We start from the raw sequence: 56,056 nt of genomic DNA, 5'->3' as shown, positions 1-56,056 counted from the left end.
GGCTGCACGCGCCGGTTACAGCGAACACCAGACCGGCCTGGCCATGGACATCGGAAACGCCAGCGGCGTATGTGCTCTGCAAGCTTGCTTCGCCGATACACCGGTGGGTCGTTTCGCGGCCACGGACGGCTGGAAATACGGGTTCATCATCAGGTACCCGGCCGGGGCGCAGGACATCACGGGCTATGAATATGAGCCGTGGCATCTGCGGTTCGTCGGCGTGGCGATCGCCACAGATATGAAATTCAGGGGGATTACCACGCTGGAGCGATATTTCGGGCTGGAGGATGCGCCTGACTACCTGCCTTAACGCCCGCCGAAATCGGGCGGGAGCCACCCGCCGTCGAGCGTTTTCCACAGCCCCCTGCGCCGATTCGAACCAATAACCAAGTTCAGGTAAGCTTGTCGACGGCCCCTCATGTGGCGTCATCCTGTTGAACTCCCCCAGGACCGGAAGGTAGCAAGGGTAGATGGGCTCTGGCGGGTGCATGAGGGGTCTCTTATTTAAAATGTCAGTCCCTATAGGTAGGTTTCACTTGTGACTGTTACAACTGCCCTGTATCGAAGGTATCGCCCGGACTCTTTCGCGGACGTTATCGGGCAGGAACACGTCACCGAGCCCCTGATGACGGCCCTGCGGAAGAACCGCGTGAACCACGCCTACCTCTTCTCCGGCCCCCGCGGCTGCGGCAAGACCACGTCCGCGCGCATCCTCGCGCGCTGCCTGAACTGCGCCGAAGGCCCCACTGACACGCCTTGCGGCAAGTGCCCCAGTTGTATCGAACTCGCGCGCGGCGGCTCCGGCTCACTGGACGTCATCGAGATCGACGCCGCCAGCCATGGTGGCGTGGACGACGCCCGCGATCTCCGCGAGCGCGCAACGTTCGCCCCGGTGCGGGACCGCTACAAGATCTTCATCATCGACGAAGCCCACATGGTCACTTCGGCTGGCTTCAATGCGCTCCTGAAGATCGTCGAAGAGCCGCCGGAACACATTAAGTTCATCTTTGCCACCACGGAGCCGGACAAAGTCATCGGCACCATCCGATCGCGCACGCACCACTACCCCTTCCGGTTGGTGCCGCCTGAGCCTCTCATCAAGTACCTTGAGCTGCTGTGCCACCAGGAGAACGTTCCCGTGGCTCCGGGCGTGCTTTCGCTTGTCATCCGCGCCGGCGGCGGTTCCGTCCGCGATACCTTGTCCGTGCTGGACCAGCTCATGGCGGGCGCCGGACCCAACGGTCTCGACTACGAACTCGCGGTTGCCCTTCTCGGCTACACTCACGCTTCCTTGCTGGACGACGTCGTGGACGCCGTCGCAGCCGCTGATGCTTCAACGGTCTTCCGCGCCGTCGACCGCGTCATCCAGACCGGGCACGATCCCCGGCGCTTCGTGGAAGACCTCCTGGAACGCTTCCGGGACCTCATCATCGTCCAGGCAATGCCCGAAAGCGCACAGGCCATCCTCCGGGGCGTGCCCGAGGACCAGATTGCCCGGATGCGCAACCAGGCTACCAACCTGGGTGCCGCGGAGCTCTCCCGCGCGGCGGACGTCACCAACACGGCGCTCACGGAAATGACCGGAGCCACCTCCCCCCGGCTGCACTTGGAACTTCTGTGCGCGCGTATCCTGCTGCCCAGCTCCGAGCAGACAGAACGCGGCATTGCGGCCCGGATCGATCGCGTGGAGCGTCGACTGAATTACGCCGGCGACGCCGGGATCCCGGTTGCCGCTTCTGGCGCGCCTTCCGCCACAGCTTCTTCATCGGCGGCTGCGTCAGTTGCCCAGGCTGCCCCTCCACAGGCGCCCGTTGCCGCACCAGTTCAGGCACCCGCACCAGTTCAGGCACCCGCACCAGTTCAGGCGCCCGTTGCAGCACCAGTTCAAGCGCCAGTACCTGCGCAGGAAACGTCGTCAACACCTGTGTCGCGGGAGCCACTCTCCGCTCCGCGCGTCTCAACGAACGACTGGCCGGTGGACGAGCCGACGCCTACACAGCGTCCCGTCCAGAATGCTCCCTCGACGAAGCCAGCCGCTGCCACGGCTCCTCCTGCCGTACAACCGGCTCCGCAAAGTGTCCCCGCTTCCCAGCCGGCCCCGACATCACAGCCGGCTCCTGCCGCTGGCGGAGACGTCGAAGCCCTCCGTCGCGCTTGGCCGGAGGTCCTGCAAACGCTGACCAAGATCAAGCGCAGCACGTGGGCCTTGGTGGAGCCGAATGCCCAGGTGGCCCAGTTCGATGGCCAGGTGCTGACACTCGCCTTCACCACCGCGGGCCTGGCCGGTGCCTTTGGGCGCGCAGATCACTCCGAGAACCTTCGCCAGGCAATCCACAAGACCATCGGCATCGACTGCCAGATCGTCGCAGTGGCTGGCGGCAACAGCTCAGCGAGCTCTGAGCCAAACCCAAAAGCACCTACTAGCCGGGAGGTTCCGGCTTCGCCTGGCGCCGCATCGCCGTCGGCAGCCCCGGATCCAGTTGCAGTCCAGGTACCAGTGCCAGCCCAGGAACGGGTGCCAGCGCACGTGCCTAGCGCTGTTTCATCGGTCGACTCTGCCTGGGGCTTGGCACCGGCTGCCCCCGCGGCAGCGGCGCCGGCTCCGGCCAGGCCGGAGGCAGCAGCGCCAATTGCGGATGCCCCGGTGCCTACAGAACCCACGACACCGGCGGCTCCACCCGAACCCACGGCGCCCGCGGCTCCCGCAGAACCCACAGCGCCGGCTGGGGACTACTCCTACGCCGACGATGATTGGGGGCCTCCCCTCGACGAAGATGCGCCGCCGTTGGACGAAGAACCTCCGATGGACTGGGAACCGTCCCGCGCATTTTCCGGTCCGGACACCCCTCCGGCACCGGCGTCACCGACACCTGCTTCGGCGGCACCAGCTCCCCCTGCACGGGGGATTCCGTCAGGGCCATCGCAGCCAACACCCGCGCAGGAAGCCCCTCGATCGGCCGCCAACACAGCTCCTAAATCCTCAGAAACGGTGGGTTCCGTCGACCCTTGGTCCAGGGCAGTGGAACAAGCGCCGGGTACATGGGTGGTGGGCACCGAATCCAATGTGGGTGCCAAGCAACAGACTCCCATCGAGGCTGATACTGACGTGTCGAAGGTCCGCGACTACGAACCGGCGGCCGCGCAGGTCCCGGCGAACGGCGGCACAGCCCTTGAAACACCGGCGGAGGCGGCAGCCTCGGCAGCCCCGAGCTACGGCCACCCGACCAGCGGCGGGCAAAACGGCGCGTCGGGATGGGACGTCTCTCCGGCGTCGGGTTGGCCCGGCACCATGCCAGTCCAGGCGTCCGCCCCGGTGCCTGCCGCGTGGCCCACCACAGCCACGGAAACCCAGCATGCGGGCGGCTCCGTCGCGACGCTTGAGGAGGGCGCGCCGTCGAGCGGTCCTTCGGCCCGTCAAAGCCTGTACCAGCGCTTGACCAACAGTCCCGAAGCCCAAGCCGGACGCGTGAAGGCGCCCGTGCGGACCCAAGCGAGGCCGGAGTTGGCGCCGGAGGATATCCCCAGCCCGGAGGACGAAACCATCGAGGAATCGAGGGTCTTTGGGCGTGCTGCCGTGGAGCGTATTCTGGGCGGAAAGCTGATCGAAGAGCGCGCCTTGGACGGTTCTCCCCTGCAACCCCGCTGATGACAGCATCGATACCAAACAAACGAGGACATTTTGTACGAAGGTGCAGTTCAAGAGCTGATTGACGAGCTCGGCCGGCTTCCCGGTGTGGGCCCGAAATCGGCACAGCGCCTGGCGTTCCACATCCTTGAGGCCGATCCCGAGGACATGAAGCGGCTCGTTACGGCCATCACCACGGTGAAGGAACGGGTTAAGTTCTGCACGGTGTGTGGCAATGTCACCGAGCAGGAAATGTGCAATATCTGTCGCGATCCGAGGCGGGATCCGTCGGTCATTTGCGTGGTTGAGGAGTCCAAGGACGTTCTTGCTGTGGAGCGCACCCGTTCGTTCCGTGGCCGGTATCACGTGCTGGGCGGAGCTATCAATCCCATTGCGGGCATTGGCCCGGAGCAGTTGCGGATCCGCGAGCTCCTCACACGCCTCAACGACGGCGCCATCCAGGAAATCATCATCGCTACGGATCCCAACCTTGAGGGTGAGGCCACTGCTACCTATTTGGCCCGCATGCTCAAATCGATCGGGATCACCGTCACGCGGTTGGCTTCCGGCCTGCCAGTGGGTGGGGACCTTGAGTACGCCGACGAAGTCACGCTTGGCCGGGCGTTTGAGGGCCGCCGGAACGCGCTGACGTAAGGCGGCGCGTGGACAACCAGCGTCCCGGCAAGAGCACCAAGGCAGCAACCACTGCCTGAATCACGAGGCCAGTGAGGGCGACGGGCACCGAAGGCGCCAGCTGATCACTCGATTCCCCTCCGATACAGGGAAAATCACGACCCGGTCCATCGGCTGCCCACTGCAAGCCGGACAACACCCAAGCCAGTTCATGCTCCTTGGGGAGCGCCTCCGCGGCGACGCTACCGAAGAGCAGGATCGGATTGGACGCTGCCAGCCAAGCCACCCGCTCTGTATGCGCCACTTCCACGGGCCGGAGACGCCCAACACACTCGTATGCTGTGATCCGTCCGGTGTCGTCGCGCTCCACGTTGACGGGCACCGACGCCTGGTCCATCACAGTCGTCCATGGAATCAATGCGATGGTAGCCGCTACATTGCCCAGGCACAGGAACGCCACCAGCGCCGCAGCCAAGGCAACACCTGCCGCCGTTCGGCCTGAGCAGGCGCGGGCACCTGCGCCTATGAGTCCAAACAACACAATCTCAAGGACAACAACCACGACGCCGGCACCCGCCAAGGCGATCGGCCCGCCAACGGCCATGCCCACCGTGAGAAGCAGGATGCCGGACGGCACCGCGAAGACCGCCCCGCGGAAGACTCCGGCGAACAGCCCGCCAAGGAATGTTCGAGCCTTTTGATGGAAGCCCCATACTGCCCCGAGGACAGCAGAAACGACTGCCATCCATCCGGCCATCAGTATGTACGTGGCGCTTGGGAGGCTGGATTCAAACCATCCGTTGGCTTCGCCGAAAGCCACCACAGCTGCGGCCGTCGCCCAGGCCAGAAGGAGCCCGGACGCGCAGGCCAACCAGAACCACCAGGATTGCAAGGACATGCGGCAGTCATCCCAGGCCTCCCGCACAGCGGCTCCAAGAATGTCGGCGATCCCAGGTTGGTGGTCCAGCCTGTGTTCACTCCCCGCGGTTCCGTCACGCCGCGGAAACCGGTCGTCGATAACGCCGCCGCCGATCACTTCGTATTCCGATTCGCTGCGCGCCGGCCCGGGATCGTCCGGTGGCTCAGGAACCCTGGCCATGGCACCACGCAATGCTCATAAGAGGGATCGTACGCCCGGGGGCCTGCTGCCGAAACTGACTGCGTGGCCGCCATGTGGTCACAATTCCTGCGGGGACACAACACGGCGATAAACTGGCCGAATAAGCTACGCAGGCGTGTCCCAATTTCGAATTTGGCATGCCTCGTTCGAACCCTATTGATGCAGTGAGGGTGCGCGCATGACTATGCCCACTACCGAAGTGAAGATCGAAGAGCTCTCCGACGGAGCTGCCATTACCAAGCAGCTGATCGTTCAGAAGTTCGGCGGTTCCTCGGTTGCCGATGCTGATGGCATCAAGCGGGTCGCTCAGCGTGTTGTGGATGCGCAGAAGGCCGGCAACGAGGTTGTGGTTGTTGTTTCCGCCATGGGAGACACCACAGATGAACTCCTGGACCTCGCGGGCCAGGTCACGGACTCCGCTCCTGCCCGCGAAATGGACATGCTCCTTTCCGCCGGAGAGCGAATTTCCATGGCACTGCTTGCCATGGCCATCAACAAGTTTGGCGCCTCCGCCCAGTCCTTCACGGGCTCCCAGGCAGGCATGATTACCGACGGCATCCACGGCAAGGCCCGGATTATTGATGTGGACCCGCACCGCATCCGCACCGCCCTGGACAAAGGACACATTGCGATCGTGGCGGGCTTCCAGGGCATGAGCCGCAGCACCAACGAGATCACAACGCTGGGTCGTGGCGGCTCGGACACCACGGCTGTTGCCTTGGCTGCAGCGCTCGAAGCCGATGTGTGCGAAATTTACACCGACGTGGACGGCATCTACACGGCCGATCCCCGCGTTGTGTCATCGGCCCAGAAGATCGACCGCATCTCCAGCGAGGAAATGCTGGAACTTGCTGCTTCCGGCGCCAAGATCCTGCACTTGCGGTGCGTGGAGTACGCCCGCCGTTTCGGCGTGCCGCTGCACGTCCGCTCTTCATTCAGCCAGCACGAAGGCACGTGGGTCATCCCGGGCGCCGATGAAAAGTTCACGATTCAAGAGGGAGTTGCCTTGGAGCAGCCAATCATCTCCGGCGTTGCACACGACCGGTCCGAAGCCAAGGTCACCGTTGTAGGCGTGCCGGACATTCCGGGCAAGGCCGCTGCGATCTTCCAGGTGATCGCGGACGCGCACTCGAACATCGACATGATCGTACAGAACGTGTCCACCCACGGCACGGGCCGCACTGATATCTCGTTCACGCTCCCAATCGTCGAAGGCGCCGACGCTTTGGCCGCCCTGCGTGCAGCTGAGGGCCAAATCGGCTTCGAGAGCATCGAATACAACGAGCACGTTGGCAAGCTGTCCCTGATCGGCGCTGGAATGCGTTCACACCCCGGCGTTTCGGCAACGTTCTTCAAGGCCCTCTCCGATGCCGGCATCAACATCGACATGATCTCCACCTCGGAAATCCGCATCTCGGTTGTCACGAGCGCAGATGCCCTGGATGACGCCGTCCGCGCCATCCACGCCGCCTTCGAGCTCGACGGCGATGCCGAAGCTACCGTTTACGGCGGCACCGGGCGCTAAGGCCGCCACTTTACCGGTCAGCGACCGGCTCTTCTGAGAAGGCTCCGTCCCCACTTGGGACGGAGCCTTCTTTGGGTGGCAGTATGCCCGTGATCAACAGGTGCTGTCGGCGGGCATATGTCTCTCTAGGTGGTCCTGCCTGACGCTCGACGGTATAACCACACGGGATTGCCGAAGCGGCGACCAGACGGCGCGGCAGCAACCACAATCACGACCTCGTTCTCCCGCTCGTATTCGAGGAACTCCACTTACGCTGCAGCGGCGGCGATATCCAGACTTTTCATCCGTACGCCCGCGCTGTTGGTCCTTATCTTGGCGAGCAGGCGGCCGGCAATCGGCAGGCGGGCGAGGCGGATCATCGCGGACCGAAGCAGCAACTCGGCGCGGTTGCCTGGGGTGAAGAAGCTGCGCATGCTCACGCCGCTGCCGAGGTGGTGGTCGACGAACGGGCGCAGGTGGTCCTCCCAGTCCTGCAGCGCCCGTGACACGTCGTGCGGGTGGCGTTCGAGCATGGTGCCGAGCAGGTCGGCCCCGGCCAGGCCGGTGGATGCCCCCATGCCGGAGTAAACGGTCAGGCACCACGCGGCGTCGCCGACGAGCACGACTCGGCCGCGGTGCCAGTGGTCGAGGTGCACCTGCTCGGCGGAGTCGAACAGGTGATCGGGGGCCTTCTCGAACTGGTCGAGCAGCCAACCGAGCGTGGAGCCGGTGGGCTCGGGGCCGTAAGCGGCGCGCAGCGAGTCGATGGCTGGCCGGGTGAACTCGGCGTCCACGTCGTCGGTGCGGTAGGAGAGCAGCACCGTCGGCGGACGGTCAGCGAACGGGAACACCCACGCTGATCGACCCTGCTCGGCCAGGATCAGTCCGTCTTGTTGACGGTAGCCGGGTACCGCCTCGGGCAGGCTGTACGCGGCGATCATGTAGTTCAGTGGACGGATCGGGCTCTGCTCGGGTTCGAACGCAAGCCGGCGCACCGTCGAGCGCAGTCCGTCTGCCCCCACCACCAGGTCGAACCGTTCGACGATCGTCGTCTCCGTCGTCAGGTTGCGGATCTCTACATCCACCCCGTCGATGTACTGGTCCAGCGCGATCGGCACGGTCGAGTACCGGATCTCCACTTCGTCGGGCAGGGCGGTGAAGGCCGCGTCTTCAATGTCGCCCCGCAGTACGAGTCGAGATCCGCCGAACACGTCGGCGTAGCTTAGACCGCGGCGGCGCCGGTCCGTGCGGTCGACTTCGTAGCTCACGGCTTCCGGAGCGACGCGATTCGGCACGGCATCGGCGATGCCCAGCCGTTCGGCGGCGGCGAGCCCGGTTCCGAACAGGGCGATGAAGTATCCGCCGCGGCGCCGCTCGTGGGCCTTCTCCAGCACCACCACGTCCCAGCCCGCGCGATGAAGTCGCAGCGCGGAGGCGGTCCCGCTGATCCCGAGGCCGACCACCAGGGCCCGCTGTCGTTTTGTCATGTTCTTGTCCATGGGATTGGGCGCTCAGTGGCTCGGGACAGACGCCAGCTGGCGCAGGTTGGTGTTGTTCTGCAGTGCCCATCGCAGGGTCCGCGGTGGGCGCCCGAGCAGGGTTTCCAGCTGGTCGGAGAGGACGTCGTACCGACCGCTGGCGATCAGACTGGTCTGGATCCTCAGGTGCTCAGCCGCGTGCCGGGCCGTAGCCGGATCGCCCAGGGACTCCTGCAGGACGGTCTCGTCGAGGAAGGCCTCGTTCCAAGCCTCCAGCTCCTCAGGGATGTAGACGATCTGGCGTCCCAGCGCGGCTGCGTAGTCCTCAGCGAACCCGTGCATGTCCTTCAGCTCCGGACCGGTGAGCTCGTAGGACTTCGAGATGTGCGGTGCGGGGTCGACCAGCATCTTCACGGACACCTCTGCCAGGTCGTGAACGGCGATGGGGGCGAGCCGCTGGTTGCCGAAGGGCAGGCGCAGCTCACCGTTGCTCAGCGGGCCCAGCAGCATCCAGGTCAGATGGGGGTTTTCGGCGAACAGGGTCGAGCGCACGTTGATGGTCGGGAGGCCGGACCAGTCCAGCACCCGCTCGCAGATCCAGTGCGCCCGCTGCTGCGGTGACCAGTCCGTGACCATTCCTCCGAGCCAGGAACGCCGCTCCTCTTCCGGTGCGGTCATCTTCTCGAGCGTCATGTATGACTGCTCGTAGTTGGATAAATGCACGAAGGCCTCGATGTCGCCCTGGGCTCGTGCCGCCGCGGCCATCAAAGTGAGGGCGTCAGCGTAGTTTGGCTGCGGGGTCATGCTGAAGTAAATGCGCTTGACACCCTTCAGCGCTGCGGCCACGTCCGCGGGTTTGAGCAGGTCGCCGACGAAGACGTCGGCCCCGGCCTCGCGCAGCGACTGGGCCCGTTCGTCGTCCCGTCGCACGAATGCGCGCACCGGGTGGCCCTGTTCGAGCAGCATGTCGACCATCAACCTGCTCACGCCGCCGACCTGTCCGCCGGCGCCGGTGATCAGAATGGGATTGCGTTCCGTCATTTGTGTGTTCTCCATCAGGTTGGGGTGAGTTGTAGTCAGAGGATGGGTTCAGTGCGCGCTGGCGTCGATTGCGTCCATCGGCGGAAGACCGGGCTGAGGGCCCTGCCGGGGAAACGCGATATCACCGCGGGACTGCGCCGGGTCGGGAAGGGGCTGGAGTACGCGCGGATCCAGGTCGGCGTGGCGATCTCCGGTCGGGCGACGTGTTGCAGATCAATGGTGGGTTTCGACGCCGGCGCGTTCAGACATAGGGTGCCGGAATCGGTCCAGCCGCGTGCAGGGCCGCGTCGGTGTCCGCTATGGCCAGCATCCTGTTGATGTCGGCCCCGGCCAGTGCGCCGGCCGCGGCGGAGGCCCCGACCTGGGCGGTCAGATCGGTGGCGTTGCCGGCCACCCACACCCCCGGCACTTCGGTGATGCCGGCCGTGCCGGAGGCGAAACTGCGGCCCTTGTTCGGCAGGTCCTGCACGGGCACGTGCAGACCTTCCAGGCCTTGGGCGCGGATCTGCAGTTGCGCCAGGACCGCGATGACGCGGCGGGCAATGACCTGGCCGTCGGCCAGGCGAACCCCGGCGAGGGCACCGTCGTCGTCGTTGACGACTTCGGTGACCGGGGTGTCGATGACGCGGATGCCGCGGGCGGCGAAGCGGGCGCGGTTGTCCTCGTGCAGGTCGGTGCCGTGCGTGAAGTAGGTCAGGTCCTCTGTTAGTTGGCGGTAGAGATACGCGTGGGCGATGGAAACCGGGCCGGTGGCGAGGATTCCGATGGGTTCGTCGCGGACTTCCCAGCCGTGGCAGTACGGGCAGTGCAGCACGCTGTGCCCCCAGTGCTCGGCGAGACCGGGGACGTCCGGTAGAACGTCGGTGAGGCCGGTGGCCACGAGGATGCGGCGGGCGGTGATGCTGCGGCCGTCGGCGAGGGTGATGGTGAACCGCAAATCCCCGTCAGCTGAGGGGGCGGCGGGCTCGGCCGTGACTACCTCGCCGAGGACGATGCGTCCGCCGTAGTGGCGCACGTGCTCCCGTCCTCGTCGAAGGATCTCGGACGGCGGGGTGCCGTCCAGGGCGAGGAGGCCGTGCACGGCTTCGGCTGGCGCGTTGCGGGGGTAGCCGCTGTCGATGACGACGACCGAGCGGCGGGAGCGGGCGAGGATCAGAGCGCCGTTCAGTCCTGCGGCGCCGCCTCCGATCACCACCGTGTCGATAGTGCCTTCGGCCAGTTCGTCACTCGTGAATGGAGGAGTCGTCTCAGTCATGGTTTGGTCAGCCTTTCGGGTTCTGGACGGTTGTCGGGTTGGTTGCGCGGCTAGGGTCGGGTGAGCCACTTGCCACCCATGTCGTGATCCGTTCCGCGATCGCTTCGGGGGCTTCGATGTGCAGGAAGTGGCCGAGGTTGGGGACGATGTCGCGCACGTGGGGTGCGGCGTATCGATGCCGGTCGTCGACGTTCGGGGGGAGGATGCAGTCGTCGTCTGCGCCGTGGATGTGCAGCAGGGGCACCGTGATGGGGTGGGAGAGTCGGCGTGCAGCCTTCAGCATGCCCAGGCGGGTCATCGCCCGGTAGTACTTGAGGGGCGCGGGGAAGCTCGCTCCGAGGTGTTCGTGTAGCTCCGTTTGGAGAGCCGGGTCGAGGGTCAGGTTTGGTGACCATTGACGCCAGAGGCGGTCGATGAGGGCGAAGTCGTGGGCTCGGGCGATCATGCCGCTTCCGGGAAGTTGGAAGAAGGCCATGTACCAGCTCCGGCGGAGTTGGGCGGGGCGGGGCCGGCCGATGAATGTGAGGGGGTGGGGGATAGCGAGCGTGACTGCGCGTTTGATGCGCTCCGGCGCGGTGACGGTGGTGTCGTACGTGATGAAGGCGCCCCAGTCGTGGCCAATGAGGTCCACCTGGCGCTGGGGAGACCACTGCTCGATCAGTGCGACCACGTCGCCGGTGAGGGATGCGAAATCGAATGGACCCGCGGTCGGGGACGGGGCGTAACCGCGAAGCCAGGGCGCGAGGACGTAGCGACCCTGGCGGCTGAGTTCGGCGAGGAACGCCTTCGCCGTTGGCGGGTGGTCCGGGAATCCGTGCAGGAAGATCGTCGGTTGACCTGTGGGGTCACCGCCCTGCAGAGCGTGAAAAGTGCCGTGCGGCAAGTCGAAAGTGACGTGTTCGAAGTCCATGCATGTTGAGCCTGTTTCGAGAGGGGTCGGACGGGAGATGCTGGTGCTGGCTTCGGTGTCAGCCGGCCAGTTGGTTGAGCTTGCGGATCTGTTTGTCGAAGGTGCGTGAGGGCACGAACCGGCGCAGGACGCTCACGCGTCCGGCCATCGAGCCGGCGGTGTACCTGGGTGTGGGCTTGGAGTCCGTGGCGGCAGCGACGATCACCTTCGCGACAACATCGGGGTCATCGGCGGTACGTAAAGCGGTGGCCAGTACGTCTCGGGAGACCTCCCGCTGTGCGGAGTAGACCGGCAAGGGTGAGTCCGGTGCAAGGCTGCTCGCCTCGAAACCCGTGCTTGTAAAGGCCGGCTCGACCAGCAGCACCCGGACGCCGTGCTCGCGAAGCTCGTGGTCGACGGACTCCGAGTAGCCCTCGACTGCATGCTTGGTGGCGGCATAGATGGCCATGAAGGGGGCTGGGATCAGACCCAGGACCGAGGAGACGTTGACCACACGGCCACTGCCCTTGGCCCGCATGTGGGGCAGCACGGCGTTTGTCATCCGCATCAAGCCGAAGACGTTGATGTCGAAGACCTCCTTGGTCTGCTTGATCGAGCTCTCCTCGCCAGCGCCGACGGCGCCCACGCCTGCGTTGTTGACCAGGACGTCGATCCGACCAAACCGTTCGATCACCTTCTCGACCAGGGAATGGGCCGATTCGTCGCTGGCTACATCGAGATCGAGGAACGACACCCCGGCAAGCGGGCGGGCGTTCGCCGCGTTCCGGCTCGTACCGACCACCGCGAAGCCGGCGTCTACGAGGGCGCGTGCTGCCGCCCGCCCGATTCCTGAGGAAGCGCCCGTCACGAGGGCCACCGGGGAAGCTGTCTGCATGTTGGTTCCTTCGGCTATAGGCGTGACTTCGCCGCGCCAGATATGGGGAGTCAGACATTTATGTACTGAACAGTCAACAACGCTAGAAGGTTCTGTACTGATTTGTCAATTACGACCTTTCGGCTCTATCTTGGATGTATGGCGAGACCACGAACTTTCGACCGCGACCACGTTCTCCATGCCGCCGAGAGGCAATTTCGCGAGTCGGGCTACAACGGCACGAGCGTGGACGACATCAGCGCAGCCACCGGGCTGGGCCGCGGCAGTCTCTATGCCGCTTTCGACGGTAAACACGGTGTGCTGGTGCAAGCGATGACCGGATACTTCAACCGGTTGGGAAACGTTCCGGCGAAGGTTCTCGCCGGCCCGGACGACGGCGCACTGGAACGGCTCCACAGCTACCTGCTCCGCGCCGTCCACGGGGTGCCTCTAGCCGACGATGTGCCCCCAGCTACCGACCGGGCGGCGGCTGCGTGCTTCGCGGGCAAGATGGCTCTGGAGATCGGTGCCTCAGACGCCGAGGTGCAGCGCATTGCTGCCGAATGTTTCTCTATGCTCGTGACGGCGGTGGCCGAGTGTGTGCGCGCGGCGCAGCGCAACGGAGACATCGACCCGGATGCCGATGCTGAAGATCTGGCATTCCTCGTGCTAACCGTGATCCGCGGGACCGACGTCGTCGGTGCGTACGGCCACAGCCCTGCCCGCTTGACCCGAATTGCCGAGAGCGCGTTCGCGTTGCTGCCACGCGTGAGCCGCCGCTGAGGAGGGCGCAGCCGAGCGACTGAACGCAAGCCCGATCTGCGGATGCTCCGCGGACACGCCGTCACTGCGCGCCAGGCACTACGAAAAGCAGTTGCGATGGCAGGAAATGATGGCCCCGGAGATCATACGGCGACTCGGGGCCATCCCTGACCTGCCCGAGGATCCGCGGCCAAATGCTCCGGTCGCGGCCGCCCTCGCCTTCGATCCGGTACACTGACGCCCCGGTCCTTCCTTGCGTTAGCCGTTGCCGCGTTCACCTTTGCCGCGCTGCACCGGCGCCAGCAGGACGTCAATGAGCTGCCTGAGCCCATCAGCCATGTCCACGTCTTTGTCATAGAGCCACTGCAACTGCAGGCCATCGAACGCCGCAACAACCAACCTGGAGAGAAGGGCCGCGTCAACGTCGCTCCGGACTTCACCGGTTTGCTGCCGGCGGGCGATGTCTTCAGTAAGGCCTTGCACCAAGTCCTCGTAACGCTCTTTGAAGTAGCCGTGGGAGTCATGTCCGGGATCATTGGCTGTGGCCGATGCGACAGCGTACAGGGTGGTCAGCCCTGGCTCGTGCCGGTTCCGCTCGGCGATCGGCGCCATGAGGCCAAGCCCCGCTTCCTCTTGGCCGACCACTGACATGGACCGCCGGTCACGCTCTGCCAGGACTGCGGTGAGGAGTTCCTGCTTGCCCTTGAAGTAGTGGAAGAGGGTGGCTTCCTTGACCCCCACGAGTTCCGCCACGCGCTTGAGAGCAGTCCCTTCGAAACCTTCGGTCGCAAAGACGTCCGTCGCCGTTTGGATGATCTGTTCGCGGCGTTCCGCACCCTTCGCGTATTGCCCGCGGGCCTTGGAAGTTGACATTGAGTCAGTCTATTTCACGCATCAAAAATCGAGTCATCCTAGATTTATCACTCAAAAATCTAGTCACACTCGATTTTTGTCGCTAAAGTCTTTCTCGAGACCCAACGGTGGGTCACCCGTTCATCAGGAGGCAATGTGGCCCTCAACCTCAAACAACAGGCGCCGGCGGCCGGCACCGAAGCTGCAGTCGTCGAAGCGGCCCGCGCTCCCCGCGCCTACGTCATCGGCATGCCAATCGCCAGCGCAGGTCTTTGGATGGCCGTTCTGGCCCCCGCGCTGGTGGTTTTGGCCATCAAGGTCTCGGAAATCACCACCCCGGACACCCGCGCCGGTGCACTGAGCTTGGTGGCAGGCGTCGGCGCCACGATAGCCCTGCTGGCCAACCCGCTCTTCGGACGCCTGAGCGACCGCACAACGTCCCGCTTCGGAATGCGCAAGCCCTGGATCGTCGGCGGCTCACTGCTCGGGCTGGCATCACTCTTCCTGCTGGGGTCGGCCGCAGATGTCGGCACGGTCCTCATCGCCTGGGTCTTGGCACAGCTGGGCTTCAACGCGGCACTGGCCGCCCTTGTAGCCACGCTCCCCGACCAAGCAGCCCCCTCCGAGCGCGGGCGCCTCTCCGGGCTGATCGGCATGACATTGCCAATCGGGCTCGTGGCCGCTGCGTTCTTCGCGCAAATGTTCGACAACGCCTTGCAGATGGCCGTGGTCCCCGGTGTCGTGGGAACCGCCGTCGCAATCGCGTTCGCCTTCACGTTCAAGGACCGCGTCCTCACCGAGAAGCCGGCGCCACTGAACCTCAAAGAGATCCTGGGTTCGTTCTACTTCAACCCGCGCACCTACCCGGGCCTTGGCTGGGCCTGGCTCACCAAGTTCATGGTCTACATGGGCTACTGCGCAGGGCTCCTGTACTTGCCGTACTTCTTCGCGGACCACCTCCACGTTGCAGAATCCCAGGTCACCAGCCTGGTGTTCCAAGCGACGCTGGTGAGCTCTGCCGGCACTGTCATCACCAGCCTCGCAGGCGGTTGGATCAGCGACCGCGTCGGCAAGCGCAAGGGCATGGTGATCATCTCCGCCCTGGTGATGATGGTGGGGCTGATCGTCATCGCTACCAGCACCGACACCGGTCAGGTCCTGGCAGGCCAAGCCATCCTGGGCCTCGGGCTCGGAGTCTTCAGCGCAGTGGACGTCGCCCTCATCGCCGACCTGCTCCCCGGCAGCCAGACCGAGAACGCCAAGACCTTCGGTGTCTTCAACATCGCACAGGCCCTCCCGCAGTCGCTCGTACCCGCCGTTGCCTTCCCTGTCATTGCCATTGGGGGTTACCCCGCATTGTTCCTCGGTGGCGCTGTGATCGGCATCGTCGGTGCCGTCCTCGTAACCCGTATCAAAGGAGTCAAATAAAATGAACCCCACATTGTCGGCCGCTGTCACGGCCCCGCAGACCGGATCGCCGGACGCCGAAGAGCGCATCCGGGAACTCGCACAGAGCCTCTCCCTGGAGCAGCAGATCCAACTACTGACGGGAGCGGACGTCTGGTCCACCCATGCCATCCCGGAAATCGGTCTCAGCCGCATCGTCATGTCCGATGGTCCGGCAGGCGTCCGCGGCGAAGACTTCGACGAGCGCCACGACTCAATCTCCCTGCCGTCGTCGTCCGCCCTGTCCGCCACGTGGAGCGTAGAAACCGCTCGCCGTTACGGCCAGGTCCTCGGCCAGGAGGCCCGCCGCAAGGGCGTCCACGCCGTACTCGGCCCAACCATCAACCTTCATCGTTCACCCCTGGGTGGCCGTCATTTCGAGTGCATGAGCGAGGACCCGCGGCTCACGGCAACCATGGCCGCCGGATACGTTGCCGGCGTGCAGTCCATGGGCATAGGGGCGACTCCCAAGCACTACCTGGCCAACGAGGCCGAGACGGAACGCTTCACTTCGGACTCCGTGGTGGACGAACGCCCGTTGCGCGAGCTTTATCTGGCAGCGTTCGAAGACGCCATCACGGAGGCCCGCGCCTGGCTGGTCATGAGCTCCTACAACTCCATCAACGGCACCACGGCGAGCGAAAACAAGCTGTTGGAATCCCCGCTCTCCACAGAATGGGGATTCGACGGGGTGGTGGTTTCCGACTGGACGGGAGTGCGTTCCGTTGATGCCGCAAACGCCCACCAGGACCTGGAAATGCCCGGACCGGTAGGCCACTGGGGCCCCAAACTTCTGGCCGCCGTCGAGGACGGCCGCGTCAGCCGGGAGGCCATCCTGGAAAAGGTCACCCGTATCCTGCGCCTCGCTGCCCGCGTCGGTGCCCTCGAAGGCTTCGAACCCGCTGTCACCGGGCTCCCCGCGAAACTGGACGGGGCCGCCGTCGCGCGTGAAGTTGCCGTCCGTGGCGCAGTGCTGGTCCGTAACGAGGGAGGCATCCTTCCGTTGGATGCCGCGACGCTCAAGAGCGTGGCCGTGATCGGTCACAACGCTGAAGAGGCCAGAACGCAGGGCGGCGGGAGCGCCACGGTGATGCCCAAGTACACCGTCTCGCCCTTGGAGGGGCTGCGCAAAGCACTGCCCGACGACGTCAAAGTCACCTATGCGCGTGGCGCGAAGGTGGCCGAGGGCCTTCAGGCGTTCCCCCGGACTTCACTGCACAATCCGGTCTCCAATGTCCCTGGGATCCGCGTGACGTTCCTCGCAGAAGACGGCACGGAACTCTCGGGCGAAGACCGCCTGGCGTCGCACTTGATCTGGTTCGGCATCGGCATCCCGGAAGGCGCCGCCATCATCCGGATGGAAACCGACTGGACAGCCGATTCCGCAGGTGTCCACCACCTCGGAGTGGGCACAGTAGGGCACATCCGCCTCTCATTGGATGGAGCCGAAGTCTTCAACGACGAAATCCAGGACGACACCGATGTCCTGGGTGCCGCGCTCTTCGATCCGCCCAAGACTGTTCACGCAGTTGAGACCGCAGCCGGCCAGCTGGTGCGTATCGAAGCCGAATACCGCCTGCCCAAGGAACAGATCATCCCGTTCACGGCAATCCTGCTGGGCGAAGAAACCGTGGTGGCGGATCCTCAGGCGGAGATCGACGCCGCGGTGGAAGCCGCCCGGGATTCAGATGTAGCCGTGGTGGTCGTCGGAACCAATGCGGCCATCGAATCCGAGGGCTTTGACCGAAAGGATCTGGACCTCCCGGGGTTCCAGAACGAACTCGTACAAGCCGTCGCCGCGGTCAACCCACGCACGGTGGTGGTGGTGAATTCGGGTTCACCTGTGGTGATGCCGTGGCTCAAGAACGTCAACGCGGTGCTGCTGGGCTGGTTCGGTGGCCAGGAGTTCGGCAACGCGATTGCAGACATCCTGCTGGGCGCCGAGGAACCTGGCGGTCGGCTCCCCACCACGTGGCCGGCAGCCTTGGAGGATGTTCCGGTCCTGAACACCACTCCCGTGGACGGCAAGGTGGTCTACTCCGAGGGAATTCATGTTGGCTACCGTGCGTGGCTCAAGCAGCAAGGCGAAGGGGGCCCCGCTCCGGCGCTGCCTTTCGGCTTCGGGCTCGGCTACACGACCTTCGAGTTCGGCACCGCCCACGCACCACAGTCGGTCACGGCCGGCAACGACGTGGTTGTGCATGTCCCGGTGAAGAACACGGGCACGCGTACGGGACGTGAAGTGGTTCAGGTCTACCTTGAGCGCATCGGTTCCGCTGTGGAACGTCCGGTCCGTTGGTTGGCAGGCTACGCAGGAACCCACCTTGCTCCGGCGGGGACTGACAGCGTTGAAGTCCGCATCCCGGCAAAGGCTTTCGCGCATTACGACGGCGGCTGGCAGTTCGAGCGTGGAAGCTTCCGCCTGCTGGTGGGTCGCCATGTTGCGGACAGCTTCCAGACTCTGGACATCGAGGTGCGGTAATAATAGAGGGCAATTGGCGCGGCGCGGCGGCCTTTTTGGGCCGCCACGCACGTGGTTTTCGCCACAAGCGCCGTATCTGGGGTATGGTATGGAATTTTCATGGCATGCTGTACGTTGCATACCCGGTAACCCCCTAACACGAAGAGGCATCAAAAAGTGGCAGCCGACTACGACGAACTCCGTACCGATGTAAAAGAGAACCAGGAGCAGTCCCTCCAGGCGCTCCAGTCCGCCAGCGCCCCCACGGCCAAGAGCGTGGTTCTTGAACTCGACGAAACCGACGGCCTGGATGCCAACGGTCCCGGCGGCGAAATCGTCGCTGAAGAACTCATCATCCAGGTCATCCCCCAGGCAAGCGACGAGTTCACTTGTAACTCATGCTTCCTGGTCCGCCACCGTTCGCAGATTGCCCGCGAAAAGGATGGCGTCGCCTACTGCACTGACTGCGAAGGCTAAGACGACCACCACCCCGGCGGAACATGAATCGTCAGGGAGTGCCGCCGTCGGGATTAATTGCGGAAGGACCGGAGCACATGCTCCGGTCCTTCCGCACTTAATTACTTGTCGCCCGCTTCCTGCCTGCCCTCCTTATCGGGTTCGGACAGTCGCTCCTCGTCGGTGTATTCAGGGGCGACCACCGGGGAAAGAGCGTCACCAAGGAGACCGGCAGCCTCCCTGCCACCCTCTGGATCAGGCCGGTCCGGCGACCTGTCGTCCTCCAGCGGAGTGTCCGTCATAGTCCGCCTCCTTGTCCGCCGATCATCTTCTGGCGCCGGTGATTGCTCACCCTGAGCTGAAGAATCCGCGCACCGCCGGCCAGCGCCACCAGCACGCCTCCTCCAACAGCTGCGATGAACAGCGTGGTGCCGAGGGCGAGCGCCCCTTCCAATCCGAAGAAGCGAACAGTGACCATGTCCTGGTTCTGGACGAAGAAGACGATCAACAGGACCAACACCACCAGGCCCACAGCTACTGCCACCCAGATTGCTGCTGTTCGCGTGGGCCGGGAATTGCCCGGCGCGACCCGTCGCTGCGGGTGATCGGCCCGTCCAGAGCCTCCCCGGGCCATTGCGGCATCATCTTGAGCGCTCATTGACAGCCCCCTCATTTCCCAGAACGTATGCGTGCCCATCACATGTCCATGCACTCATATAATAAGCATGCTTATAAGTGGCTCAACAGGGGCCCGGGCAGGATCCCGGGAAGCAAGCCCGGCCGGCAGGAAGCCCACCCTACTTAAGGCCTGCCCTACACAAGGAAGGACCGGAGTTCGCGGTCCGGCCCTTCGGTATTTGGGTGCCGTTGTTACTGCCTGTCACAGTTAGGAATGGTCACAGTTACTGGTGGTCATACGCTGTAGTCGGTTGAAGTTGGCCCTGGATCGTTGTTCCGGACAGCGTAGTGATGGCCTTCGGAATCGGTCTCAATGTCAAAGGTCTTCAAGTCTTCCTCGGAAGCCGTTTCGAAGTCGTCGTGTTTGTGCACAACAGGGGCATCCGTGTCCCCATGGGTTGCTGGTCCGAATACGGACTGCAGCCGCTCGGTCACGTGCTGAAAGTTTTCCAACTTGCGTCCCATGTTCTTCCACCTCCTTTCAACGGGAGAGAGAAAAGCGGCAGGACGGCGCATGCCGTACCAGTACGCCAATTTTACGCCCGCAGGCCGGAAAAGGCGCGGAATCGCGGCGGGCGAAAAGGCTTAGCGCAGCGACTTGTCGTCTGGATTACGGGGAACCACATACGTACTGCCGTCCGGACGGCGAAGGGTTTCCCATTGCTGCGTCTCCGCCTCGCGTTGGGCCAGGAGCCTGCGGTTGGCCTCGGTCATTTCGTGATCGATGGAGCTGCTGTGTGCGGGGCCAAAGATGACCCTCAGCTTTCCCGTAGCGCGCATGAACTTCTGGGTAAAGGATTCCTTTGCCACGCGGATCGACTCCTCTTTTAGACGGTTCAACAAGTTCATAGTACGCTAACAATTAGTGCACTAACTAATCGGAAGGGAAGGCCGCCATGACCCAGACCAAGGAGACGAGCCTGACCAATGAGGCAAGCCAGGCCAGCGAGACTGACGACCTCCTTTTGGAACGCCAACTGTGCTTCGCGTTGACGGTTGCCTCGCGGAGCGTTGTGGGCATCTACAAGCCCATCCTCGAACAGCTCGGGCTGACGCATCCGCAGTACCTTGTGATGCTTGCACTCTGGGAGCGGAGCCCCAGGACACTAAAGGACATTAGCGACAGCCTCCTCCACGAGCCCGCCACCTTGTCCCCACTCCTGCGCCGACTTGAGGAAGCACAGCTGATTACGCGCGAGCGCGTGCCTGGCAACGAGCGCGCGCTTGCCGTCAAGCTGACGGAAAAGGGAGCAGCACTTCGGGATCAGGCAACGGCGGTTCCTGGTGCAATCCGGGAGCGCCTGCAACTCAGCCGCGAGGAGGTGGCCGAACTCCACCAAGCCATGACCGGCCTGATCGCGGCGACCCAGCGCAGCGGCACCTGAGACCCACTCAGCGCGCCAAGGTGAGAATCTCAGCCCCGTCGTCGGTGATGGCTATCGTGTGCTCACTGTGGGCTGTGCGGCAACCTGTTGCGCTTCTCAGCGTCCACCCGTCGTCATCGGTAACGAGCTGGGCGGTGTCCGCCATGACCCATGGCTCCAGCGCCAGCAGTAGTCCCGGGCGCAATTTGTAGCCACGGCCCGGCCTCCCGGTATTGGCGATGTGCGGGTCCTGATGCATCGTCGATCCGATGCCGTGACCACCGAACTGGGTATTGATGAGGTATCCGGCTTCGCTGAGGACCGAGCCTATGGCATGGGAGATATCACCGATGCGGGCGCCAGGACCGGCCGCTGCTATCCCTGCACTCAACGCCCGCTCAGTCGCGTCGATCATTGCCAAGCTCTCCAAGGGCTTTGACTCGCCCACCGTGAAGCTGATAGCGGAGTCTGCGGCGACCCCATTCTTGGAAACAGCGATGTCCAGGGACACCAGGTCGCCGTCAGCAAGCGCGTAGTCATGAGGCAGTCCATGGAGGACGGCGTCGTTGACGGACGTGCAGATGTAGTGCCCAAAAGGACCGCGCCCAAAGGAGGGCGAATAGTCTACGTAGCACGACTGGGCCCCCGCCTCCGCGATCATGGCTTGTGCCCACTGATCGATCTCCAGGAGATTGACGCCCACTGCGCTGCGGCTTTTCATTGCCTGAAGGATCTCGGCAACCAGTGCTCCGGCCTCCTTCGCCCGATGCAGTTCAGTGCGGTTCAGAATCTCGATCATGCGGCGCCCTCCCATTCAACCAATAACTATCCCGGCCATATTATCCCGGTATTAGAATTGGAGCCATGGTCAGATTGCCACTCACAGCTGAAGAGGTCGAGCGCGGACATCGTCTCGGCGCCATGTTGCGTCGCGCTCGAGGAGGGCGCTCCATGCTGGAAATTGCGCTCGAGGCCCAGGTTTCGCCGGAGACACTCCGGAAGATCGAGTCCGGACGTGTGGCAACCCCGGCATTCCAGACCATCGCAGCCATAGCAGATGTCCTCGGGCTGTCCCTTGATGAGGTGTGGGCAGGGATCAGCCAGCCCGAAAGCATTGCCGCTCCGGCATAAAACGGCAGCAACCAAGGAGATTCAATGCGCCCGCGCCACTTCGTCCGGCACCTACAAGCCGTTCGGCCCCTCATTGCTGTCCTGGCCCTCGCTGGCCTGGCCGGCTGCTCGGGTACCCCCGCCCCGGGTGGGTCGAGCAGCGTTGCCCCCTTGCCGTCGTCGTCCGTCAGTCCAAGCGGCGCATCTCCGAGCGCCACACAAGCCAACCCAACGCCAACCCAGGTGCCCACAACGCTCGGCCCCGAAGACACAACACCGGACCCCAGCTTGCCCGGAACCACGCCCACGCCGGGACAGGGAAACGCTGAACTATCCATCATCGTGCTGGAGGCCGCCGATGCAGCACCGCAGAACTATACGCTCGTCTGCATAAACGGCGCCCCGGCAGCCGAAAGTAAACACCCCACCGCGAACGCGGCCTGCACGGCACTGAAGAACAATCCTTCGCTCCTGGGCCCTGCCCCGATCAAGACCGACCAAGCGTGCACGCAGCAGTACGGCGGCCCGCAAACAGCCAAGGTGACTGGCGCCGTTGACGGCGTGGAAGTCCATGTCTCCTACAGCCGTACCGACGGATGCCAGATCGCCTTGTGGGATGCGGCCAGCGCCATTATCGGTTCCAGCGGTGGAGCAGCTTAGGCCGCAGCACCTCCCCCAAGAGCAGTGGCTCGGGATGGAGGCAGCACATCATGCGCGGGTCGCACGCTACGCGGACCCATATTTGGCCCGCCGGTCGGCAGGAAAGAAACACCCCGTGGAGGACTTCCTCTTCACGTATTACACCCAGAAACCCGGTCAATTGCTGCGCTGGCATCCCGGCCACGGCGTAGTGCTGAGCGGCGAGCGCGTCCTTGAGCGCGCCGGCTGGAAGTTCTACCGCGTGCTCGACGACGGCGACCTCGCCGCCGTCGGACTGCCGCCAGGTACGCCCGCCGTCACCTTTGACAGGGAAAGTTTCATGGCCCAACGCGCCGAGGCCGTCAGTTTCGCTGGCATCATCCTCAGCGGCACCGCGAAGCGCCCGGGTCAGTTCGGCTGCTTTGGCCTCCATGAGTGGGCCATGGTGTACCGACAGGAGAAATTCGAGTTGCGGCACGAGTACTTGAAACTGCGGCTTGGCGCGGAGGGCACTGACACCGTGGTGGAGCAGAACCGTATCCGCTGTTCCCACTTCGATGCCTTCCGCTTCTACACACCGGACGCCGTCCCGCTCAACGAGCTCACGCCCACACGCGGGAACCAGCGCACCATGGAACAACCGGGCTGCCTGCACGCCAACATGGACCTGTACAAATGGGCCTACAAACTGACTCCGGCGCTGCCCAGCGAGCTGGTGATGGACTGCTTCGAACTTTCGTGGCGGATCCGGACCATGGACATGCAGGCTTCCCCTTACGACCTCGAAGAATGGGGCTACCCGCCCATCAGGATCGAGACACCGCAGGGCAAGGCCGAGTACGTTGAGTACCAGCGGGCTTTTGCAGCCGAATCCCAGACGCTGCGGGCCCGCGTGCTTCAGGCAATCGAACCGCTTCTGTAGGGAACGTCTCGCGGGACTCTTGCCGCAAGCACCCGTCGCCACCAGCGAAAGGTAACCATGGTTTCTCCCGACAGCAGCGAGTACGACGTCGACCTCTCCGTCACGCTGACAGAGGCACCTGGCGCCGCGCCCACTGAGTTCTACCTGCGGTCCGCGAAGGGCATTCTGTCTCCGGAGCCGGGCTCGATCGACTCGAACCTGCCGGACGCAGCGGCAGCCCTTGCCGCCGTCGAGCAGTTTGGCGAGGAAGTGTTCTTCCCGGTTCCGCGTCCGGACCGGATCTGCACGCAACAGTACGGGGGCCCGCAGGTGGCCCTGGTGACAGGTTGGTTCCGTGGGCGGAAGGTCCACAGCAAGCTCAGCCGGACCGATGGCTGCGAGATCGCACGCTGGCGGGCCATGGCGCCACTCCTGGGCGGCGCTGGAGCGTCAACCGGCGCCATCTAGGTACACCCCGGACGAAACAGCAGTGGCCGGCGGAATCATCCACCGGCCACTGCTGTGATTTCGACGAGCTAGCTTGCGTTATTGCTTTGCGTTGGCTCGTCTGCGCGGATCTTCGTGTCCTGCTTTCCCTTCGTTGGGTTCTCGTTATCCGGAACAACCGCGGCACCGGCAGGACCCACCACTACCGTGACGAAGCTGGGTTCGCTGGTGCCCTCGAACGTCAGGCGTCCAATGTAGGAGCCCGGCGTAAGGTTGGTCCAGTTCAGCGAGATGGTGCCGGCCTTGCCGTTGGCGAGTCGGATCGGGTTGGGCGTCACCGTGGCATTGCCCTCGTTGGCCCCCAGGACCGCGGCATCAACTGTTGCCTTGGTGGGCTGGTTGTTGGGGCTCGCGTAAAGGTTGGCGAAAACGTAGTAGTCGCCTGGCTCGGGATCGGCCACGGTGACGGATTCGCTGGCCGAGGCGGTCGCGGACGGGAGCTGCTGGCCCGACGGGGTCAGGACGAGCATGTCGAAGTCCGCGGCTTCGTCCGAGGATATGACCGAGAACTTGGCCAAGGCGCTGTTCTCCCCCACCGTCACCTTCTTGACGAAGTTCGAGGCGTTGGTCTCACCGGCAAAGGGTCCCGGAACCAGTTCAATTGCTGAGGAATCCGCCTTGGAAAGCCCATCAACCGTGACTCCCACCGGTGCATTGGTGCCGGAGACGATGTTGATGGCCGCCGAGCCGTTGGGGCCAGTTCCCGTGAACGCCATGGCCTTATCAGCGATGACAGACTGCGGACGGACGGCAATGGGCGAGGTGACGGTCTTGTTTGCGCCCTGCCAGGTGAGTGAACCCATGGCGAACTTGCCCAAAGCTGCATTGTTGTTCTCGAACTGCACCTTGAACGTCTTCTTTTCACCCGCAGCGCCAAAGTTCAGCACCGACGGGGTGACCTTGACGTTGACACCGGGAACGTTGACGGAGGCGCGGTACAGACCGGGCGTCAGGGCGGTAACTGTACGCGTGACCTCGATCTTGCCGGCCAGGTTGCCCAGCGCAAACGAGGGGACGTTCATGTCCCGCGGCTGCGTTGTGCCCAGTCCCTCAATACCGAGGTCCATGCCCGTGCCCTGAACGAATTTGAGATAGTCCTCGATCGTGGCGTCGTAAACCAAGCCTGGGCTGAGGACCTTGGCGGGATCGACCTGCCCTGCGCCGGTGGCGAAGACATCTTTGTTGATGGCGCCGTTGGCCAGCTTCACCGGACCGGCCGTGGTCATCATGGCCGACTTCACCGTTGCCGGGGACCACTTCGGGTTCTTGGCCAGGATCAGGGCGCCGAAACCGGCCACGTGCGGGGAAGCCATGGACGTTCCCGACAGGAAACCAAAGTTGTCTCCACCGGTTCCGATGGGTGAAACGCCAGCGAGGATAGCGACGCCGGGCGCTGAAACGTCGGGCTTCAGAAGGTCTGAATCCGTTGCCAGCAAGGGACCGCGGGACGAGAATCCGGCGATCTGCGGCTGCGCCTCAAGGGGCAGGCCCGTGGTGTCGTGGTCCAGCAAGGACACAGTGATGGCGGGGTTGGCCGTCACTTTGTCCTTGATGGCCTGCGTGGCAGGAGGGTTCACGTGGACGGTGGGAACAGCATGCTTATCCGTGTCCAGCGACGATTCCACCAGGTTCACCAAGATCATTCCGACACCACCGCCCCGGAGGACTTCCGCGCTCTTGGCGGTGCGGTCAACCACGCCACGGTCACAGACAACAACCTTGCCGGTCACCTTGGCCGGATCCAGCGAGCCTGGAGCACACAGCGCTGCGTTGCCTTCACCGCTTGCAGCGTTGCTGGAAAGCACGACGCCGGCCCCGCTCACCTCATGGTTCATGATGCTCGCTCCGCGGAATTTGCTGCCATCGGAGAATTCAATGGTGCCTTGCAGTTCCTGCGAGAAAGAGGTCGCAGCCACAGTGGTCAACCAGGGTGCTCCGTGGTTGACGGTGCTGGCCGTTGGTCCGGAGTTCCCGGCAGAGGTTGCCACGAAAATCCCGGCCGACGCAGCGGAAAGGAAAGCCAGCGATACGGGGTCGGTAGTGGTCGTGGTGGAACCGGAGATGGAGTAGTTCAGCACATCCACGCCGTCCAGGATGGCCTGTTCGATTGCGTCAACAGATGCGGAGCCGTAGCAGCCGCCCGTCGTGGGATCTGTGTCTTCCCAGCAGACCTTGTAGATGGAGAGTTTGGCGGCGGGTGCGATGCCGCTGGTGATACCGAAGCTGCGGCCGTCCACCACGGCGTCGACGTTGCCGTTACCTGCCGCTGTGCTTGCGGTGTGGGTGCCGTGGCTGTCCACGTCTACGGGCGAGATGACTTCCTCGGGGGCACGGTTTTCCGGGGGAACACTTCCCAGGAAGCCATCCGCGAAGTAGTGGGTGCTGAGTACTTTGGAGTTGCAGGCACTGCCGTCGTAACTGGCGCCGGTGTCCGTACCGGGCTGGCATTCGCCGATGAAGGTATCGCCATCTGCCTTCAGCATCGCGATTTTGCCGTCAGCGGTCCGGTAAGGGACGCCCACCTGGGGGTCGCCGACCAGCGGGCCGACCGGATCGCCTGCGAAAAAAGGATTGGAGGGGGTATATCCGGTGTCGATGACACCAACAACAGTGCCTTTTCCGGCGTTCTCCTGGCCTCCGTATTGCGTTGCCCAGGTGCCGTTGGGCCCGCTGAGTTTCAGGAAATCGGTGGTGGAGTAGTCAGGTGCGTATTGAGTGTCCGGTGCGACCATCAGGACTTTGGGGTCCTTGGCGAGGTTGATGGCCTGCTCTGCCGTCAGGTTGGCGCTGAAACCGTTGACGGCGGTGGTGAAGTCACGTTCGATGGTGACGTTTTCCTGCTGCGCAACGTCCTGCTGCGCCTGCTGCAGGTGTTCCTGGTATTCCTTCACCTCGACGCTGCCGGAATCGAGCTTCTTGCCCTCTTCCGGCTTGGTGGGCGCAAAACCCGGCGTACCGCCGTCGTATGTAGCCGCAGGCTTTTCTGCCAGGACAACCATGTAGCGGCCGTCCTTGTAGGCGCTGGGGTCAAGGTTCTTCTTGGCCACGCCTGCCGGATTCCCGGACACGGTCTCCGGGGAGGGAGCTGCCTGGGCCGGCAACGCCATGGAAGAGAGCAGCAATGGCAAGCCCACGGCCAGAGCCGCTGCCTTTCGAAGCCCCCCGCTTCTGACGAAGCTCTTTCCTTGTGATTTCACGAGTGATGGCACCTTTCACTGAGTGAGGCCCGGGCTCCATCGCCTGGGTCTGTCAACATTTGAATCGCTGCGTTCGTGACAGGTCTTGTCAAAAATGCGCAACCAGTCGAGTCACAGAGTACAGACTGAGAGCAAAATATGACATACAGCACATTTCGGGGAATTTGTCTTGTCGCCGCACCAAATTCAGGTCATATGACGGCAAACAGCGGACCGCAGGAAACTTTCTGTGGTCCGCTGTTTTACCCAGGCGCTGCCGCTAGCCCTTTGGCGTCACCTGCAGGCGATCAAACGAGACCTGCGTACCGTCCTTATCCAGGACCACAACATCGTCGCGACCATTATTTACATCCGATGGAAGAATGAATTCCACGGTGTTATCCGTGATGGGAAAGATCCATCCGAGCCGGTAACTGTGCTTGTTCAGATATACGTAGTACCACTGCCCGTATTCCAAGCCCTTCAAAGTCACTTTCTGGCCATTGCGATACTTCTCCCCCGTGCCCAGATCAAACGATGCCGTTTGACCATCGAAGTCCTGGATGCTCAGCGCGGGCTCGGTTTCCGGCTTTGCGGGCTGGACGTTGAGGGCCAGCGCGTCGCCTTCGGCAGTGACGGACACTTCCTTGGTGCCGTTGTGCGCCGTCACATCGAAAGTTGCGGCGGCGAGGCTTCCGGCTGCGACGTCCCCGGCGGTGAGCACATGGACGCGCGTGGCCGTCGCCGTGCCGCCAATGGGCAGGGCAGTTTCAGTGATTCCAGACCCTGTTGCCTCAAGGCCCGTAAGCGCCACATTGCCGGCGTTGCCCACGGTGTAGGTGTACGTCACAGGATCGCCTGCGCTGGCGAAGCGGTCACCGTCGGCGTCTTCCCAGACCGCGGAAACCGTTCCTTCAAGCTTCGGTTCCCGGACTTTCAAGTCCACCTCGCCACCGTCGATCCCGTAGTTCCTTGTGCTCTGGCCCGCCGAGCTGACTTTCCAGCTGGTGCTTGGAACGAAGAAACCCTGCTCGGCTTCCTCAATGGTGACGGTGTGGCGCGGCATGGCGCACTGGTAGCTCTGCCCGGCCGGCAGGGTGAGGTAACGGCAATTGCCGGGCCCCTCAGGGACGAAGGGGCTGAAGTTGCCGGCGGTGGGCACCACGTTTTCCACGAGCGGACCCGTGTTTTTCACCGTGAACGCGTAAGGGAAAAGGTCGCCTGCTGCGTAGGGCTGGGTTGCGAGGTCACGCCCGACGTCGGTACGCGCCCCGCTGATGTCCGCTGCCACCAGGCCGTCGCGCAGGGCCACCGCAGCGCCAGTGAACAGAACCGTTTTGGTGAGTGACGGCGTCGAACTGGCTGTAATGGTAAAGCTCGCCTCGGGCACGAAGTAGCCGCGCTCGATGTCCTCGGCAGTCAGCACATGCTTGGCGGTAGTGCAGTTGTAGCTGGCGCCGGCGGCCAGGTTGTTGAACCGGCAGTTGGGTGCAGTCGGTGGCAGGAAACCGGAGTCGAAGCTCCCCGAAACAGGTACGGCGTTTGCCGTGACGTTGGACGTGCTCTTCACAGTGAAGGAGTAGCTGAGTGCCTCCCCAGCCTGATACGGGCTGGCCACAACGTCACGCGCAGGCGCAGAGCCTGTGATGGTAAGCCCCACTTGCGGGGCCGCCGGGACCGTCGCCGTGAAACTGAACTGCGAAACCCTGCCGTCCGCCGTCGTAAATGCTGCGTTAAGGTTCTGCGGACCGCTGGCGTTCGCCGGAGCGGTCAGCGCTACGTTGACGGTCACCGAAGCACCAGGCGCGACGTCGGGAACCGGCACCGTGGTGGCCGACCAGCCGCTCGGCGTGTAGACGGTGGCGTTGGCGCCGGAGATCGTGGTGGCCTCCTGGTTGGTGACCGTCACGGCGACTTGCTGGGTTGCACCGGGAGCGGTGGTGACGGCAGGGACGGAAAGCGGTGCGCAGACATAGTTCAGCCAGGCGTCGTCGAACTTTGCGAAGGGCATGTTGTCCGTGTAGTTGCCCTCGTAGAGGACGCCGAACTTGCCGTCCTCCATGCGGGTCACCGTGGAGTAGGCGGAGAAGCCGGAACGAATGGTTCGGACGCCCGGCCAGGTGGCGCCGTCGTCGCACGATACCCGGGCAGAGACGTTCTCGCGGCCGGTCTTGGAATTGGCGTTGGTGAAGATCAGCTTCCTGGCGTCCGCCGAACCCTGCTCCGCATTCGGGAACATCCGGGCAATGGCCCCGTTGTTGGCTGGATCCGGCAGCTCCGTATCCTGGGTGACCGGACCGTAGGTGGCACCACCATCCGTGGAGATTGCCACCTTGCGGTAGCCCTGGTTGGCGTTGTCGCGGGAGTTCAGCAGGACCCTGCCGTCGGAGAGTTCAACCGTCTTGTTCTCGTCCATGCGGTCACCCACGTTGGCACCCTTGTGCCAGGTGACGCCATGATCGTCCGAGTAGACGCTGTAGGCCTGGATCTTGTTGGTGCCGTCGGCCTGGCGGACATCGCCCGCGTACTGCTGGATGAGTCGGCCCTTGTGTGGCCCGTATTTGAGCTGGATGCCCTCGCCCGAAGAGGCGAAGTTGGAACGTACATCGCCAGCCACGGGGTTGCTCTTGCTGGTCCCGGGCTTGGTGATATTGGTGATGAGCCGTGGCTGGCTCCACGTAACGCCGCCATCAGAGGACTCGATAACCGCCGAGGAGATCACGGTCCGGTCTGCGTCGTCGTTGCCGAACTGGCTGCCGCCGAAGCCTTGGTCCTTGGAATAGACGAAGAAGGCGAAGACTTTGCCTGCCTCGGCGTCGTAGATGTATGAGGGGTCGCTGTAGCCGTACTTCGGGCCGCTGGCATCGGCGACGTGTCCGGCCGCAATGACCTGCACAGGGCCCCACGTCTGGCCGCCGTCCGTGCTGCGGCGTTGCACGATCGAGTTCGGGTTGGGAGCATCGGCGGCTGAGCCGGGACGGCCATCCCATGCAGCCAGGACCACGTTATTGCCCAAGTAGGTGAGTGCAGGAATCCGGTAGAAGAAGTTCGCGGCTGTGCGATCAGCGGCGAGATTTGCTTCGGCGAAACTGCCAGGGGCGGCTGTGGGGTTGTTCGGGGGAATCGGGGCTGCCGTAGCCGGAAGACCGAGGCTGGCCAGGAGGGCCAGGCTCAGGGCTCCAGTGGCTGCGATGCGTGCGAGCAATTTTGTGTCCTTTCGAAGCTGCGCCGAGATGGCATTTCGCGCCAATGCTTGGCTCAAACATTGGCGCTATCTGCCATCTCGCCGTGTGCGGGATCGAATCGATGCAGCGATATACCTCGTATTACGTGCCACGTCGAACGTCCTACAACCATATGGTGTTGGTCGTCACATTGCTAGGGATGAAGCCGGGGAAGCCCCGCGGCCCCATGTCGGGCTAACCTCGTGGACATACCGGCATTACCTTCTAGCGATGGAGCTGCAGTGAAAATCCTCGTCCCCAATACCGTGACCCTGGACCTGTCCGGCTCCGCCCACCATGTGTTCGTGTACCGCGTCGACCAGCCCATTCCGGACGAGCACCTGGACGCCGAGGTCCTGGTTGTTTGGCAGAACACCTCGGCGAACCTGGCCGACGCAGCCCAGCGTTTGAGCCGGCTCAAACTCGTCCAGACCCTCGCCGCAGGGCCCGATTCCGTGGTGGCAGCAGGATTTGCGGACAATGTGGCCATTACTTCGGGGCGATCACTCCACGACGGCCCCGTGGCCGAGCATGCCCTTGCCCTTATCCTGGCGACGGTGCGCCGGCTCGATCAGCTCCTCGAGGCCCAGAAGGCCGCGACGTGGGACCGCGCCTATAACGCAGCGCAGTCCAGTCCAGACACGGAGCAGCTCTACACGCTCGACGGCGCGAACGTCACCATTTGGGGGTTCGGCTCCATCGCCGGACGACTCGCTCCCATGCTGGCCGCCCTGGGCGCAAACGTCACGGGCGTTGCGGGTTCGCGGGGTGAGCGCTACGGCTTCCCTGTCGCTGCGGCAGGGGAACTTGCGGACGTCCTTCGAACCACCGACGTCCTCGTATCCATCCTCCCGGCCACCCCCGAGACCACCAACGCCCTGAACGACGACCTCCTGCGCGCGCTGCCTGAGTCCGCCATTTTCGTGAACGTGGGCCGGGGGGCCACCGTCGATGAGGATGCCCTCGTAGCCGCGCTGCACGAGGGTCGCCTCCGGGCGGCTGCACTGGACGTCACCAAGGAGGAGCCCCTGCCCGCAGACTCCAAGCTCTGGAGCACCCCAAACCTGATCATTACCCCGCACGTGGCAGGCAACCGCCCCAAGGGCACAGCCAAGCTGGTCCTTGCCAACCTTTCAGCCCTTCAGGAGGGCCGGGCCTTGACCAACCTCGTGGACCGCTGACCCCAACTGAGTCGCATTAGAGCGCGTTTAGAGCCGTCAAAACGCGCTCAGCTGCGACCTAGTTGGGCGGGGCGGGCACGAAAAAGTGGGCCCGCCCCCGGGAGGACGGACCCTTTCGCGAGAGTTAGGTCAGGCGTGCTCGTAGGTCAGGCAGTCCGCAGCCTCGCGGCCGGGACCGACTTTGACGTCGTGGGCTTCGCACATGAGGTTGTTGTTGTGAATGCATTCGGACCGCTGGCAAGCACCCACGTGGGCAAGGACCTTGGGAAGGCCACCCATGGCGTTGGTATCGATGAACGTGGCGCAGGATGCATGGTCCTGGCTTCCACCAATGGTGATTCCAAAAGCAGTGCATCCGTCGTGGTTGAAGCCGCAGCTGCCAACGCTACAGGCGGATACTTCGGCAATGTGTTCGGTCATTGTTCCTCCTGGTTGGATCCGGATCCAACGGGGGCCTGGCCCCACGTGTAGTCCCCAAACTACGCCGTCTTTGCCGGATTTAACCCGCTGGAATAGCGCATTTGTACATGCGCTAATGCCGCTACTTGTTCGGGGCGCGGAGGGCGTCGCTGATCTTTGCGCGTGTTTCCTTATCCAACGGGGCTGTCACGTGGTGTTCCCTCGCCGCCCTGTCCGCCTTGATTTTTTGGATGACCATTCGTCCCAGACCCGCAAAAACAGCTGCGGCTACGACGCCCAGCACCATCGACCTCGGTTTCTCCGCCATGCCACAATCCTAGTGACGGGCGCCACGCCCGGCGAGTGCCGCCGTCGGGCTTTCATTGCCCCCAATTTGGTGGCGATCGGCGGGGGCTCCTCGCGGAATCCGGCTGAATAGGGTATGCGCGCCGGTCCCGGTAAGATGGGTGTGCAAGCTCGCGGAGCGCCCCCACGCTGTAGAAACCCAGTTGAACGGCGTGAGACGGCAACCTCCGCGGCAGCCTTATTTAAGGTTCACCCAACTCACGCACAGGAGTTACCGGATGCCCCGGATCGTCGTTGACGTCATGCCCAAGCCCGAGATTCTGGACCCCCAGGGGAAAGCCATCGTGGGTGCATTGCCCCGCCTCGGCTTCAACAGCTTCAGCGCAGTCCGTCAGGGCAAGCGTTTCGAACTGACAGTCGACGGCGAGGTGACCGACGCTATCCTGGCCCAGGCCCGTGAGGCCGCTGAGACCCTCCTGTCCAACCCGGTGATCGAGGATGTTGTCAACGTCGAGGTCGTCGAGGCCTGATATGACTTCGATCCCCCTGATTGGCGAGGCCGTGGCCGTCGCCGCCGAGCCCCGCTTGGCCGGCGCCAAAATCGGCGTCGTGACCTTCCCCGGCACCCTTGACGACCGCGACGCCGCCCGTGCAGTGCGGCTTGCAGGCGCCACGGCGGTTCCGCTCTGGCATGCAGACACCGAACTCGGAGATGTTGATGCGGTCATCATCCCCGGTGGTTTCTCCTACGGTGACTACCTCCGTGCCGGCGCTATTTCGCGTTTCGCGCCGCTGATGACCAAGATCATCGATGCCGCCAACTCGGACGCAAAGCTCCCCGTGCTGGGTATTTGCAACGGCTTCCAGATCCTGACCGAATCGCACTTGCTGCCCGGTTCCATGATCAAGAACGACCACCTGAAGTTCATCTGCCGGGACCAGGTGCTGCGCGTGGAGAACGCCAATACTGCCTGGACCCTGGACTACCAAAACGGCCAGGAAATCACTGTGCCGCTGAAGAACCAGGACGGCCAGTACATCGCCGACGAGAAGACCCTGGACGCCCTTGAGGCTGAGGGCCGCGTGGTGTTCCGCTACGTTGGCTTCAACCCGAACGGCTCCCGCCGCGACATCGCGGGCATCTCCAACGCCGCCGGCAACGTGGTTGGGCTCATGCCCCACCCCGAGCACGCGGTCGAGGTCGGTTTCGGACCCGAGTCGCTTGACGGAATCGGCGGTTCCGACACCGACGGCCTGGGCTTCTTCACCTCCGTTTTGAACAAGATTGTGGGAGGCGACAAGTGACCACGGAAACCACCAAGAAGTTCAACATCGATACTGTTGAGCACGCTGCCAAGACCCCGGACACGGAACTCCCGTGGGCCGAGCTGGGCCTGAAGAAGAACGAATTCGACGAGATCGTCAAGGTCCTGGGCCGCCGCCCCACCGGCGCCGAACTGGCCATGTACTCCGTCATGTGGAGCGAGCACTGCTCCTACAAGTCCTCCAAGAACCACCTCCGCCAGTTCGGCGAGAAGGTCACCGAGGAAATGAAGAAGGACATGCTGGTGGGCATCGGCGAGAACGCCGGCGTCACCAACCTGGGCGACGGCTGGGCCGTGACGTTCAAGATCGAGTCCCACAACTCGCCGTCGTTCGTTGAGCCTTACCAGGGTGCCGCTACCGGCATCGGCGGCATCGTCCGCGACATCATCTCCATGGGCGCACGCCCCGTCGCCGTAATGGACCCGCTGCGTTTCGGCGCGATCGACCACCCGGACACTGCCCGCGTCATGCACGGTGCCGTGGCAGGCATCGGCGGCTACGGCAACTGCCTCGGCCTGCCGAACATCGGCGGCGAAATGGTCTTCGACTCCGTCTACCAGGGCAACCCGCTGGTGAACGCACTCGCGGTGGGCGTCATGCGCCACGAGGACATCCGCCTCGCCAACGCCTCCGGCAAGGGCAACAAGGTTGTTCTGTTCGGTGCCCGCACGGGTGGCGACGGCATCGGCGGCGCTTCGGTGCTGGCCTCGGAGTCCTTCGATGACACCAAGCCCTCCAAGCGCCCCGCCGTCCAGGTGGGCGACCCCTTCGCGGAGAAGGTCCTCATCGAGTGCTGCTTGGAGCTCTTCAAGGGCTCGCTGGTTGAAGGCATCCAGGACCTCGGCGCCGCAGGTATTTCCTGTGCCACGTCCGAGCTCGCCTCCAACGGCGACGGTGGCATGGAGGTTGAACTGACCTCCGTCCTGTTGCGCGACCCCACGCTGACTCCGGGCGAGATCCTCATGTCCGAGTCGCAGGAACGCATGATGGCCGTGGTCACCCCGGAGAACATCGAAGCGTTCGAAGCTGTGATGGACAAGTGGGCTGTGGAGTACTCCTGGTTGGGTGAGGTCACCGATACCGGTCGCCTCATCATCACTTGGGAAGGCGAAGTAATCGTCGACGTCGATCCCCGCACCGTTGCGCACGACGGCCCGGTCTATGACCGCCCGTTCGCACGCCCGGAATGGCAGGACTCGGTCCAGGCGAACTCCTTCACCGGTTCCGTTGAGGACGCCAACCGTCCTTCCGCTCCGTCGGAACTGGCTGCTGCCGTTACTGAACTGGTCGCTTCGCCGAACATGTGCAGCAAGGACTGGATCACCAACCAGTACGACCGCTACGTGGGCGGCAACACCGCCATGGCTTTCCCTGACGACGCCGGAGTGGTCCGCGTTGACGAGGAAACCGGCCTGGGCGTTGCCCTGGCAACCGACGCCAACGGCCGCTACACCTACCTTGAGCCGTACCAGGGTGCACAGCTGGCTCTGGCTGAGGCCTACCGCAACGTCGCCACCTCCGGCGCTGTTCCGATGGCCGTCAGCGACTGCCTGAACTTCGGCTCCCCCGAGGACCCGGACGTCATGTGGCAGCTCGCCGAGGCCATCCGTGGTTTGTCAGACGCCTGCATGGAGCTCGGCATCCCGGTGACAGGCGGCAACGTCTCGCTGTACAACCAGACCGGCACCACGCCCATCCACCCCTCCCCTGTGGTGGCAGTCCTGGGCAAGCTCGACGACGTCGCCCGCCGCACGCCGTCGGGCTGGCGCGAGGACGGCCAGGCCATCTACCTGCTCGGCACCACCGCAGCAGAGCTGGACGGTTCGGAATGGTCCAACCTCCGCGGACACCTCGGTGGCCTGCCGCCGAAGGTGGACCTCGCAGCTGAGCGTGCGTTGGGCGAGATCCTGATCAACGCTTCCCGCGACGGCATGGTGGATGCAGCACACGACCTCTCCGAGGGTGGCCTCGCTGCCGCACTGGTTGAGTCCTCGCTGCGCTATGGCGTGGGCGCCCGCATCGCCCTTGAGGAACTTATGGAGCGCGACGGCGTGGACCTGTTCACCGCCCTCTTCTCCGAGTCGCAGGCCCGTGCAATCGTCTCGGTGCCACGCTCCGAGGAAGTCCGCTTCAAGGACATGTGCACCGCCCGCGGCTTCGCCCACCTCCGGATCGGCGTGGTTGACGCTGCCGGTGGAAAGCTGGAGATCAACGGCGTGGACGAGCTGTCCTTGGACGCTCTCCGTGAAGCACACGAGGCCACCTTGCCGAAGTACTTCGGCTAAGCCTCCTCGCTCAAGCAACGCGGGGTCACTTACAGCCCATAAATCCCCTCGGGATGGGCCGTAAGTGACCCCGCGTTGCTGTTTAAGCGGGCCAGGTCTGTTGGCGGGACAGCTGGGCCGTGAATTCCGGCCCGGGCAGAGGGCGGCCGAAGTAATAGCCTTGGCCACTCGTGCACCCGATGCTTCGAAGCGCTTCGGCCTCTTCCGCCGTTTCGACTCCCTCCCAGATGCCCTCAAGGCCACACGAGCGGATAACCTGTTGGATCGCGGCGAGGAAGCCAAGTTGCGTCGAATCCTTACCGAGCCCTTGGACGAACTGCCGGTCCACTTTCACGCGGTCCACCGGAAGTTTTCGGAGATATCCCATGGACGAGTAGCCCGTCCCGAAGTCGTCGATCTCCAACCCAACACCCAGGCGGTGCAGGCTCGCCAAGGTGTAACGGTCCAGCTCATTGTTCTGGATGACGGCGCTCTCCGTGAGCTCCAGAACCAGTGATTCCGGTGGCAGACCCGTTTTGACCAGTGCGTCCCGCACGTCGTCCACGAACTCCAGGCTTTGCAGGTCCGCAGCGGAGACATTGATTCGCATCGTGAAATGGTGTTGTGCCGTGGCCGGGTTGTCCCGCCACTGACGCAGTTGCTCCACGGCTGCCCGGAGGACCCACCGGCCCAACTCTGCAATCAAGCCTGTGGCCTCTGCAACGGGGATGAAGTGGTCCGGCATGATCAATCCACGCACAGGGTGGTTCCAGCGGACCAAGGCCTCGGTGCCCTCTATCCGGCCTGTGGCCAGCTCAACGATCGGCTGGTAGAAGAGGACCAGCTGGTCCGAGCGGATGGCTTCCCGGAGCTCCCCCACAATCTGGCGCTGGAGTTGCCGGGCATGAAGCGTGGAGGGATCGAACAACTTGAGCTTGTTCCGGCCCTCGCTCTTGGATTCCTCCATCGCCATATCGGCCTCCTGGAGAAGGTCCTCGACGCTATGGTGCGGCTCTGCAATCCGAAGGCCCATGCTGGCACCACAGCGGACACTGCTGTTCCCGAGGTCGATGTTGGGTTCCAGCGCCGCAAGGATACGGTTTCCGACGGCGGCCGCCCGGTTTTGCGGCGTGGCAGGCAACAGCACAGCGAATTCGTCGCCACCCAGGCGGGTAACGACGTCGTTCTCCCGGACCGCAGAGCGGATCCGCATCCCGACCGTGACCAGAATCTGGTCTGCGGAAGCATAGCCAGCGGACTTCTTGAGTCCCTTGAAGCCATCCAGGGTTACGAGGAGGAGAGCTGCTGGGGGCGCGCCCCCGGCAGCAGCCTCCTGCGCTTCAACGAAGGCATCCATCAAAGCCACACGGTTGCCAAGCCCCGTGAGGGCGTCCGTGAAGACTTCGCGCCGCTGCTCGTGCCGTGCTTGGTGGAGCTCCTCCATTAGCGCCCTGATGTGCCGCTCCAGTTTCGCGATCCGGGCGTCAATGTCGGCCGGGAAGGAGCGGCTGGGCTGGGTTGTGCTGGGCTGGGCTGCGTTCACGACGCTTCCATGCGACGCAGGGTGTCGTCAGCTACGGCTTTCGGTTTGGCAACAGGGTTTCGGCGTTCGTCGAGGAAGAGCCGGTACGAGGCGACATCGAGCCTGCCGTCTCCTTCAATGGGAGTCCCGGCCCGGTACACGTGCGTAATCCAGGAACCTCCGAGGATGGCTTCGATCCACGCATCGCATTCGGCCAGCGGAAGAGGTACACGCGTTCCGGTGTTTCGCCGGTGGCCGGCTATGGAGACCGTAATGCAACTGCCCAGGAGCCCTTTATCTGCTGTGAACCATGCAAGGCCCTCCACGTCGGCCACGATGGTCAGGTTTGCGCTGTCATCGCCTACGGACTGGACGGGTTGCATCCGCACGGAACGCCGGGCCACGTTCAAGGCTGCGGGTGTTCCAGCCTGGTACGGAGCACTGGTGATGTCGTGCCGGAAGGCACTCAGTTCCTGGTTGTGCTGGATCTGGATCCGGGTGGTGAGTTCGTTGATTGTCATGATCGTGCCTCGTCAGCGATAGTGGCCGCCTGGAGGCGGTCTGCTCCTACAATCCGGTTTCTTCCCTGTGCTTTTGCGCTGTACAGGGCTGCGTCTGCCACCTCGATCATGGAGGTGAGGTCTGGGGCAGCGGGGGTGCTTGCCGTGACTCCGTAGCTGATGGTGGGGAAGGACACGCCCTCCGGAACCTCGGTGGAAGCCATACGGCGGCTGATCTCGACCGCAATACTTTGGGCCCGCTCCTGCGTGGCTCCGGGAAGGAAGAGAACAAATTCTTCGCCGCCATACCGGCCGATGAGATCCGTTGACCTGACCGAGGACGTGCAGGCTTCGGCGAAAGCCTTCAATGCGACGTCACCTGCCCGGTGCCCATGGGCGTCGTTAACCAGCTTGAAGTGGTCCAGGTCAGCCAGGACTATTGCGGCACCGGAATCATTGGCGCGCAGTCGTTTGAGTTCGGTGGATGCCAGGTCCAGGAAGGCTCCCCGGTTGAGGAGACCTGTCAGGTGGTCCTTGGTGGCCCGTTCCTTCAGGCCCTTGATCAGTTGGTCGCTGCTTAACGTGGTCATACTGAAGGACACCGTCACCAGCAGCACCAAGGACACCAGGCCCGAGGGCGCAGGACCAAAATAGAGACGGAATGTTGCACTGCCGGGGCCTTCCAGTGCGTAGACCAACCAACGGCCCAGGTAGTAGATCGCCAGAAGTCCGGCGGCCAGGGAGAGTGCTTTGTGCACTTGCGAGTGGGTCGCCTTGATGAACCACAAGTCACGGGCCGCCAGTGCGATGCCCAGGGTCATCATGGCCAGGTACACGAAGCCGCCCGACCACACGTTGGAGCCGGGACTTTCCAGCACGGAGGCCACCGCGGTGATGACGGGAGCGACGGCGAGTTGCCACGGTGCCGCTTTAAGGTCCCGCAGCGTACGGGCACCCGCCCAGACGCTGAACGCTCCGGCCACCACCAGGACGTTGCCGGAAGGGTTGGCCCAGTGCTGGGCCGATGTTCCATTCAGGAGGAACGCGGTGTTTCCCAGCATGAACTGCAGCAGGGCCAGGCTCCACCAACCCGCGTAGGGTGACCGGGTGCGCCGATACGAGGCGAGGAACAGCGCGAAGAGCGTCAAGGTGACCACTCCGAGGGCTATCCTCACCGAAAACGAGTCGAGCACCATTGTTCGCTCCTGCCGCTTGGTCCCACGCCAATTTCTAACATGTCAGGGTTCCTGTCAAAGCGGAGCCTTTCCATGAGTTGGTCGAGCCGGGAACCTTGTAATACCCGCGGATCTCGTAGGTCCAACTGCCCAGGGGCTGAATTCCGGACCTATAGGACTTTCCGGCATTCTTACTAAGGTCGCCGGTGAATTCCAAAGTCCCGGAGGGGCTGTACAGCTTGATCTCGTGATAGTTCGCGCCAGGAACTTCCGCGAAGGAAATCACGTCCACGGCGACCTTGGCACCGTTCGCCGAGCAGGTCATCACCACGTCCGCGCTGGTCGGGGCAAGGAGACGCATGGCCGAGTACTGCGGCGTGGCATTCCTGGTGTCAGAGAATGCGGCAAGGGCTGCGGTGGGACCGGCCATCATGGAAACAGCGACGGCGGTTACGCCCGCGAGTGCGCGCCAGGTATGGTTCTTGCTCATGCCGCCCGCCCCCTTAGCTGCTTCCGGCCCTGCTCTGGTTCCAGTCTGATCGGGCTGGATCAATCCCGGTGCGGCATTTCCTCAAGATTGGCTCAGGATTCCGGGCCGGAGACGTGCCCATAATGAACCATGTGGATCGGTTGGATTGAATTCGATGTGCTCCTGGGCGATGTCCATAGCCTCAAGGAGAAGCGCTCGCTCGTGCGGCCCGTCATTGCTGAACTCAAACGCCGCTTCGAAGTGTCCGCAGCCGAGACCGGACTGCAGGACCAATATCGCCGGACCTTGCTGGGTGCGGCGCTCGTGGCGCCTGACCGCGCGCACCTCAAGGAAGTGCTCGACGCCGTTGAACGCTTCGTCGCTGCCCGGCCCGAGCTTGAGCTGCTGAGCGCAAGGCAACGGGAGCTGCACAGCGAAGACTAGGCGTCCAAACCCAGGGGTTAGTAGCCGATGACCGCCAGCCGCGTTGAGTCCAGATGGGCATCGATTGCTTGATGGGCGGCGTCCAGGCTCCGCGTGCGCAAGGCATCCACAATCAGCTGATGCTCGCGGAGCACGTCCCCGGCACGGTCTGTCCCCTGCGTGACAGCGCGGACACCAATCCTGAGTTGGCGCTGCCGAAGGGAAGCATAGAAATCGGCCAGGATTGGATTTCCTCCCGCACGCACCATGAGCGTGTGGAATTCTGTGTCCAACTCAATGAACCGGGCGGGGTTCTCCTTCGCTTCGTGCTGTTGGTCGATGATGCGTTGGAACGCGTCGATCTGCCCATCCGGCATGCTGTCCAGTGCTGAGACGGCCCACTTCTCCACCACGGACCGGGCCTGCAGGATCGCCCGGACATCGGGGTCCGAGATTGGCGGAACGTAGGCGCCTTTGTGTGGAATCCGTTTGACGAACCCCTCGGCTTCGAGGCGCAACAATGCCTCACGGACCGGTGTGCGCGAGGTACCGGTGGATTTTGCGAGAACCGCCTCATTGAGGAAGGTCTCCTCATCCCGCGGCAGTGCAGCGATATAGCTTTTCATCCACTGATAAGCCACTTCGGGCTGTGATTGAGCAGTGGGAGTCATCTGGATCATGGAGAGCCTTTCTCGCGAAGCCCAGTATACGAGTTGCATTCAGGGCCGGCCCGGACGCTCTCGAAAAAACTTCTTCGTCAAATATAGACGGGTTGTATACAACTAGTCTACAGTGTTGTTCAGTGACTCCGCTCACCCATTTGGAACCCCTCAATTTCCTGGGACCGGCCTCGCTTCACAGGAAGCCCCGGCCGCTCCCAACCGCAAAAGGATCCCCACAATGACCGATTTGAAGAAAGCAGAACTGAGGCAGCAGAAGCACTCCAGCCTGCCCGTGGTCGCTGCTTCGAGCCTGGCCGGCACGGCCGTCGAATGGTACGACTTCTTTCTCTACGGCACCGCCGCCGCATTGGTTTTCAACAAGCTCTTTTTCCCTACCGGCGACCCCCTCGTGGGAACAATGCTGGCGCTGGGAACATTCGCCGCCGGCTTCCTTGCCCGCCCGCTGGGCGCCGTCGTCCTGGGGCACCTGGGCGATAAGCATGGACGTCGTGCCACCCTGGTAGCCAGCCTCATGCTCATGGGCGTAGCCACCACACTTATTGCGTTCATCCCTTCTTATGCAGCCATCGGCGTCGCAGCACCGTTGCTGCTCTTGCTGTTGCGCCTGATCCAGGGATTCGCACTGGGCGGCGAATGGGGCGGGGCCGTTCTCCTCGTTTCCGAGCACAGCAATGACAGCGCACGGCGTGCATTCTGGGCATCCTGGCCCAACATGGGTCCGCCGCTGGGCAACCTCATGGCCGCAGGTGTGCTGGCAATCCTCGCCGCCACCATGCCCGAAAGTGAATTCCTCGCCTGGGGCTGGCGCCTTGCCTTCGGGCTGTCCGCCCTCCTGGTGATCATTGGCTTGGTCCTGCGTCTCTACGTTCAGGAGACTCCGCTGTTCAAGGAAGCACAGCTGAAGCGCGAGGCAGAAGCCATCAAGGAACGGAAATTGCCCCTGGCCGTTCTGTTCCGCCGCAACTGGCGCCAACTGCTCATCGCCACCGGCAGTCGCATGGGTGAAAACGCAGGCTTCTACATCTACTCGCTGTTCATCATCACCTACGTCACCCAAATCATGGGCTTGCAGCGGCAGACAGGCCTCACGGCAGTCATGATCGGCCAGGGCGTCGCCGTCATCGCCATCCCCATCCTGGCGCTCTATGCGGACAAAGTGGGCCGGAAGCCGATCATGATCGGCGCTTCGATCGCCACAGTCATCTGGGCGTTCGCGTTCTTCGCACTGCTGAACACAGGCCAAGTCTGGGGCATTATTGCCGCCGCCGTCGGCGGTCTGTTGATCTTCGCCGCCTACAGTGCCGTGATCGGTGCGTTCTTCTCCGAGCTGTTCCCCACGGATGTCCGGTACAGCGGCACCTCGGTTGCGTACAACCTCGCCTCGCTGATCGCCGGATCCCTGTCCCCCATCATTGCCCTGGCTCTCTACAGCGCCTTCGGCACTGGCTACGCAATCGGCATCTACCTCGCAGCGATGGGTCTGATCTCCATGGTCTCGGTCATGTTCGCCAAGGAGACCAAGGGCCTGCGGCTCAGTGACCTGGACGAGCAGAAATAGTCCCCCGCGAGATGGCACTTCATAACAGTGTTTGCCCAAAACATTGGCGCGAAGTGCCAACTCGAAACACGAAAGTAAGGAAACAACCATGAAAGTCGCACTCGTCCAGGTGGCCAGTCCGGATTCGGAATCCCGTGGGCAGCGGATAGCTCGCGTTGAAGCGATTCTTCGCGGCATCGACGGTGCCGAGCTGATCGTCCTGCCCGAACTATGGAGTGCCGGATACTTCCACTTCGATGAGTACGAAGCACTGGCCGAGACCCTCTCTGGTCCCACGGTGTCCATGTGTTCACAGGTTGCCGCCGATCTTGGTGTGTACCTTCACGTCGGCAGCATCATCGAGGCCGGCGGGGACGGCCGGCTCAGCAACACGTCCATCCTGCTGGGACCGGACGGGAAAATCCTGCACACGTACCGGAAGATCCACGTCTTTGGTTACAAGTCCAAGGAAGCCAGCCTCCTCACCGCCGGATCCTCCCTGCCTGTGGTGGAGTTGCCCTTCGGAGCAACGGCCGGGATCACCTGCTATGACCTCCGGTTCCCAGGCTTGTGGATGGAGCTGAGCACCCGGGGTGCGGAAATCGTCATCGTCCCTGCAGCCTGGCCCGCAGCGCGTCGCGAACACTGGCGGCTGCTCACAACCGCCAGGGCGCTGGAACACCAAATCTTCGTCATTGCCTGCAACGCCGCAGGCTACCAGGAAGGCGTGGAGCTTGGAGGACACAGCCGGGTGGTGGACCCGGCCGGCAACGTACTCGCCGAAGCCGGCGCCGGGGAATCAGTGCTCATGGTGGACATCGATCCCGATCAAGTCAAGGCAGTACGCACCGAGTTCCCGGTCATTGGTGATCGGCTCGCGGCCTACGACGCCCTTGCCGTTTGACCTTTGGCCAAGCCGAAACACCACGATTCAGGCAGCATTCAAGGAGACGTAATGGAAACAACACGGCAAGTCCCACTCACCTTCAGGGTGGTGGGCACGGACAAGACAATCACGGTCTCGGACTTCCACGCAGTAGTGGCCGGCTATACCGGCCGGGATCCCAAGGCCGTGCAGCATCACATCGACGAGCTGGCAGCCATTGGTGTGGCTCCACCGCCGGAAGTGCCCATGTTCTACCGGATGGACTCGCACCTGTTCGATACATCAGGCGAACACGACACCAGCAACAACCTGACCTCCGGCGAAATTGAGCCACTCTATATTCGCCACGACGGAAAGTACTACCTCGGCATCGGTTCCGACCACACGGACAGGGACATCGAAGCCCAGGACATTGGCGATTCCAAGAGGGCATGCCCCAAGCCCATCGCTTCCGAGGTCATCGAAGTCCCTTCGCTCGAGGACCTGGACCTTGACCAGTGCACCGCCCGCTCCTGGGTGGACGGCGAACTGTACCAAGAGGGTTCGTTGGCGGGCCTGCGCAAGCCGGCGGACGTCGTCGAAAAGCTCCTGGCGCGGACGGACATCGGTCACTCTGACTTCATGTGCCTGGGTGGCACTCTGCCACTGCTGAAGGGGAAGTTCGTTGACGGAACTTCCTGGAAAGTAGCGCTCTCGTTCCCGGATGGGACGAGAATCGAACACAACTACAAAATCAAGAAAGGCTCACTTCGATGAGAACCGGAAAGCAATACCTGAAGTCCCTGAACGATGGCCGGACGGTGATCCTCGATGGCGAGGTAGTCGGCAACGTCCTGGAACACCCGGCGTTCGCGAAGGTCGCCCGGACCATGGCCGAGCTGTTCGACATCGCAGCCGATCCCAGCAACGGCATGCAGTTCCACTCCGAAAAAATCAATGGACCCGCGAACCGCACGTTCGCTGCTCCGCGCACCCAGGAAGAGCTCGTCCTCCGCCGTCACGCCATTGAAAAGTGGGCCAAGCACACCCACGGCTGGGTAGGCCGCAGCCCCGACCACGTGGGTACCTTCTTCGCCGCCTTCGGCTCGCACGCGGACGTGTTCAAGAATGACGAGCGCGACTTCGCCGGCAACGTCGAGCGCTACTACAAGAAGATCCTTTCCGAAAACCTGTACCTTTCCTACGCGATCATTCCGCCGCAGGTCTCCCGTGCAACCACTGCGTCCGGTTGGGAAGGCGAATACCTGCAGGTCGGCGTCGTGCGTGAAACCGAGGAAGGCATCATTGTCCGGGGTTCGCAGATGCTCGCCACTGGCGCGGCGATTGCTGACGAAGTGTTTGTCACCTGCATCAAGCCGCTGGGTCCGGATGACGTGGACTTTGCCGTCAGCTTCGCCGTTCCGGTGGCGACTGACGGGTTGAAGCTGTACTGCCGCCGTCCGTTCGCGCCGGCAGCCACCAGCGACTTCGACTACCCGCTGACCAGCCACTACGACGAGCCAGACGCGTTGGTTGTCTTCGACGACGTCCTGGTCCCTTGGGACCGCGTCTTCATCAACCGGAACATCGAAACCCTTCGCCGCCAGTTCTTCGATACCGGTGCCCACGCGTTGGGAAACTGGCAGGCCCAGATCCGGTTCTCCACCAAGTTGAAGTTCATTGCTTCTGTTGCACGCAAGGTCACCCAAGTGAACGGCACGGACAAGATCCCCGGCGTGCAGGAGAAGCTTGGCGAGCTCGCCGCGATCGTCCAGTCCGTTGAATCGGCGGTCCTTGCGGCCGAATACACGGCAACGGTTGACGACGCCGGCATGGTGGTTCCCGGGAAGAGCGCACTTTACGGGGCCATGGGTCTTCAGTCCGAGACTTACCCGCGGGTGATTTCGATCCTTCGCGATCTGGTTGGTGGTGGCGTGCTGCAACTGCCGTCCAGCGTCGCGGACATGACCAGCAATGTGACCCGTCCGGACATGGAACGCTATGTGCAGTCCCCCGGTGTTGCCAGCGAAGAGCGCGTGAAGCTGTTCAAGTTGGCCTGGGACATCATCGGTTCCGAGTTCGCCGGACGCCACCAGCAGTACGAAATGTTCTACGCGGGCGCCCCGTTCGTGGTCCGCGGTGCCTACACCTACCGGAACTACGGCTACGACGCCCTGGTGGCAGAGCTGGACAAGTACCTTGGTTCCTACGGCATCAACGGCCCAGCAGACGGCAGCGTCAACGGCTTGGAAGGAGAATAGCCATGGCAAAGCCCGAATTCGAGTTCACCCCCACCTCCTCGGTGGATTTCGCACCCTGCAACCCGCACATTGAGGGCTTGTCGGAGGCCATCCTTGCCCGGGATTCGGACAATGACAGCGTCACGCGCATCCTCAAGTTCGAACCCGGGACGGACACCTCACCCAACGGCGTCCTGACGCACGATTTCTGGGAAGAGGTCTTCATCTTCGAGGGCTCGTTCGTGGACCAGCGCCTGGGCAAGACCTTCAAAGCCGGCGATTGGGCCACCCGCCCGCCGGGCATGGAACACGGTCCGTGGGTTTCCGAGACCGGGGCCAAGATGTTCGAGGTCCGGTACTACACGGATCCCGCAACAACCGAGCGGAGCAACTGACATGAGCCTCGCACCGCTCTTCACCGTTCCCGATGCCATGGGGATGCGCCGCGCAATGGGCCGCTTCCTCACGGGTGTCGCCGTGGTCACCACCAAGCACGAGGATGAGCTGTACGGAATGACCATCAGCTCGTTGACCTCCATCAGCCTGGAACCGCCTATCCTCATGATCTCGCTGAACTTCGGCACGCGGACCGGTGAGGCGTTGATCGAGAGTGGCAAGTTCGCCGTCTCGATCCTTGGAGCCAAGCAGGAGTCGATGGCGCGACGCTTTGCGGTGCGGGGCGGCGACCGTTTCGGCGACGGCGAATTCGACATGACCGAGAATGGACTTCCCGTCATCAAGGGCGCCCTCGCCCAGGCTGATTGCACCGTTGTGCAGCAGTACGACGTCGGAGATCACCAGGTCTTCTTCGGCCAGGTCACCACGTGCCGGGACCGGGACGGCGAGGTTCTCGCGTTCAAGGCGGGCCGCTTCGGCTCGTTCTCCGACTTCGGCCACGCGGAGATCCCCTGGATGTTCTAACCCCCTCTTAAAGCAACGCGGGGTCACTTACGGCCCATAAATCCCCTTGGGATGGGCTGTAAGTGACCCCGCGTTGCTTTTGGCAGGCGTGTGCTATTTCGAGGTGCCCTGCGAGACCGAACCCTGCAGTTGACGCTGGAAGATGACGTACACAATCAGCACAGGAACCACCGTGACAGTGACGGCGGCGAAGAGTGCCCCGAAGTCCACGGCGTACCCCATCTGGCCGGCGAAAGCCGCGAGGCCCTGCGAGAGAACACGCGGCCCTGCAGCATTGATGGATACAGGGATGAGGAACTGGTTCCACAGGCCCAGGAAGTTGAAGATGGCAACCGAGGCGAGGCCCGGCTTGGCCATCGGCAGCATGACCTGGAAGAAGGTCCGCCACTCCCCTGCTCCGTCGAGTGCTGCTGCTTCGGTGATTTCGTGCGGCAGGGACTTGAAGAAGGAGAACAGGAAGAACACTGTGAACGGCAGGGCGAACCCTACGTACACAATGATCAGGCCCGGCAGGGTGTTCAGCAGTCCGATGTTCTTCAGCACGAAGAACAGCGGGACCATGGCAAGGAAGATCGGGAACGTCAGGCCGGCCAGCATGAGGTAGTAGATCGCCCGGCTGCCCGGGAATGTGTACCTCGCCAGGACGTAGGCGCACATTGCACCGAGCACCATGACGATCACCAGTGCCGAGCCCACCACAACCACGGAGTTCAGGAAATAGCTCCCGATCCCGGCCTCACTCCAGGCCTTCACATAGTTGTCGAACCGCCACTGCGAGGGCAAAGCGAACGGAGAGGCGAAGATCTCGCTGGATGTCTTGAAGGAGGACATGAACGTCCACAACAACGGCAGGATCACGATGAGCGACCAAATGGTCAGCGCAGTGTGTGAAACAGCGCCCACCAGTTTGTCCCCGGGAGTAGTGGCGGGTTTGCGCGGCTGGAAATGCAGCGACTTCATTTCAGGGGTTGAGACTTTTGTTGTCATTAGATGCTCACGTCCTTGTCGCCACCAGTGAGCCGGTTAACCACGAACACCAGGCCGGAGAAGATCAGGGTGGCCACGGCCAGGACAACGCCCATGGCACTGGCCAATCCGAATTGGCCCTTGCTGAAAGCCGTGAAGAACAATTGCTGTGCCATCACGAGCGTCGAGTTGTCCGGACCACCGCCGGAGTTCAGCGCCGCCATGTAGACGAACGCATCGAGCGCCAGGATGCCCATGTAGATATAGGCGGTCTGGATGTTGTCCCTGATCAGGGGGATGGTGATGGACACGGCGGTGCGGAGCCTTCCCGCGCCGTCGATCCTGGCGGCCTCGAACAGCTCAGCAGGAATGCCCTTGATGCCGGCCACGAAAAGGACCATGTAGAAGCCAACAAAGCCCCACACAATCACGAACATGGTGGCGGTCATGGCTGTGTTCTTATCGCCCAGCCACGCGAAGTCCTTGAACTGGTCAAGGCCCATGCTGGTCAGGATCCCGTTGAGCAGACCCCCGGACGGATCATAAATCTGGCCCCACATGATGCCGATCGCGATGGCAGGAATCGTGTACGGGAAGAACGAAACAACGCGGTAGAAGCTGGAATTGCGCAGCCCCTTGATCTGGCCCTTGCTGCTCCCACCCACGGTGACCATGGTTGCGAGGACCAGGCTCAGGATGATGGTGACGATAGGCAGCACGATGACCAGGAGAATGTTGTTCCCCATCGCCTTCATGAAGATGTCGTCCGAGAAGATCCTGGCGTAGTTCTCAAAGCCGATGAAGTTCTGTGTGGGCGAAAAACCCGACCAGTCCGTCAAGGAATATCCGAAGGCCTGGATGAACGGCCAGATCACGAACAAGAGATAGATCGCCAGCGGCAGGCCAAGGAACACCGCGAAGAAGCTGACCTTGTCCCACGTCAGCGGCTTGCGTCGGCGCCTCACCACAACCGGTGGGGCCATGGCCGGAACGACGGCGGCCAGGCCGTCGTCGTTCCGGCTCTGCTTGGTTTTCACTACGGTCACTTCACTTCAATCTTCTTGACCGAGCTGTCGTTGCGGACCTTGTCGGTGATGTTCTGGAGGGCGGAGGTCAGCGTCGCAACGTCCGACTTGCCATCGAGGAAGGTGTTCCAGACGACGAGCTGGTCCTTGTTGGTGCCGTAGAGGTCGATGAAGTTCCAGGTGTAGATGTTCTCGCCTGCATCGCTGAGCAGCTTTGTCTGCGAGACCAACGCCGTGGAACCGAAGCCGTCGGCCGGCACGGTGTCCTTGACGATGGTGGGAGCAAGCTTGGTCTTTGCGAAGTTGGTAGCAGCTTCCTTGGAGAGCATGACGCGGAGCAATTCCTTGCCGCCGGCAACGTTCTTGCCTTGGGACGGAACGACGTAAGGCTCGCCGGCTGCGCTGTGCAGCGAGGCGTACGGCTTTTTGGGGCTCGCGCTCACTGAAGGCACTGGTGCGCCCGTCATCTTGAAGTCCGCCTTGGTCTGGTCCTTCATCTCGTTTTCGATCCACGAACCGGACGGGTAGAAAACCGCTTCCTGGGCATTGCTCCACTGGGCCTGCGCTGCCGTGAACTGCGTTCCGGAACCGCCGGGCTTGAAGTATCCCGCCTTGATGATCTTGTCCAAGGCCGTGAAGACGGACTGGATGGCCGGGTGCGACCAGCAGTCTGCCTTGAGGTTCTCCAAGGCCAACCGGACGTCGTCGCCGCCTTCCTTGATAGCGGAGGCGATCGCCATTTCCTGGTAATACGTGGCTGCTTCCTTGCCCCAGAGGAACAGGTACTTGCCCTTAGCCTTGGCCTGCTCGCCGAGCGCGTACATTTCGTCCCAGGTCTTGGGAACGGTCCAGCCGTTTTCCTTAAGGAGGGAGTCCGAATACCACATGGCGTAAACGGTGAGCACATAGTTCAGGGCCGCCAGCTTGCCCTCGAAGGTCCCTGGAGCGAGCACGCCGGTGTAGAGGGTGTCCTTGATGACCTTGCCTTCGAGGTTCTTGGCCTCCACCACGCTGGTGAGGTCCTCAAGCTGGGCAAGGATGGTGCTGAAACCAATGGCCTTGGCACCGGAGTTGTCGATCAGGTCCGGCGGGTTGCCACCGACGAAGCGCGGCTGGAGCTCCTGTGCGATATCCGTTGACGGGGCAATCTTGGCGGTGGAACCCGAGTGGGCCTTTTCGAAGGCCTTGCCGGCGAACTCCACGTAGTCGATGCCATAGCCGCCCTTGAAGATCACGGCGTCAACGGTGGACTTGTCCGCCATGCCAAAGGGGTTGGTGTCGGAGACAGTGCCCGTGGGGCCTGTAGTCGTACCGCCACCACCTGCTGCGCAGGACGCAATGGATCCCCCCATGGGGACGAGCACCGCAGCTGCGAGTGCCCCGCGGAGGAATCCGCGGCGGCCAAGGGACTGGTGCTGAACGTTCATTTTCGTAACCCTCCAGTGACTCGTAATGTCGACTGTTGCGGCAGGCGGCCGGAAAGTCGGACAGTCTGGGTTGGCCACTCTGCAGCGCCAACCTTCGTGTGACATACTTCACCACGAATGATCGAAAATCAATATTTCTCGGTAGTTTCGATCAACATTTGTCAAAGCGTGATCTTTCTACGGACCCTCCGCAAGGGCTTTTCCACACTCGGTAATCGCTTCCCGCGCGAGCAGCTTTTGCCGCTCAGTTCCCAGTCTTTCCGCCCATTGTTCGGCCAATTGGAACTCCACCAAGGCCTCGGTGAAGCGCCCGTTACCGTGCAGAAACCAACCAAGACTTGTGTGCAAAGCAATCATCCATCGCTTGGTTCGCTCATGACGGGCCGTGGAGGCGTATTCCAGGGCGCTCCGCATCCAGGCTTCCGCGTGGGCGGTGTCCGCAATGGAGAGCATGTGCAGTGCGTCCACAGCCAGGAATTCCTCACCAAGGTGGTCAGCCAACTCTGCCGCCTGCTCCAGCAGAGGCACCGCCATCGCTGGATGCCCGCCGGCGTTCAAAATCCGGCCGCGCTCCAAAAGTACCCGCACGCCCACAGTGGGTTCGTCGCCGTCGATCCCGTCAAGGAGTGCGTCAGCTTCCTCCCACCTGCCCTGCAGACCGATGGCCCGACCAAGCTGGGTTGCCAGCTCGGCCCGCTCATCGGCGTCGTAGATTTCCTCCAGCATGGCTGCACGAAACCTGGCTTCGGACGCTGCCGGGTCGCCAAAGTTCCATAAGTGATCCAAAGTTCCCTGATCCAGCATCAACCCGCTCCTGACCAGCCCCAGCTGCGCCCGTTGGCTTGCACTATCAATCTAGCCCCATGTCAGCGGCGTGGGGAGAGGGTGTGGGGCCGTGTCAGAGCCGGTGCAGTCCGGCCTCAGAGACCAGTGCCGTTCGCGAGCCGCGCCCAGCCGAGCTGTTCCTGCTGCTTGCGGCTTAGCGTAGCCACCACCAGGTCATAGGAGTCCTCCACCATGTCCCGGATCATGTCATCGGGAAGGGCTCCATCCAGTCGGACGCCGTTCCAATGAGTCTTGTTCATATGCCAGGCACCCGTGATCTCGGGATGCGCTGCGCGGAGTTGCTCTGCCAACGCGGGCTCGCACTTCAGGCTCACGGACCAATTGTCAGGATCCATGGCGGAAAGCGCGAACATCTTGGCCTCGTGCCGCGCTCCACCCGCGACGGCGGCCCGCACCTTGAACACGGAGGTTTCAGGTCCGAAGGGGAAGTCTTCAAAGGCACCGGGAAAACCCAGGCAGATCCGGCGGAGCTGGGAAACGTCCATGGAGGTGAGCTTACCCGGCCCTATGCCACGCCCAGGAAGTCCTCCAGCAGCACCACTTCCAGGCCCGCGGCCAACTGCGCAGCACGGAAGGCAGCGAGGTCCGCGCCGAACTCGGCACGGAAATGCATCAGCACGATGTCGCCGGGACGCAGGGAGTTTCCAACCTGGTAGTCCATTTTTCCGGCGTTCGCCTTGGCCTCCCACGTGACGATCGCCTTCATTCCAGCGGCCGCAACCGCCTGGCGCATGACGTTGGAGTAGGCTCCGCCCGGGGGTCGGAACAGCGTGGGACGCCGGCCATACTGCTGAAGCGCGTAGTCCTGCATGCCGACGATGTCGTTCAGCTGCTGCTGGTATCCCCATTGCCGCACCATGTTGATGTTGTGCGTGACGGTGTGGTTCTCCACCAGGCTGCCTTGCGCCTTGAACGCGTTGAAGAATGCGGGGTTGTCCGCGATGGTGTCCCTGGTCAGGAACAGGGACGCCGGATAGTCGTAGTCAGCCATGAGCTTGACCGATTCCGGGGTCTTGATATTGCCGTCGTCGATCGTCAGGAACACTACCGGGTGTTTGGTCTCGATCTTGGTGATCACGGGTGCAAGGCCGCCAACAATCGGCGGAAGCTGGTAATCGGGAATGAACGTCCGCCGGATCCGTTTCGTGGCGGCGGGCGTTGGGGTTGGGACTGCACTGGACGACGGCGGCACCTCACCCCCGACCGACAACCCGCCGTTCGGGCCCGCCACCTCAGGCGACGCCGACGCGGAACCGTGCGGCAGCTCCGGCGTCGTACTTTGAGGGACTGTGCTTTGCGAGACTATGCTTTGCGGGGTTGTGGTTTCGGGTGCAGCGCAGGCACTCAAACCGGCAACGAGCGAAACACCGAATACCCCCAGGACCGCCCGCCTGGCTGGTTGGGAAACTGGTGTGGAAATGGGCACCGCTGAATGGTCGCCACACATGGCCATCTCCCAAGGCTAAAAGAATGAGTCAGCTGCAGATTAGCAAAGGATTCGACCCGGCGATTACAGGCCGTAATGCCAGCCTTCACGTGCCGGGCAGGAATTGACCACGACGTCCAGACCCGCATCCCTGGCGCGCTGCACGGCGTCGTCGTCGAAAACGCCCAGCTGCAGCCACACAGCCTTGGCACCGATGGCAATTGCCTGATCAATAACAGCGCCCACCCGCTGGGAGTTGACGAAGCAGTCAACGACGTCAATGGGGTGTTTCTCCGCAGGAATATCCATAAGGGACTTGTATCCCTTTTCGCCATGGACGTCCTCGCCCTTGAGGTTCACGGGGATGATCTCCATGCCCATGCGGTCCCGAACGTACAGGGAGACGTCGTATGCAGAGCGCCACTCATTGTTGCTAAGCCCTACTATTGCCCAGCATCCTTTTGTTCGCATCAATCGTTCCACTACGGCCGGATCGTTGACATGCATCATGAGGCAAGCTTAGTGTCCCGCGCCCCTCAACCACTGCTTCAGCTTCTCCATGAAGGCCTGGAACTCTTCGTGAGACGGCTTCCCACCCAACGATGGGAGTGCCTGGCTTGGTTTATTACCGTGGGCCGGGGCGGGCTTGGCAGTTGCAGTCGGTGCGGCGGTTGGTCCAACAACGTCGGGGAGCCCGGCCTGCCCAAGCTTTCCCTCGTCAAGGCTTATCTCCCGAGGCTCTGCTTCCGCAGGCTTCGCTTGGCCCGTAGGGGGCAACTCGCCGCCCGCGCCCGAAGCCGGGACGTTCGCGACGTCGGCCGGCCGCGCCCCAGGTTCTGCCTGCGCTCCAGGCGCTGGCCGGACTCCAGTCGCCGCCTGCGCTCCAGCCGCTGGCTGCAAAGAGGCGTGGCCTGACGGCCCGGCAGCGTCGGGAGTCTCCGGCACCGCAGGCGATTCGGTGGCTGGCGGGAGGCCGGCGGGATCCACTGAGGGCGCTGGTTCGGTGCTGACCTTCGGAGCGTCAGGCGCGGGCGCTGCAGCCGAAGGTTTCGGAGCGAAATTGCCCAGCAGCTCATCAACGAAGGTGGGTGTACGGGTGAAACCGGAACTGGCCGCAGCCACACCACTCACGCCGAGCCCCATAGCCGCAACCACGGCAACGCCCACCACAGCCGTGCGGTGTTTGTTCCGCAAACGGCGTTTGCTGACTTCATCATGGGGTCCGGCGAGCATCGCGGCCAGCGCCGCGTTCGGGGCAGGTGCCGGGAGGGTCGCGAAGGAACGCACGGAGAGCAGGGCCCGGCGAAGGTCGGGCGCGTCAGTGGGCCCGGCGTCGAGCAGGAGCTCATCGACGATATCTTCGCGTTCCATATCCCTGTATGTCATGAGGACACGTATTCCTTTACTGCCGAATGCTCACGGAGCGTCATCAAAGCCCTGCGCTGCAGTTGCTTCACCGCGCCGGCGGATTTCCCCATGGTGACGGCCACCTGCTCCACGGTCAGGCCTGCCACGATCCGCAGGGCCAGCACCTCGCGTTGATCGTCCCCGAGGTAATCCAGGAGCTTCATGACCTCGTGAGGGGCCAGGAGGCCCATTGCCTCTGATTCTGCAGAACCCGATTCGCGGGTATCGCGCTCCGGCTCGAACTGGTGGTGTTCCGGGGCCCTGCTTTGCTTCCGATGCTCATCTACCATGCGGGCGTGGGCCACGGAAAAAACAAAGGTCCGTAATCCGCCTGCTCCTCCCCGGATCTCATCCAATCGGGGCAGGACAGCGAGGAACACGTCCTGTGTGATGGCCTCGGGGTCCGACACGCCTTTAGCGGTCAGGTAGCCGAGAACCGGTCCGGCGTACGCCTGGTAGACGGCGCTGAACAGTTCCGCGTTATTGCCCTTGAGCGCGTGAAGCGCTTCGTCGGTCAATGCGTCGGTCACAGTAAAGGGACTTTCGATCGGCGGCAGGTCCGGGTTTGGAGCAGGGTCGTCCGCCTTGGCTCGACGGCAACCCACCAAGGGTATCTGCTCAACCGGGCCACCCCAAGGATGGCCCATCATGTCCCTCAAAATCTCATCAGGAAAGAGAAGAACCGGGCTGGAACATGATGGGGGACAAATTCCAGCCCGGCCCTTTCAAAGACGTAATCGTCGGGGTACGCCAAAGGGTTACGCGAGGTACGAACTTTTTTGAAAACTTTTTCCGGCCCGTCAACGCGACCAGTGAGCTCTGGACTCTGTACACATAATCACTAGTGTGGGAAGGACCAATTCCGAGTTCCAAAGGAGAGATGATGACGCTTCCTCCGACTCACGAACCTGAGCCGTTCCCGCCGGAACCGGGGCCGGTCCAGCCACCACCGGATCCCACTACCCCGTTCCCGCCCAGCCCTATTCCGGATCCAAATCCGACGCCCGGGCCGCTTCCGGTTCCGGATCCTGGTCCCGTTCCGCCACATCCGGATCCAACACACCAACCGGATCAGCCGCCAAGTTAGGCCCGTTCAGGGACCTGAACACGTACGACGGCGGCCGTCACCTTCCAGGGTGACCGCCGCCGTCGTCGCCGGTTCCGCTCCGCTAGCCGACCGCCCTCTTGATGAGCTCGACGATCGTTGTTTCAAGCTCCGGGGTAAGTTCAGTCAGGGCATACGATGTTGGCCACATGTTGCCGTCATCGAGCATCGCACTCTCTTCGAAGCCAAGAGTGGCATACCTGCTCTTGAACTTGTCGGCGCTCTTGAAGAAGACGATGTTCTTCCCGTCTTTGGCATACGCCGGCATTCCGTACCAGGTCTTCGGGGAAAGCTCCGGCGCGTGCTCCCTGATGAGCGCATGGAGTCGCTGCGCAATGGCCTTGTCCGCTGGTGGCATCTCGGCGATTTTTGCCAGGACGTCGCTCTCGCCGTCGGCTTTGGAAGCCTTCCTGGTCTTTTTGAGTTCTTGCGAGCGCTCCTTCATGGCGGCGCGTTCGTCCTCGGAGAATCCGTCGTAGGACTTGGTAGTTCCGGTCTCCGTCATGGCAGGCCCCTCTCGCTGCTGGAAATCTTTCGGATATTTCAACGATAGGTCCGTCGCCGTTCGTGGGGCTTCTTCGAAACTGCTCGACTTCGGGACTGCACTTCATTGATCTTTTCCTGAGCAAGTGTTGATGGATTGCAGGAGTGGTTCTTGATCCTGGCCCGGCACAGTGGTTCTTGTCAGCCACTCAGGGCCGGCACAGGAAACGGCCGGCCGGCAGCGGTGGCCTCCCGAAAGGACACTGATTCCCATGGCCATCAGCCTCAAGACCACCTCCGGCAAGGTCCTCGCTTCCGTCGCACTGCTCGGCACCGCAGCCGCCGTCGCCGGCATGGGAACCTACGGCGCGTTCACGTCCTCCACCTCGGCCAGCCAGCAAGTCACCGCCGGCACCGTCACCATCGCCCTGGGCACCGGAGCGAACAACACCCTCAACGTCCCCGTCGCGGGCCTGCTGCCCGGAGACAAAGTCGAAAAGCTCGTCACCCTGGCCAACACCGGCAACTCGGACTTGAACAACGTCACCCTCACCACCTCCGCCGGCGCCACCGCCTCACTGCTCACCACCGACGTCACCAACGGCCTGCAGCTGACCATCGAGAACTGCTCCGTCGCCTGGACCGGCGCCGCAGCCCCCTACACCTGCACCGGCACCAAAACCACCGTCATGGCCGCCGCCCCGGTGATCACCGCGAACAAGGTCCTGAACAACCTCACCGCCCTGGCCCCGGCCAAAACCGACTACCTCAAAGTCACCACCGCGTTCCCCACCACCGCGAACGACACCTTCCAAGGCGCCACCAGCACCATCGCCTTCGCCTTCACCGGCACCCAACGCACCGAAACCACCAAGTAACACCAGCCAAGCAACACCACCCCAAAAACTCCAACGGCCCCGACACGCTTATGCAGATGGCGTATCGGGGCCGTTGGCCCTTGTTAATGCGGCTTATTGAAGGGGTAACCGCTAGGAGAAACGGCCCGGCCGGAATGTTGCCAGCATGGGGTGCTTCCTGCCTGTCAGGATCTCTCCGGACAGCAGTTCACCTGCAATGAGTCCCAATGTGGCACCCGAGTGCGTGAACGCTACAAAGCAGCCGGGCACTTGGCCCAGTTCGCCGAAGACGGGCTCACCGTCGCCGGGGATGGGCTTGTAGCCGATCTTCCAGGACGCAGGCTTGAGTTCCGGGTTGCCTGCAATCAGCTTGGAGGATTCGTCGGCCAGTTCCTGGACAACCTCGTCCGGGATGCTGAAGGAGCCGTCGGCGTGTTCGGTGATCCGGTCTTCGTACCAGTCGTGGTCCAGGGCGAAAGTGTTGCCCGGGTTGGGACGGACGGCGGCACGTGGCGTATTCATCACTGCCTTCACTTGGTGCTCCACGGGCTTGGTGACCACCAGCATGGACACCGGGGAACCATTGGGGATTTCCACACCGAGCGGCTTCACGACGGCGGGTGTTGCTGCGCCGCATGCCACGAGGACGGCATCGGCTGGATAGGTCTCGCCGGAAGCAGTCTCGACGCCGTTGGCCCGGCCGCCGTC

At 63.0% G+C, this 56,056-nt stretch carries 57 protein-coding genes and 1 other RNA gene (2 of these 58 cut by a window edge); 26 read left to right on the top strand and 32 right to left on the bottom strand.

Features of this window, described 5'->3' with window-relative positions; all coding sequences use genetic code 11:
• The 4 genes from J2Y41_RS16910 to recR all read left to right on the top strand — a co-directional run.
• On the top strand, positions 1-310 hold the 3' end of the coding sequence (locus J2Y41_RS16910) for a M15 family metallopeptidase (RefSeq protein WP_309930171.1). Its footprint begins 356 nt before the window's first position; only the last 310 of its 666 coding nucleotides appear in the window; its start codon lies off the left edge, out of view; its stop codon occupies positions 308-310.
• 97 nt (positions 311-407) lie between these two features.
• An RNA gene (ffs, locus tag J2Y41_RS16905) (signal recognition particle sRNA small type) lies at positions 408-504 on the top strand.
• A 34-nt stretch (positions 505-538) separates the two neighbouring features.
• Positions 539-3,646 carry a DNA polymerase III subunit gamma and tau gene (locus J2Y41_RS16900; RefSeq protein WP_309930169.1) on the top strand — a complete coding sequence of 1,036 codons (3,108 nt, stop codon included), beginning with the start codon at positions 539-541 and terminating at the stop codon, positions 3,644-3,646.
• Between the two features lie 33 nt (positions 3,647-3,679).
• Positions 3,680-4,279: a recombination mediator RecR gene (gene recR, locus J2Y41_RS16895; RefSeq protein WP_216921891.1), complete on the top strand. Its 600-nt coding sequence runs from the start codon at positions 3,680-3,682 to the stop codon at positions 4,277-4,279.
• On the opposite strand, the gene J2Y41_RS16890 is transcribed toward recR, so the two are convergent.
• Entirely contained in the window at positions 4,233-5,357 is a 1,125-nt protein-coding gene (locus J2Y41_RS16890) for a hypothetical protein (RefSeq protein ID WP_309930167.1), read from the bottom strand. The two genes, recR and J2Y41_RS16890, sit on opposite strands and share 47 nt — an antisense overlap.
• A 199-nt stretch (positions 5,358-5,556) precedes the next feature.
• On the opposite strand from J2Y41_RS16890, the gene J2Y41_RS16885 reads away from it, so the two are divergent.
• Complete coding sequence (locus J2Y41_RS16885; protein ID WP_309930165.1) at positions 5,557-6,903, top strand: aspartate kinase; 1,347 nt, start codon at positions 5,557-5,559, stop codon at positions 6,901-6,903.
• A 248-nt stretch (positions 6,904-7,151) separates the two neighbouring features.
• On the opposite strand, the gene J2Y41_RS16880 is transcribed toward J2Y41_RS16885, so the two are convergent.
• From J2Y41_RS16880 to J2Y41_RS16860, 5 genes are all read right to left on the bottom strand, one after another.
• Positions 7,152-8,381 carry an FAD-dependent monooxygenase gene (locus J2Y41_RS16880; protein WP_309930163.1) on the bottom strand — a complete coding sequence of 410 codons (1,230 nt, stop codon included), beginning with the start codon at positions 8,379-8,381 and terminating at the stop codon, positions 7,152-7,154.
• Positions 8,382-8,393: 12 nt separating this feature from the next.
• Positions 8,394-9,401: an NAD(P)H-binding protein gene (locus tag J2Y41_RS16875; protein WP_309930161.1), complete on the bottom strand. Its 1,008-nt coding sequence runs from the start codon at positions 9,399-9,401 to the stop codon at positions 8,394-8,396.
• A gap of 241 nt (positions 9,402-9,642) precedes the next feature.
• Complete coding sequence (locus J2Y41_RS16870) at positions 9,643-10,656, bottom strand: NAD(P)/FAD-dependent oxidoreductase (protein ID WP_309930159.1); 1,014 nt, start codon at positions 10,654-10,656, stop codon at positions 9,643-9,645.
• Between the two features lie 7 nt (positions 10,657-10,663).
• Positions 10,664-11,566: an alpha/beta hydrolase gene (locus tag J2Y41_RS16865; RefSeq protein WP_309930157.1), complete on the bottom strand. Its 903-nt coding sequence runs from the start codon at positions 11,564-11,566 to the stop codon at positions 10,664-10,666.
• 58 nt (positions 11,567-11,624) lie between these two features.
• Positions 11,625-12,440, bottom strand: a complete 816-nt coding sequence (locus tag J2Y41_RS16860) for an oxidoreductase (protein WP_309930156.1) — start codon at positions 12,438-12,440, stop codon at positions 11,625-11,627.
• 138 nt (positions 12,441-12,578) lie between these two features.
• Between J2Y41_RS16860 and J2Y41_RS16855 the strand changes: the two genes are divergently transcribed.
• A complete protein-coding gene (locus J2Y41_RS16855) occupies positions 12,579-13,202 on the top strand; it encodes a TetR/AcrR family transcriptional regulator (protein ID WP_309930154.1) in 624 nt (207 codons plus the stop codon).
• 237 nt (positions 13,203-13,439) lie between these two features.
• On the opposite strand, the gene J2Y41_RS16850 is transcribed toward J2Y41_RS16855, so the two are convergent.
• On the bottom strand, positions 13,440-14,054 hold the full coding sequence (locus J2Y41_RS16850; protein WP_224094147.1) for a TetR/AcrR family transcriptional regulator: 615 nt from the start codon (positions 14,052-14,054) through the stop codon (positions 13,440-13,442).
• Between the two features lie 135 nt (positions 14,055-14,189).
• On the opposite strand from J2Y41_RS16850, the gene J2Y41_RS16845 reads away from it, so the two are divergent.
• The 3 genes from J2Y41_RS16845 to J2Y41_RS16835 all read left to right on the top strand — a co-directional run bounded on the left by J2Y41_RS16845 (position 14,190) and on the right by J2Y41_RS16835 (position 18,417).
• Positions 14,190-15,461: an MFS transporter gene (locus tag J2Y41_RS16845; protein ID WP_309930152.1), complete on the top strand. Its 1,272-nt coding sequence runs from the start codon at positions 14,190-14,192 to the stop codon at positions 15,459-15,461.
• A 1-nt stretch (position 15,462) separates the two neighbouring features.
• Entirely contained in the window at positions 15,463-17,961 is a 2,499-nt protein-coding gene (locus J2Y41_RS16840; RefSeq protein WP_309930150.1) for a glycoside hydrolase family 3 C-terminal domain-containing protein, read from the top strand.
• A 156-nt stretch (positions 17,962-18,117) separates the two neighbouring features.
• Positions 18,118-18,417 (top strand): DUF4193 domain-containing protein, encoded by a 300-nt coding sequence (locus tag J2Y41_RS16835; protein ID WP_224094141.1) that lies wholly within the window; start codon positions 18,118-18,120, stop codon positions 18,415-18,417.
• 101 nt (positions 18,418-18,518) lie between these two features.
• On the opposite strand, the gene J2Y41_RS16830 is transcribed toward J2Y41_RS16835, so the two are convergent.
• The 4 genes from J2Y41_RS16830 to J2Y41_RS16815 all read right to left on the bottom strand — a co-directional run bounded on the left by J2Y41_RS16830 (position 18,519) and on the right by J2Y41_RS16815 (position 19,884).
• Entirely contained in the window at positions 18,519-18,698 is a 180-nt protein-coding gene (locus J2Y41_RS16830; protein WP_309930148.1) for a hypothetical protein, read from the bottom strand.
• Positions 18,695-19,054 carry a lipopolysaccharide assembly LapA domain-containing protein gene (locus tag J2Y41_RS16825; RefSeq protein WP_224094139.1) on the bottom strand — a complete coding sequence of 120 codons (360 nt, stop codon included), beginning with the start codon at positions 19,052-19,054 and terminating at the stop codon, positions 18,695-18,697. Before J2Y41_RS16825 ends, J2Y41_RS16830 begins: the two co-directional genes overlap by 4 nt.
• Before the next feature lie 254 nt (positions 19,055-19,308).
• Positions 19,309-19,539, bottom strand: a complete 231-nt coding sequence (locus tag J2Y41_RS16820; RefSeq protein WP_224094138.1) for a hypothetical protein — start codon at positions 19,537-19,539, stop codon at positions 19,309-19,311.
• 120 nt (positions 19,540-19,659) lie between these two features.
• Positions 19,660-19,884 (bottom strand): hypothetical protein, encoded by a 225-nt coding sequence (locus J2Y41_RS16815; RefSeq protein ID WP_224094137.1) that lies wholly within the window; start codon positions 19,882-19,884, stop codon positions 19,660-19,662.
• A gap of 86 nt (positions 19,885-19,970) precedes the next feature.
• Here J2Y41_RS16815 and J2Y41_RS16810 point away from each other — a divergent pair, with 86 nt between their 5' ends.
• Entirely contained in the window at positions 19,971-20,459 is a 489-nt protein-coding gene (locus J2Y41_RS16810) for a MarR family transcriptional regulator (RefSeq protein ID WP_309930145.1), read from the top strand.
• 7 nt (positions 20,460-20,466) lie between these two features.
• Here J2Y41_RS16810 and map read toward each other — a convergent pair whose 3' ends face one another.
• Positions 20,467-21,237: a type I methionyl aminopeptidase gene (gene map, locus J2Y41_RS16805; protein WP_309930143.1), complete on the bottom strand. Its 771-nt coding sequence runs from the start codon at positions 21,235-21,237 to the stop codon at positions 20,467-20,469.
• A 65-nt stretch (positions 21,238-21,302) separates the two neighbouring features.
• On the opposite strand from map, the gene J2Y41_RS16800 reads away from it, so the two are divergent.
• From J2Y41_RS16800 to J2Y41_RS16785, 4 genes are read left to right on the top strand one after another with little or no spacing between them, the layout of a single operon-like run.
• Positions 21,303-21,569, top strand: a complete 267-nt coding sequence (locus J2Y41_RS16800; RefSeq protein WP_309930141.1) for a helix-turn-helix transcriptional regulator — start codon at positions 21,303-21,305, stop codon at positions 21,567-21,569.
• A gap of 24 nt (positions 21,570-21,593) precedes the next feature.
• The gene (locus tag J2Y41_RS16795) at positions 21,594-22,208 is read left to right on the top strand and encodes an SSI family serine proteinase inhibitor (protein ID WP_309930139.1); all 615 of its coding nucleotides are present in this window, start codon (positions 21,594-21,596) and stop codon (positions 22,206-22,208) included.
• A complete protein-coding gene (locus tag J2Y41_RS16790; RefSeq protein WP_396133555.1) occupies positions 22,165-23,109 on the top strand; it encodes a 3-methyladenine DNA glycosylase in 945 nt (314 codons plus the stop codon). Before J2Y41_RS16795 ends, J2Y41_RS16790 begins: the two co-directional genes overlap by 44 nt.
• A gap of 57 nt (positions 23,110-23,166) precedes the next feature.
• Positions 23,167-23,556, top strand: a complete 390-nt coding sequence (locus J2Y41_RS16785) for a serine protease inhibitor (RefSeq protein ID WP_224094133.1) — start codon at positions 23,167-23,169, stop codon at positions 23,554-23,556.
• A 68-nt stretch (positions 23,557-23,624) separates the two neighbouring features.
• On the opposite strand, the gene J2Y41_RS16780 is transcribed toward J2Y41_RS16785, so the two are convergent.
• Complete coding sequence (locus J2Y41_RS16780; protein ID WP_309930246.1) at positions 23,625-26,702, bottom strand: S8 family serine peptidase; 3,078 nt, start codon at positions 26,700-26,702, stop codon at positions 23,625-23,627.
• Positions 26,703-27,051: 349 nt separating this feature from the next.
• Positions 27,052-29,976, bottom strand: a complete 2,925-nt coding sequence (locus tag J2Y41_RS16775; protein WP_309930136.1) for an exo-alpha-sialidase — start codon at positions 29,974-29,976, stop codon at positions 27,052-27,054.
• 261 nt (positions 29,977-30,237) lie between these two features.
• Here J2Y41_RS16775 and J2Y41_RS16770 point away from each other — a divergent pair, with 261 nt between their 5' ends.
• A complete protein-coding gene (locus J2Y41_RS16770) occupies positions 30,238-31,176 on the top strand; it encodes a phosphoglycerate dehydrogenase (protein WP_309930133.1) in 939 nt (312 codons plus the stop codon).
• A gap of 129 nt (positions 31,177-31,305) precedes the next feature.
• On the opposite strand, the gene J2Y41_RS16765 is transcribed toward J2Y41_RS16770, so the two are convergent.
• Entirely contained in the window at positions 31,306-31,596 is a 291-nt protein-coding gene (locus J2Y41_RS16765; protein ID WP_223935708.1) for a DUF1540 domain-containing protein, read from the bottom strand.
• A 121-nt stretch (positions 31,597-31,717) separates the two neighbouring features.
• Positions 31,718-31,903, bottom strand: coding sequence for a hypothetical protein (locus J2Y41_RS16760; protein ID WP_224094129.1), 186 nt, complete (start codon positions 31,901-31,903; stop codon positions 31,718-31,720).
• A 256-nt stretch (positions 31,904-32,159) separates the two neighbouring features.
• On the opposite strand from J2Y41_RS16760, the gene purS reads away from it, so the two are divergent.
• Genes purS through purL form a run of 3 tightly spaced genes read left to right on the top strand, consistent with a single transcriptional unit; the run spans position 32,160 to position 35,492 of the window.
• Positions 32,160-32,411 (top strand): phosphoribosylformylglycinamidine synthase subunit PurS, encoded by a 252-nt coding sequence (gene purS, locus J2Y41_RS16755; protein WP_011773385.1) that lies wholly within the window; start codon positions 32,160-32,162, stop codon positions 32,409-32,411.
• A gap of 1 nt (position 32,412) precedes the next feature.
• The gene (purQ, locus tag J2Y41_RS16750) at positions 32,413-33,186 is read left to right on the top strand and encodes a phosphoribosylformylglycinamidine synthase subunit PurQ (RefSeq protein ID WP_224166317.1); all 774 of its coding nucleotides are present in this window, start codon (positions 32,413-32,415) and stop codon (positions 33,184-33,186) included.
• Positions 33,183-35,492, top strand: coding sequence for a phosphoribosylformylglycinamidine synthase subunit PurL (gene purL / locus J2Y41_RS16745; protein ID WP_224094127.1), 2,310 nt, complete (start codon positions 33,183-33,185; stop codon positions 35,490-35,492). Before purQ ends, purL begins: the two co-directional genes overlap by 4 nt.
• A gap of 82 nt (positions 35,493-35,574) precedes the next feature.
• On the opposite strand, the gene J2Y41_RS16740 is transcribed toward purL, so the two are convergent.
• The 4 genes from J2Y41_RS16740 to J2Y41_RS16725 are packed head-to-tail and all read right to left on the bottom strand — an operon-like array spanning position 35,575 to position 39,158.
• The gene (locus tag J2Y41_RS16740) at positions 35,575-37,014 is read right to left on the bottom strand and encodes a bifunctional diguanylate cyclase/phosphodiesterase (protein WP_224166315.1); all 1,440 of its coding nucleotides are present in this window, start codon (positions 37,012-37,014) and stop codon (positions 35,575-35,577) included.
• Positions 37,011-37,514, bottom strand: coding sequence for a hypothetical protein (locus tag J2Y41_RS16735; protein WP_224094126.1), 504 nt, complete (start codon positions 37,512-37,514; stop codon positions 37,011-37,013). Before J2Y41_RS16735 ends, J2Y41_RS16740 begins: the two co-directional genes overlap by 4 nt.
• Positions 37,511-38,689 (bottom strand): GGDEF domain-containing protein, encoded by a 1,179-nt coding sequence (locus J2Y41_RS16730; RefSeq protein WP_309930127.1) that lies wholly within the window; start codon positions 38,687-38,689, stop codon positions 37,511-37,513. Before J2Y41_RS16730 ends, J2Y41_RS16735 begins: the two co-directional genes overlap by 4 nt.
• Before the next feature lie 34 nt (positions 38,690-38,723).
• A complete protein-coding gene (locus tag J2Y41_RS16725; RefSeq protein ID WP_224166312.1) occupies positions 38,724-39,158 on the bottom strand; it encodes a hypothetical protein in 435 nt (144 codons plus the stop codon).
• Between the two features lie 129 nt (positions 39,159-39,287).
• On the opposite strand from J2Y41_RS16725, the gene J2Y41_RS16720 reads away from it, so the two are divergent.
• Positions 39,288-39,581, top strand: a complete 294-nt coding sequence (locus J2Y41_RS16720) for a DUF503 domain-containing protein (protein WP_224094124.1) — start codon at positions 39,288-39,290, stop codon at positions 39,579-39,581.
• 17 nt (positions 39,582-39,598) lie between these two features.
• On the opposite strand, the gene J2Y41_RS16715 is transcribed toward J2Y41_RS16720, so the two are convergent.
• Positions 39,599-40,240, bottom strand: a complete 642-nt coding sequence (locus J2Y41_RS16715) for a GntR family transcriptional regulator (RefSeq protein ID WP_224094122.1) — start codon at positions 40,238-40,240, stop codon at positions 39,599-39,601.
• Positions 40,241-40,460: 220 nt separating this feature from the next.
• Here J2Y41_RS16715 and J2Y41_RS16710 point away from each other — a divergent pair, with 220 nt between their 5' ends.
• The 6 genes from J2Y41_RS16710 (at position 40,461) to J2Y41_RS16685 (ending at position 45,806) form a co-directional block, all read left to right on the top strand.
• Entirely contained in the window at positions 40,461-41,801 is a 1,341-nt protein-coding gene (locus J2Y41_RS16710; RefSeq protein ID WP_309930123.1) for an MFS transporter, read from the top strand.
• Positions 41,802-41,889: 88 nt separating this feature from the next.
• Positions 41,890-42,684 carry a carbon-nitrogen family hydrolase gene (locus tag J2Y41_RS16705; protein ID WP_309930121.1) on the top strand — a complete coding sequence of 265 codons (795 nt, stop codon included), beginning with the start codon at positions 41,890-41,892 and terminating at the stop codon, positions 42,682-42,684.
• A gap of 51 nt (positions 42,685-42,735) precedes the next feature.
• Positions 42,736-43,422, top strand: coding sequence for a DUF2848 family protein (locus J2Y41_RS16700; protein WP_224094116.1), 687 nt, complete (start codon positions 42,736-42,738; stop codon positions 43,420-43,422).
• Complete coding sequence (locus J2Y41_RS16695; protein WP_309930119.1) at positions 43,419-44,906, top strand: 4-hydroxyphenylacetate 3-hydroxylase N-terminal domain-containing protein; 1,488 nt, start codon at positions 43,419-43,421, stop codon at positions 44,904-44,906. The genes J2Y41_RS16700 and J2Y41_RS16695 overlap by 4 nt, the downstream gene beginning before the upstream one ends.
• 2 nt (positions 44,907-44,908) lie before the next feature.
• Positions 44,909-45,280, top strand: coding sequence for a cupin domain-containing protein (locus J2Y41_RS16690; protein WP_309930117.1), 372 nt, complete (start codon positions 44,909-44,911; stop codon positions 45,278-45,280).
• A gap of 1 nt (position 45,281) precedes the next feature.
• The gene (locus tag J2Y41_RS16685; protein ID WP_224094113.1) at positions 45,282-45,806 is read left to right on the top strand and encodes a flavin reductase family protein; all 525 of its coding nucleotides are present in this window, start codon (positions 45,282-45,284) and stop codon (positions 45,804-45,806) included.
• Between the two features lie 93 nt (positions 45,807-45,899).
• Here the strand turns inward: J2Y41_RS16685 and J2Y41_RS16680 are convergent, their stop codons facing one another.
• The 10 genes from J2Y41_RS16680 to J2Y41_RS16635 form a co-directional block, all read right to left on the bottom strand.
• Positions 45,900-46,793, bottom strand: a complete 894-nt coding sequence (locus J2Y41_RS16680; protein ID WP_216922004.1) for a carbohydrate ABC transporter permease — start codon at positions 46,791-46,793, stop codon at positions 45,900-45,902.
• A complete protein-coding gene (locus J2Y41_RS16675) occupies positions 46,793-47,818 on the bottom strand; it encodes a carbohydrate ABC transporter permease (RefSeq protein WP_224166306.1) in 1,026 nt (341 codons plus the stop codon). Before J2Y41_RS16675 ends, J2Y41_RS16680 begins: the two co-directional genes overlap by 1 nt.
• A complete protein-coding gene (gene ngcE / locus J2Y41_RS16670) occupies positions 47,815-49,224 on the bottom strand; it encodes an N-acetylglucosamine/diacetylchitobiose ABC transporter substrate-binding protein (protein WP_309930114.1) in 1,410 nt (469 codons plus the stop codon). Before ngcE ends, J2Y41_RS16675 begins: the two co-directional genes overlap by 4 nt.
• Before the next feature lie 177 nt (positions 49,225-49,401).
• The gene (locus J2Y41_RS16665; RefSeq protein ID WP_309930112.1) at positions 49,402-50,028 is read right to left on the bottom strand and encodes a hypothetical protein; all 627 of its coding nucleotides are present in this window, start codon (positions 50,026-50,028) and stop codon (positions 49,402-49,404) included.
• Between the two features lie 116 nt (positions 50,029-50,144).
• Positions 50,145-50,555 (bottom strand): MmcQ/YjbR family DNA-binding protein, encoded by a 411-nt coding sequence (locus J2Y41_RS16660; RefSeq protein WP_224094109.1) that lies wholly within the window; start codon positions 50,553-50,555, stop codon positions 50,145-50,147.
• Between the two features lie 20 nt (positions 50,556-50,575).
• A complete protein-coding gene (locus J2Y41_RS16655) occupies positions 50,576-51,496 on the bottom strand; it encodes a polysaccharide deacetylase family protein (RefSeq protein WP_309930108.1) in 921 nt (306 codons plus the stop codon).
• A gap of 84 nt (positions 51,497-51,580) precedes the next feature.
• Positions 51,581-52,006, bottom strand: coding sequence for a CoA-binding protein (locus tag J2Y41_RS16650; RefSeq protein WP_224166302.1), 426 nt, complete (start codon positions 52,004-52,006; stop codon positions 51,581-51,583).
• A gap of 9 nt (positions 52,007-52,015) precedes the next feature.
• The gene (locus J2Y41_RS16645; protein ID WP_309930106.1) at positions 52,016-52,882 is read right to left on the bottom strand and encodes a hypothetical protein; all 867 of its coding nucleotides are present in this window, start codon (positions 52,880-52,882) and stop codon (positions 52,016-52,018) included.
• A complete protein-coding gene (locus J2Y41_RS16640; RefSeq protein WP_309930245.1) occupies positions 52,879-53,433 on the bottom strand; it encodes a sigma-70 family RNA polymerase sigma factor in 555 nt (184 codons plus the stop codon). Before J2Y41_RS16640 ends, J2Y41_RS16645 begins: the two co-directional genes overlap by 4 nt.
• A gap of 639 nt (positions 53,434-54,072) precedes the next feature.
• On the bottom strand, positions 54,073-54,513 hold the full coding sequence (locus tag J2Y41_RS16635) for a DUF1801 domain-containing protein (RefSeq protein ID WP_309930104.1): 441 nt from the start codon (positions 54,511-54,513) through the stop codon (positions 54,073-54,075).
• Between the two features lie 250 nt (positions 54,514-54,763).
• Between J2Y41_RS16635 and J2Y41_RS16630 the strand changes: the two genes are divergently transcribed.
• A complete protein-coding gene (locus J2Y41_RS16630) occupies positions 54,764-55,369 on the top strand; it encodes a TasA family protein (protein WP_224094101.1) in 606 nt (201 codons plus the stop codon).
• A gap of 111 nt (positions 55,370-55,480) precedes the next feature.
• Here J2Y41_RS16630 and J2Y41_RS16625 read toward each other — a convergent pair whose 3' ends face one another.
• Positions 55,481-56,056: the 3' portion of an FAD-binding oxidoreductase gene (locus J2Y41_RS16625; protein ID WP_309930102.1), read on the bottom strand. The gene runs 537 nt beyond the window's last position; the window shows 576 of its 1,113 coding nt (coding positions 538-1,113); its start codon lies off the right edge, out of view — the gene reads right to left on this strand; it ends in the stop codon at positions 55,481-55,483.

Source organism: Arthrobacter sp. 1088 (genome assembly GCF_031455315.1).
GTDB lineage: Bacteria > Actinomycetota > Actinomycetes > Actinomycetales > Micrococcaceae > Arthrobacter.
This window is presented reverse-complemented; position numbering and strand designations above follow the sequence as displayed.

Coding starts and splice junctions, on each gene's coding strand:
- J2Y41_RS16715 (WP_224094122.1), bottom strand. CDS start 40,240: ATGATCCAGATGACTCCCACTGCTCAATCACAGCCCGAAGTGGCTTAT.
- purS (WP_011773385.1), top strand. CDS start 32,160: ATGCCCCGGATCGTCGTTGACGTCATGCCCAAGCCCGAGATTCTGGAC.
- J2Y41_RS16720 (WP_224094124.1), top strand. CDS start 39,288: ATGTGGATCGGTTGGATTGAATTCGATGTGCTCCTGGGCGATGTCCAT.
- J2Y41_RS16785 (WP_224094133.1), top strand. CDS start 23,167: ATGGTTTCTCCCGACAGCAGCGAGTACGACGTCGACCTCTCCGTCACG.
- purQ (WP_224166317.1), top strand. CDS start 32,413: ATGACTTCGATCCCCCTGATTGGCGAGGCCGTGGCCGTCGCCGCCGAG.
- J2Y41_RS16850 (WP_224094147.1), bottom strand. CDS start 14,054: ATGTCAACTTCCAAGGCCCGCGGGCAATACGCGAAGGGTGCGGAACGC.
- J2Y41_RS16645 (WP_309930106.1), bottom strand. CDS start 52,882: ATGACATACAGGGATATGGAACGCGAAGATATCGTCGATGAGCTCCTG.
- J2Y41_RS16860 (WP_309930156.1), bottom strand. CDS start 12,440: ATGCAGACAGCTTCCCCGGTGGCCCTCGTGACGGGCGCTTCCTCAGGA.
- J2Y41_RS16630 (WP_224094101.1), top strand. CDS start 54,764: ATGGCCATCAGCCTCAAGACCACCTCCGGCAAGGTCCTCGCTTCCGTC.
- J2Y41_RS16890 (WP_309930167.1), bottom strand. CDS start 5,357: ATGGCCAGGGTTCCTGAGCCACCGGACGATCCCGGGCCGGCGCGCAGC.
- J2Y41_RS16635 (WP_309930104.1), bottom strand. CDS start 54,513: ATGACGGAGACCGGAACTACCAAGTCCTACGACGGATTCTCCGAGGAC.
- map (WP_309930143.1), bottom strand. CDS start 21,237: ATGATCGAGATTCTGAACCGCACTGAACTGCATCGGGCGAAGGAGGCC.
- J2Y41_RS16780 (WP_309930246.1), bottom strand. CDS start 26,702: ATGGCGTTGCCGGCCCAGGCAGCTCCCTCCCCGGAGACCGTGTCCGGG.
- J2Y41_RS16870 (WP_309930159.1), bottom strand. CDS start 10,656: ATGACTGAGACGACTCCTCCATTCACGAGTGACGAACTGGCCGAAGGC.
- J2Y41_RS16795 (WP_309930139.1), top strand. CDS start 21,594: ATGCGCCCGCGCCACTTCGTCCGGCACCTACAAGCCGTTCGGCCCCTC.
- J2Y41_RS16735 (WP_224094126.1), bottom strand. CDS start 37,514: ATGACAATCAACGAACTCACCACCCGGATCCAGATCCAGCACAACCAG.
- J2Y41_RS16680 (WP_216922004.1), bottom strand. CDS start 46,793: ATGACAACAAAAGTCTCAACCCCTGAAATGAAGTCGCTGCATTTCCAG.
- J2Y41_RS16865 (WP_309930157.1), bottom strand. CDS start 11,566: ATGGACTTCGAACACGTCACTTTCGACTTGCCGCACGGCACTTTTCAC.
- J2Y41_RS16700 (WP_224094116.1), top strand. CDS start 42,736: ATGGAAACAACACGGCAAGTCCCACTCACCTTCAGGGTGGTGGGCACG.
- J2Y41_RS16650 (WP_224166302.1), bottom strand. CDS start 52,006: ATGATGCATGTCAACGATCCGGCCGTAGTGGAACGATTGATGCGAACA.
- ngcE (WP_309930114.1), bottom strand. CDS start 49,224: ATGAACGTTCAGCACCAGTCCCTTGGCCGCCGCGGATTCCTCCGCGGG.
- J2Y41_RS16840 (WP_309930150.1), top strand. CDS start 15,463: ATGAACCCCACATTGTCGGCCGCTGTCACGGCCCCGCAGACCGGATCG.
- J2Y41_RS16765 (WP_223935708.1), bottom strand. CDS start 31,596: ATGACCGAACACATTGCCGAAGTATCCGCCTGTAGCGTTGGCAGCTGC.
- J2Y41_RS16685 (WP_224094113.1), top strand. CDS start 45,282: ATGAGCCTCGCACCGCTCTTCACCGTTCCCGATGCCATGGGGATGCGC.
- J2Y41_RS16665 (WP_309930112.1), bottom strand. CDS start 50,028: ATGCTGGATCAGGGAACTTTGGATCACTTATGGAACTTTGGCGACCCG.
- J2Y41_RS16660 (WP_224094109.1), bottom strand. CDS start 50,555: ATGGACGTTTCCCAGCTCCGCCGGATCTGCCTGGGTTTTCCCGGTGCC.
- J2Y41_RS16725 (WP_224166312.1), bottom strand. CDS start 39,158: ATGAGCAAGAACCATACCTGGCGCGCACTCGCGGGCGTAACCGCCGTC.
- J2Y41_RS16855 (WP_309930154.1), top strand. CDS start 12,579: ATGGCGAGACCACGAACTTTCGACCGCGACCACGTTCTCCATGCCGCC.
- J2Y41_RS16880 (WP_309930163.1), bottom strand. CDS start 8,381: ATGGACAAGAACATGACAAAACGACAGCGGGCCCTGGTGGTCGGCCTC.
- J2Y41_RS16695 (WP_309930119.1), top strand. CDS start 43,419: ATGAGAACCGGAAAGCAATACCTGAAGTCCCTGAACGATGGCCGGACG.
- J2Y41_RS16875 (WP_309930161.1), bottom strand. CDS start 9,401: ATGACGGAACGCAATCCCATTCTGATCACCGGCGCCGGCGGACAGGTC.
- J2Y41_RS16690 (WP_309930117.1), top strand. CDS start 44,909: ATGGCAAAGCCCGAATTCGAGTTCACCCCCACCTCCTCGGTGGATTTC.
- J2Y41_RS16710 (WP_309930123.1), top strand. CDS start 40,461: ATGACCGATTTGAAGAAAGCAGAACTGAGGCAGCAGAAGCACTCCAGC.
- J2Y41_RS16810 (WP_309930145.1), top strand. CDS start 19,971: ATGACCCAGACCAAGGAGACGAGCCTGACCAATGAGGCAAGCCAGGCC.
- J2Y41_RS16800 (WP_309930141.1), top strand. CDS start 21,303: ATGGTCAGATTGCCACTCACAGCTGAAGAGGTCGAGCGCGGACATCGT.
- J2Y41_RS16730 (WP_309930127.1), bottom strand. CDS start 38,689: ATGGTGCTCGACTCGTTTTCGGTGAGGATAGCCCTCGGAGTGGTCACC.
- J2Y41_RS16885 (WP_309930165.1), top strand. CDS start 5,557: ATGACTATGCCCACTACCGAAGTGAAGATCGAAGAGCTCTCCGACGGA.
- J2Y41_RS16705 (WP_309930121.1), top strand. CDS start 41,890: ATGAAAGTCGCACTCGTCCAGGTGGCCAGTCCGGATTCGGAATCCCGT.
- J2Y41_RS16820 (WP_224094138.1), bottom strand. CDS start 19,539: ATGGGACGCAAGTTGGAAAACTTTCAGCACGTGACCGAGCGGCTGCAG.
- J2Y41_RS16825 (WP_224094139.1), bottom strand. CDS start 19,054: ATGAGCGCTCAAGATGATGCCGCAATGGCCCGGGGAGGCTCTGGACGG.
- J2Y41_RS16830 (WP_309930148.1), bottom strand. CDS start 18,698: ATGACGGACACTCCGCTGGAGGACGACAGGTCGCCGGACCGGCCTGAT.
- J2Y41_RS16790 (WP_396133555.1), top strand. CDS start 22,165: ATGCGGCCAGCGCCATTATCGGTTCCAGCGGTGGAGCAGCTTAGGCCG.
- J2Y41_RS16760 (WP_224094129.1), bottom strand. CDS start 31,903: ATGGCGGAGAAACCGAGGTCGATGGTGCTGGGCGTCGTAGCCGCAGCT.